General features: G+C 51.9%; 52 protein-coding genes and 3 tRNA genes (1 of these 55 cut by a window edge). 23 read left to right on the forward strand and 32 right to left on the reverse strand.

Going from position 1 to position 57409, the window contains the following annotated elements; genetic code table 11:
- Positions 1-53 precede the first annotated feature (53 nt).
- A tRNA-Ser gene (locus P0D43_RS09820) sits at positions 54-143 on the forward strand.
- A gap of 137 nt (positions 144-280) precedes the next feature.
- Here P0D43_RS09820 and P0D43_RS09825 read toward each other — a convergent pair.
- The 3 genes from P0D43_RS09825 to P0D43_RS09835 form a co-directional block, all read right to left on the reverse strand.
- Entirely contained in the window at positions 281-2161 is a 1881-nt protein-coding gene (locus P0D43_RS09825) for a TRAP transporter large permease subunit (protein WP_394672304.1), read from the reverse strand.
- An 11-nt stretch (positions 2162-2172) separates the two neighbouring features.
- Positions 2173-2742: a TRAP transporter small permease subunit gene (locus P0D43_RS09830; RefSeq protein WP_159568613.1), complete on the reverse strand. Its 570-nt coding sequence runs from the start codon at positions 2740-2742 to the stop codon at positions 2173-2175.
- 78 nt (positions 2743-2820) lie between these two features.
- A complete protein-coding gene (locus tag P0D43_RS09835) occupies positions 2821-3942 on the reverse strand; it encodes a TRAP transporter substrate-binding protein (protein WP_394672305.1) in 1122 nt (373 codons plus the stop codon).
- A 334-nt stretch (positions 3943-4276) separates the two neighbouring features.
- Here P0D43_RS09835 and P0D43_RS09840 point away from each other — a divergent pair, with 334 nt between their 5' ends.
- Positions 4277-6205 carry an amidase family protein gene (locus P0D43_RS09840; protein WP_394672306.1) on the forward strand — a complete coding sequence of 643 codons (1929 nt, stop codon included), beginning with the start codon at positions 4277-4279 and terminating at the stop codon, positions 6203-6205.
- 67 nt (positions 6206-6272) lie between these two features.
- Here P0D43_RS09840 and P0D43_RS09845 read toward each other — a convergent pair whose 3' ends face one another.
- The 4 genes from P0D43_RS09845 to P0D43_RS09860 all read right to left on the reverse strand — a co-directional run bounded on the left by P0D43_RS09845 (position 6273) and on the right by P0D43_RS09860 (position 10022).
- Positions 6273-7121 (reverse strand): ABC transporter ATP-binding protein, encoded by an 849-nt coding sequence (locus tag P0D43_RS09845; RefSeq protein ID WP_394672307.1) that lies wholly within the window; start codon positions 7119-7121, stop codon positions 6273-6275.
- A complete protein-coding gene (gene ntrB / locus P0D43_RS09850; RefSeq protein WP_394672308.1) occupies positions 7118-7954 on the reverse strand; it encodes a nitrate ABC transporter permease in 837 nt (278 codons plus the stop codon). The genes P0D43_RS09845 and ntrB overlap by 4 nt, the downstream gene beginning before the upstream one ends.
- Complete coding sequence (locus P0D43_RS09855; RefSeq protein ID WP_394672309.1) at positions 7951-9270, reverse strand: CmpA/NrtA family ABC transporter substrate-binding protein; 1320 nt, start codon at positions 9268-9270, stop codon at positions 7951-7953. Before P0D43_RS09855 ends, ntrB begins: the two co-directional genes overlap by 4 nt.
- A 338-nt stretch (positions 9271-9608) precedes the next feature.
- Positions 9609-10022: a hypothetical protein gene (locus P0D43_RS09860; protein WP_341237983.1), complete on the reverse strand. Its 414-nt coding sequence runs from the start codon at positions 10020-10022 to the stop codon at positions 9609-9611.
- Between the two features lie 68 nt (positions 10023-10090).
- On the opposite strand from P0D43_RS09860, the gene P0D43_RS09865 reads away from it, so the two are divergent.
- A tRNA-Ser gene (locus P0D43_RS09865) sits at positions 10091-10180 on the forward strand.
- A gap of 70 nt (positions 10181-10250) precedes the next feature.
- Here the strand turns inward: P0D43_RS09865 and P0D43_RS09870 are convergent.
- A complete protein-coding gene (locus tag P0D43_RS09870) occupies positions 10251-12125 on the reverse strand; it encodes a choice-of-anchor I family protein (RefSeq protein ID WP_394672310.1) in 1875 nt (624 codons plus the stop codon).
- A gap of 85 nt (positions 12126-12210) precedes the next feature.
- Positions 12211-13515 carry a hypothetical protein gene (locus P0D43_RS09875; protein ID WP_394672311.1) on the reverse strand — a complete coding sequence of 435 codons (1305 nt, stop codon included), beginning with the start codon at positions 13513-13515 and terminating at the stop codon, positions 12211-12213.
- Positions 13516-13694: 179 nt separating this feature from the next.
- Between P0D43_RS09875 and P0D43_RS09880 the strand changes: the two genes are divergently transcribed.
- Both P0D43_RS09880 and P0D43_RS09885 read left to right on the forward strand, forming a co-directional pair.
- A complete protein-coding gene (locus tag P0D43_RS09880; protein WP_394672312.1) occupies positions 13695-15221 on the forward strand; it encodes a flavin-containing monooxygenase in 1527 nt (508 codons plus the stop codon).
- Complete coding sequence (locus tag P0D43_RS09885; RefSeq protein ID WP_394672313.1) at positions 15218-16042, forward strand: SDR family NAD(P)-dependent oxidoreductase; 825 nt, start codon at positions 15218-15220, stop codon at positions 16040-16042. The genes P0D43_RS09880 and P0D43_RS09885 overlap by 4 nt, the downstream gene beginning before the upstream one ends.
- A 12-nt stretch (positions 16043-16054) precedes the next feature.
- On the opposite strand, the gene P0D43_RS09890 is transcribed toward P0D43_RS09885, so the two are convergent.
- A complete protein-coding gene (locus P0D43_RS09890; protein ID WP_159569915.1) occupies positions 16055-16828 on the reverse strand; it encodes an SDR family oxidoreductase in 774 nt (257 codons plus the stop codon).
- Between the two features lie 55 nt (positions 16829-16883).
- On the opposite strand from P0D43_RS09890, the gene P0D43_RS09895 reads away from it, so the two are divergent.
- The 5 genes from P0D43_RS09895 to P0D43_RS09915 all read left to right on the forward strand — a co-directional run bounded on the left by P0D43_RS09895 (position 16884) and on the right by P0D43_RS09915 (position 20928).
- Positions 16884-17333: a gamma-glutamylcyclotransferase family protein gene (locus tag P0D43_RS09895; protein ID WP_394672314.1), complete on the forward strand. Its 450-nt coding sequence runs from the start codon at positions 16884-16886 to the stop codon at positions 17331-17333.
- Between the two features lie 22 nt (positions 17334-17355).
- Entirely contained in the window at positions 17356-18846 is a 1491-nt protein-coding gene (glpK, locus tag P0D43_RS09900; protein WP_394672315.1) for a glycerol kinase GlpK, read from the forward strand.
- A complete protein-coding gene (locus tag P0D43_RS09905; protein WP_394672316.1) occupies positions 18839-20350 on the forward strand; it encodes an FAD-dependent oxidoreductase in 1512 nt (503 codons plus the stop codon). The genes glpK and P0D43_RS09905 overlap by 8 nt, the downstream gene beginning before the upstream one ends.
- A gap of 72 nt (positions 20351-20422) precedes the next feature.
- Positions 20423-20499: transfer RNA gene (locus tag P0D43_RS09910), tRNA-Arg, on the forward strand.
- Between the two features lie 63 nt (positions 20500-20562).
- Positions 20563-20928 (forward strand): DoxX family protein, encoded by a 366-nt coding sequence (locus P0D43_RS09915; protein ID WP_159569923.1) that lies wholly within the window; start codon positions 20563-20565, stop codon positions 20926-20928.
- On the opposite strand, the gene P0D43_RS09920 is transcribed toward P0D43_RS09915, so the two are convergent.
- On the reverse strand, positions 20915-22177 hold the full coding sequence (locus P0D43_RS09920; protein ID WP_394672317.1) for a PepSY-associated TM helix domain-containing protein: 1263 nt from the start codon (positions 22175-22177) through the stop codon (positions 20915-20917). The two genes, P0D43_RS09915 and P0D43_RS09920, sit on opposite strands and share 14 nt — an antisense overlap.
- Before the next feature lie 5 nt (positions 22178-22182).
- Positions 22183-24348, reverse strand: a complete 2166-nt coding sequence (locus P0D43_RS09925; protein WP_394672318.1) for a TonB-dependent siderophore receptor — start codon at positions 24346-24348, stop codon at positions 22183-22185.
- A gap of 321 nt (positions 24349-24669) precedes the next feature.
- Between P0D43_RS09925 and P0D43_RS09930 the strand changes: the two genes are divergently transcribed.
- Positions 24670-26310, forward strand: a complete 1641-nt coding sequence (locus tag P0D43_RS09930; protein WP_394672319.1) for a 3-(methylthio)propionyl-CoA ligase — start codon at positions 24670-24672, stop codon at positions 26308-26310.
- A gap of 40 nt (positions 26311-26350) precedes the next feature.
- On the opposite strand, the gene msrA is transcribed toward P0D43_RS09930, so the two are convergent.
- The 3 genes from msrA to P0D43_RS09945 are packed head-to-tail and all read right to left on the reverse strand — an operon-like array spanning position 26351 to position 28291.
- Positions 26351-26935, reverse strand: a complete 585-nt coding sequence (msrA, locus tag P0D43_RS09935) for a peptide-methionine (S)-S-oxide reductase MsrA (RefSeq protein ID WP_394672320.1) — start codon at positions 26933-26935, stop codon at positions 26351-26353.
- Positions 26936-26939: 4 nt separating this feature from the next.
- Positions 26940-27443, reverse strand: coding sequence for a peptide-methionine (R)-S-oxide reductase MsrB (gene msrB / locus P0D43_RS09940; RefSeq protein ID WP_394672321.1), 504 nt, complete (start codon positions 27441-27443; stop codon positions 26940-26942).
- A 38-nt stretch (positions 27444-27481) separates the two neighbouring features.
- Positions 27482-28291, reverse strand: a complete 810-nt coding sequence (locus P0D43_RS09945) for a DUF1223 domain-containing protein (RefSeq protein WP_394672322.1) — start codon at positions 28289-28291, stop codon at positions 27482-27484.
- A gap of 222 nt (positions 28292-28513) precedes the next feature.
- Between P0D43_RS09945 and P0D43_RS09950 the strand changes: the two genes are divergently transcribed.
- Positions 28514-29560, forward strand: a complete 1047-nt coding sequence (locus tag P0D43_RS09950; protein WP_394672323.1) for an asparaginase — start codon at positions 28514-28516, stop codon at positions 29558-29560.
- Between the two features lie 15 nt (positions 29561-29575).
- Here the strand turns inward: P0D43_RS09950 and P0D43_RS09955 are convergent, their stop codons facing one another.
- The 10 genes from P0D43_RS09955 to P0D43_RS10000 form a co-directional block, all read right to left on the reverse strand.
- Positions 29576-30244, reverse strand: a complete 669-nt coding sequence (locus P0D43_RS09955; RefSeq protein WP_341237181.1) for a hypothetical protein — start codon at positions 30242-30244, stop codon at positions 29576-29578.
- 16 nt (positions 30245-30260) lie between these two features.
- Complete coding sequence (locus P0D43_RS09960) at positions 30261-30629, reverse strand: VOC family protein (RefSeq protein WP_394672324.1); 369 nt, start codon at positions 30627-30629, stop codon at positions 30261-30263.
- Between the two features lie 26 nt (positions 30630-30655).
- Positions 30656-32404 carry an amidohydrolase family protein gene (locus P0D43_RS09965; protein ID WP_394672325.1) on the reverse strand — a complete coding sequence of 583 codons (1749 nt, stop codon included), beginning with the start codon at positions 32402-32404 and terminating at the stop codon, positions 30656-30658.
- A gap of 65 nt (positions 32405-32469) precedes the next feature.
- Positions 32470-33537 carry an MBL fold metallo-hydrolase gene (locus P0D43_RS09970; protein ID WP_394672326.1) on the reverse strand — a complete coding sequence of 356 codons (1068 nt, stop codon included), beginning with the start codon at positions 33535-33537 and terminating at the stop codon, positions 32470-32472.
- Positions 33538-33549: 12 nt separating this feature from the next.
- Positions 33550-35616 (reverse strand): DUF3604 domain-containing protein, encoded by a 2067-nt coding sequence (locus P0D43_RS09975; RefSeq protein ID WP_394673720.1) that lies wholly within the window; start codon positions 35614-35616, stop codon positions 33550-33552.
- The gene (locus P0D43_RS09980; protein WP_394672327.1) at positions 35617-35862 is read right to left on the reverse strand and encodes a DUF3604 domain-containing protein; all 246 of its coding nucleotides are present in this window, start codon (positions 35860-35862) and stop codon (positions 35617-35619) included.
- Entirely contained in the window at positions 35855-36859 is a 1005-nt protein-coding gene (locus P0D43_RS09985; protein WP_394672328.1) for a HupE/UreJ family protein, read from the reverse strand. The genes P0D43_RS09980 and P0D43_RS09985 overlap by 8 nt, the downstream gene beginning before the upstream one ends.
- Positions 36856-37659 carry a peptidyl-prolyl cis-trans isomerase gene (locus P0D43_RS09990; protein WP_394672329.1) on the reverse strand — a complete coding sequence of 268 codons (804 nt, stop codon included), beginning with the start codon at positions 37657-37659 and terminating at the stop codon, positions 36856-36858. Before P0D43_RS09990 ends, P0D43_RS09985 begins: the two co-directional genes overlap by 4 nt.
- A 7-nt stretch (positions 37660-37666) precedes the next feature.
- Positions 37667-38416 (reverse strand): SDR family NAD(P)-dependent oxidoreductase, encoded by a 750-nt coding sequence (locus P0D43_RS09995; protein ID WP_159569958.1) that lies wholly within the window; start codon positions 38414-38416, stop codon positions 37667-37669.
- Positions 38413-39543, reverse strand: coding sequence for a glutathione S-transferase family protein (locus tag P0D43_RS10000; RefSeq protein ID WP_394672330.1), 1131 nt, complete (start codon positions 39541-39543; stop codon positions 38413-38415). The genes P0D43_RS09995 and P0D43_RS10000 overlap by 4 nt, the downstream gene beginning before the upstream one ends.
- Positions 39544-39659: 116 nt before the next feature.
- Here P0D43_RS10000 and P0D43_RS10005 point away from each other — a divergent pair, with 116 nt between their 5' ends.
- Complete coding sequence (locus P0D43_RS10005; RefSeq protein ID WP_394672331.1) at positions 39660-40253, forward strand: TetR/AcrR family transcriptional regulator; 594 nt, start codon at positions 39660-39662, stop codon at positions 40251-40253.
- A 7-nt stretch (positions 40254-40260) separates the two neighbouring features.
- On the opposite strand, the gene P0D43_RS10010 is transcribed toward P0D43_RS10005, so the two are convergent.
- Both P0D43_RS10010 and P0D43_RS10015 read right to left on the reverse strand, forming a co-directional pair.
- The gene (locus P0D43_RS10010; protein ID WP_341237174.1) at positions 40261-40827 is read right to left on the reverse strand and encodes a TetR/AcrR family transcriptional regulator; all 567 of its coding nucleotides are present in this window, start codon (positions 40825-40827) and stop codon (positions 40261-40263) included.
- The gene (locus P0D43_RS10015) at positions 40821-41909 is read right to left on the reverse strand and encodes a glutathione S-transferase family protein (RefSeq protein WP_394672332.1); all 1089 of its coding nucleotides are present in this window, start codon (positions 41907-41909) and stop codon (positions 40821-40823) included. Before P0D43_RS10015 ends, P0D43_RS10010 begins: the two co-directional genes overlap by 7 nt.
- Before the next feature lie 109 nt (positions 41910-42018).
- On the opposite strand from P0D43_RS10015, the gene P0D43_RS10020 reads away from it, so the two are divergent.
- The 3 genes from P0D43_RS10020 (at position 42019) to P0D43_RS10030 (ending at position 46029) form a co-directional block, all read left to right on the forward strand.
- Complete coding sequence (locus P0D43_RS10020; protein ID WP_394672333.1) at positions 42019-44448, forward strand: arylsulfatase; 2430 nt, start codon at positions 42019-42021, stop codon at positions 44446-44448.
- Positions 44441-45256, forward strand: a complete 816-nt coding sequence (locus P0D43_RS10025) for a formylglycine-generating enzyme family protein (protein ID WP_341237171.1) — start codon at positions 44441-44443, stop codon at positions 45254-45256. Before P0D43_RS10020 ends, P0D43_RS10025 begins: the two co-directional genes overlap by 8 nt.
- A 71-nt stretch (positions 45257-45327) precedes the next feature.
- Positions 45328-46029 (forward strand): tellurite resistance TerB family protein, encoded by a 702-nt coding sequence (locus P0D43_RS10030; protein WP_159569972.1) that lies wholly within the window; start codon positions 45328-45330, stop codon positions 46027-46029.
- 44 nt (positions 46030-46073) lie between these two features.
- Here the strand turns inward: P0D43_RS10030 and P0D43_RS10035 are convergent, their stop codons facing one another.
- From P0D43_RS10035 to P0D43_RS10045, 3 genes are all read right to left on the reverse strand, one after another.
- On the reverse strand, positions 46074-47510 hold the full coding sequence (locus P0D43_RS10035) for an outer membrane protein transport protein (protein ID WP_341237170.1): 1437 nt from the start codon (positions 47508-47510) through the stop codon (positions 46074-46076).
- 246 nt (positions 47511-47756) lie between these two features.
- Positions 47757-48587, reverse strand: coding sequence for a metal-dependent hydrolase (locus P0D43_RS10040; protein ID WP_394672334.1), 831 nt, complete (start codon positions 48585-48587; stop codon positions 47757-47759).
- A 110-nt stretch (positions 48588-48697) separates the two neighbouring features.
- Positions 48698-49507, reverse strand: coding sequence for a hypothetical protein (locus P0D43_RS10045; RefSeq protein WP_394672335.1), 810 nt, complete (start codon positions 49505-49507; stop codon positions 48698-48700).
- A 154-nt stretch (positions 49508-49661) separates the two neighbouring features.
- Here P0D43_RS10045 and P0D43_RS10050 point away from each other — a divergent pair, with 154 nt between their 5' ends.
- The 3 genes from P0D43_RS10050 to P0D43_RS10060 are packed head-to-tail and all read left to right on the forward strand — an operon-like array spanning position 49662 to position 52212.
- Complete coding sequence (locus P0D43_RS10050) at positions 49662-50573, forward strand: alpha/beta hydrolase (protein WP_394672336.1); 912 nt, start codon at positions 49662-49664, stop codon at positions 50571-50573.
- A complete protein-coding gene (locus tag P0D43_RS10055; protein ID WP_394672337.1) occupies positions 50570-51349 on the forward strand; it encodes an SDR family NAD(P)-dependent oxidoreductase in 780 nt (259 codons plus the stop codon). The genes P0D43_RS10050 and P0D43_RS10055 overlap by 4 nt, the downstream gene beginning before the upstream one ends.
- A 20-nt stretch (positions 51350-51369) precedes the next feature.
- Positions 51370-52212, forward strand: a complete 843-nt coding sequence (locus P0D43_RS10060; protein ID WP_394672338.1) for an alpha/beta hydrolase — start codon at positions 51370-51372, stop codon at positions 52210-52212.
- Between the two features lie 3 nt (positions 52213-52215).
- On the opposite strand, the gene P0D43_RS10065 is transcribed toward P0D43_RS10060, so the two are convergent.
- Entirely contained in the window at positions 52216-52899 is a 684-nt protein-coding gene (locus tag P0D43_RS10065; RefSeq protein ID WP_394672339.1) for a hypothetical protein, read from the reverse strand.
- Between the two features lie 47 nt (positions 52900-52946).
- On the opposite strand from P0D43_RS10065, the gene P0D43_RS10070 reads away from it, so the two are divergent.
- From P0D43_RS10070 to P0D43_RS10080, 3 genes are all read left to right on the forward strand, one after another.
- Positions 52947-53843: a tetratricopeptide repeat protein gene (locus tag P0D43_RS10070; RefSeq protein ID WP_159569988.1), complete on the forward strand. Its 897-nt coding sequence runs from the start codon at positions 52947-52949 to the stop codon at positions 53841-53843.
- Between the two features lie 354 nt (positions 53844-54197).
- Positions 54198-55541: an alanine/glycine:cation symporter family protein gene (locus P0D43_RS10075; protein WP_394672340.1), complete on the forward strand. Its 1344-nt coding sequence runs from the start codon at positions 54198-54200 to the stop codon at positions 55539-55541.
- A gap of 174 nt (positions 55542-55715) precedes the next feature.
- On the forward strand, positions 55716-56246 hold the full coding sequence (locus P0D43_RS10080; protein WP_341237163.1) for an NlpC/P60 family protein: 531 nt from the start codon (positions 55716-55718) through the stop codon (positions 56244-56246).
- On the opposite strand, the gene P0D43_RS10085 is transcribed toward P0D43_RS10080, so the two are convergent.
- Positions 56230-56922 carry a queuosine precursor transporter gene (locus P0D43_RS10085; protein ID WP_394672341.1) on the reverse strand — a complete coding sequence of 231 codons (693 nt, stop codon included), beginning with the start codon at positions 56920-56922 and terminating at the stop codon, positions 56230-56232. The two genes, P0D43_RS10080 and P0D43_RS10085, sit on opposite strands and share 17 nt — an antisense overlap.
- A 155-nt stretch (positions 56923-57077) precedes the next feature.
- Between P0D43_RS10085 and P0D43_RS10090 the strand changes: the two genes are divergently transcribed.
- Positions 57078-57409, forward strand: partial view of a DUF4331 domain-containing protein gene (locus P0D43_RS10090; protein WP_394672342.1) — the 5' end (the start) only. The gene runs 1261 nt beyond the window's last position; only the first 332 of its 1593 coding nucleotides appear in the window; it begins with the start codon at positions 57078-57080; its stop codon lies off the right edge, out of view.

The following is a 57409-nucleotide window of genomic DNA, read 5'->3' on the forward strand; positions in this document are numbered from 1 at the left end:
TTCATTCGAGAGTGTTTCCAAAACCAAGAGTTTATGGTTATAATTGCGGGCTCGGAAGCTTGGCAGAGCGGTTGAATGCACCGGTCTTGAAAACCGGCGAGGGTGCGAGCCCTCCGTGAGTTCGAATCTCACAGCTTCCGCCAAAAACATAGAAACCCGCCCTTGTGGCGGGTTTTTTGTTTTTGCGACCTGTGAGTAGATTCGAACGAATGGATGTTCAATAACAAAAAACCGCCACTAGGGCGGTTTTTTGCATTCAGACAGATCAACAACGCATTGCTTATCTGTAAAGCACGCCAGGCAGCCACATGCCGATTTGCGGGAACACATACAACACGAACATGGCAAAGATCTGGATGAACATGAATGGAATCATGCCCAAGAAAATCTGGTTCAATGTAACTCCAGGTGGCGACACACCTTTCAGATAGAAAGCGGCCATCGCCACTGGCGGAGACAGGAACGCAGTTTGCAGGTTCATGGCAACCAGCAATCCGAAGAACAGTGGATCTACGTCAAAGTAGGGCAGCAGCGGAATGAAAATCGGCATGAAAATCACGATGATTTCTGTCCATTCCAAAGGCCAGCCCAACAGGAAAATAATCACTTGCGAGAGCAACAGGAACTGAATGGGCGTGAGGCCCAAAGACAATACCCACTGCTCGACCAATTCCTGGCCACCTAGCAGCGCAAATGCCGCGGAGAAGATGGACGAGCCCACAAACAACCAGCACACCATCGCAGTTGTTTTGGAGGTCAGGAATGCGGATTCACGCAGCACAGGGAAGCTGAGTTGTCTGTAACCGGCCGCCAACAACAAACCGCCGAATGCGCCGACAGCGGCTGCCTCAGAGGGCGTTGCGAAACCGAAAACAATGCTTCCCAATACCGCCATAATCAAAATCGCAAGGGGGAAGAAGGATGTCAGCAACATCTTGAACACTTCAAGACGCTCAAAGCTCAGGCGTGAGTAGTAGTACACAAGCACCGCCAACACCACGAGCAGGGAAATCCAGAAATTCATGGGGGCTGACCTAGCCTCGGGCTCATCAGCAACGGCAGCAGCTGCCGGCTCGGCGGGTTCTTCCACAGCAGCAGGTGCTGCTTCGGTGGTTTCAGCGCCAGCAGGTTCATCAAAGCCAAAATCGTACTTACTGGTGCTTGAGTCCTGATATTCAGAACCAAAACTGACCAGGCCTGTGGTGTCGTATGCCGCTGGTTTGGGGGCTGTCAGCGAGGAATACACCAAGCCCAGAACGAACGCGGCGAAAATTGCTGGCAACATGGCCACGAAGAACTGATTGGCCACTTGCCCAGTGGTCAGGTTGCCTGCGCGACGGCCTTTCATGCCATTGACCAATGCGGATACTGCGCGGCTGCTGCCGTAGGTGCGCTTGAGTGAATCCAGCACAGGGCTAAGTTGCACTCGGCGATCTTCCTCTGACAAGGGAGGGGCGCTTTTCGGATTCAGCTTTGCACGAATGATGATGTAAGCAACATACAAGCTTGCCAGCATAAGGCCGGGGAAAAATGCGCCTGCGTACAACTGCACCACGGAAACACCGGCTGTTGCACCATATACGATCAACAAGACAGAAGGCGGGATCAAAATACCCAAACAACCGCCGGCGGTGATGGCACCGGCAGCCATTTTGGTGTCGTAGCCTGCTTTGAGCATGCTGGGCATGGCCAACAGACCCATCAAGGTAACTACCGCACCCACAATACCAGTGGCCGTTGCGAAAATTGCGCAAGTGACCAGTGTTGCAACGCCCAAGGCGCCTGGAAGGCGAGCCATGGCCAAGTGCAGGGATTTAAAAAGTTTCTCGATCAGGTTGGCGCGTTCAACCAGATAACCCATGAATACAAACAGGGGCACTGAGATGAGCACATCGTTGGTCATCACCTTGTAGGTGGATTGAACCATGAGATCAAGTGTTTTCTGTATGTCTTGATCGTAGGCAAAGAACGTGAAAATCACGCCCATACCCATCAAGGTAAACGCTGTAGGGAAGCCCAGCATAATGGCCACGACAATCAGGGAAAGCATCAGCAAACCCAGATGGCCGTTATTCATTTCAGATGGGGCAGGCATTGCAATGGCGACCCCGATCAGGATCATCGCCATGATGGCAATACCAAAATATAGTTCTTTTTTCATGATTAATCCTGTTAATTCTTGCCGAGAGACGCTTTGAGCTTCTCTACATCGACTTCTTGCACATCGTCTTCACGCTTGGGCCACACGCCGTCTTTGATGCACATGACGCAGCGGATCACTTCGACTACGCCCTGAAGCAGCAAGAAAACAGCTGCCAGCGGAATGAATGCCTTGAATGGGTAGATGGGAGGGCCATCGGCCGTGATTGAAGACATTTCCTTGATGGCCCAGGCCTCGTCAGCGAATGTGTACCCTGCGTAGGTCAATGCGATGATGCCGGGAAAGAAGAAAATAAAATACAGAATCAGATCAAGAATGGCTTGTGTTCTGGGCTCAAGAAAGCCGTAAAGAATGTCGCCACGCACGTGGCCATTGGTGGCCAATGTGTACGCACCTGCCATCATGAACAGGATACCGTAGAGAATGTAGGACGCATCGAACACCCATGGATTGGGGCTGTTCAGGGCGTATCGCGTGAATACTTCGAACACGATAATTCCAGTCAACAACACAATGGTCCAGGCAAACAGATGCCCTACCTTGGTGGAAATTTTGTCGACCAAATGAAGGAAAGCTAACATGGGGTGAACCTCGGGTTCGGTTTTAAAAAAAGCCAACATCCATTGTGTAGATGTTGGCTTTCTGGCTATGGAAACAAATTACTTCTTCTGTTGTGCGTAAAACGCTTGAGCCATTTTGAAGTCGACGGATGTATCGGCTTGCCATTTGGCTGCACGTGCAGCAAATGCACGCTGCGATTCAAACACTTTCTTGAACATGGGGTTTGAAGCAGACTTTTCTTTGGTCACTTCATCCCATGCTTTCAATTGGGCTTTCAAGATGCTGTCAGGCGTCTTGAAGAACTTAACGCCGTCTTTGCTTTGCATTTCCATGTAATCTTTGGAGTAGCGATCCACTGCCTTCCAGCTCATGTCGGCAGATGCAGCCTCGGCGGCGTTTGCAATAATGGCTTTGATCTCGGCTGGCAGTTTGTTGTACTTGGTCTTGTTGAACATGATTTCGAACTGTTCTGAAGACTGGTGGAACGATTGCAACATGCACACTTTGGACACGTCTGGGAAGCCCAGCAGGCGGTCTGAAGATGCGTTGTTGAATTCAGCTGCATCCAGCAGGCCACGATCCATCGCTGGAACAATTTCGCCGCCAGGCAGTGCGTTAACTGCAACACCCATCTTCGTGAACATGTCTACAGACAAGCCAACGGTACGGAACTTCAGGCCTTTCAGGTCTTCAGCCTTGGTTACGGGCTTCTTGAACCAGCCCAGGGGCTGAGTTGGCATCGGGCCAGACATGAAAGAAACAACGTCCATTTTCAGGTCGCCATAAATTTCGTCCAGCAATTCCTTGCCGCCACCGTATTTGTGCCAGGCCAACAGCATGTTTGCGTCCATGCCGAAAGATGGGCCAGAACCCCACAACGCAACCGCTGCGTTTTTGCCGTACCAGTAGGCGATAACGCCGTGACCACCGTCCAGGGTACCTTTGCTTACTGCGTCCAACAGGTCAAATGCTTTCACAACTGAGCCAGCAGGCAATACTTCGATTTTCAGGCGACCGCCGGTCATGCTGTTTACTTTGTCGGCAAAGTCAACGGCATACTCGTGGAAAATGTCTTTCTGTGGCCATGTACTCTGGAAGCGCATGTTCACAGTTTGAGCAGTAGAAATCATGGGGAACGCCAAGGCGCCTGCACCCACTGCGGCCACGGATGTGCCTTTGATAAAATCACGGCGCTTCTGGTTGTTCACTGAATCAGTCATTTTGCCTCCTTAAATTGATGTAGCTTTCGACTGTTGTTTTTGGTTTTACTTTTCGAACCTGCATTGTGATAGCCACCCCTCTGTAACTAAATAGGAGCAAACCCTTATCCGGGCAGGTTTTGTGCACCATTTGGGGTCGGGATTTACCCTGTGTTTGGTGCATGAATTTTTTGTATGCGGCAAAAACACCCACGTGGAGGGGTGTAAATACGCATCTGATTTGTCGGCATTCGTACGATAAAAATGTGAATTAATTGAATCCTTGTTCTAACGGAGAATTTTAGGCACTGAGCTTGCATCGTGTGACTGTAATTATCACGATGAAGGATTTCACATGAACAATTTGTTTAAGTTAATTGGACTTGTCTTGCTGATCGGATTAAGCGCTTGTGGCTCCGATGATCCAGCCAGCAACTCCTCAATCACCCCATCGAATGGAAATCCAACTGATCCAACTGAGGTAGTGGTTGATGACCCATCGCCGGGTACTGAAGGTCCAGATGTATTTGTCGACAAGTCGTTGCGGCCACCAGCAGAGTTTTTTGAATTGGTCGAAGCCGACATGCAAATGGTTCACGACACTTTGGCAGGGCGGACAAAGATGCGTGATGGTTCAACGCTGACGTGCGAGGGACTCGCAAAAATGTACATTGAGCGTATTTTCATGCACAACGACAATCCTCAGCCCAATGGCGGATTACCAATTAGTGCGGTGTTGTCGATTAACCCCAACGCGCTGGATATAGCAAAAGCGCTTGATCAGAAATATATCGAGGATGGTGGGATCGGGGATCGCTATTTGCATTGCATGCCCGTGTTGCTGAAAGACAATTACGACACAGTTGATTTTCCTTCTACTTCCGCCTCTTTTTCAATGCTAGGTCACCAGGCCGGTGTTGATGCCCCTTCTGTAGACGGTTTGCGTAAGGCAGGTGCCTTAATTCTAGGTAAGGCACATCAAGATGAATTTGCATATTTCACGACTGGATTTTCGGGTCGTACCGTGTTGGTAACCAATCCTTACAATACGCAAGAAAGTTCCGCAGGCTCTTCTTCCGGGTCTGGCGCTGCGCTGGCCTCTAATTTTGCCATTGGTGGCACGGGCAGTGACACATGCCAATCGATTAGACATCCTTCGTCTGTGAGTGGGCTGGTTGGAATTCGTCCGAGTATTGGTGTGGTGTCGCGCAAAGGTATTTTTCCTTTGTCTCACATCAGGAACACGGGTGGTCCAATGACTCGTTCAGTACGTGATTCAGCATTGATGCTGACTGCCATGGCCAGCATAGATCCGGTAGACGACCCGGATACAACCTTGTTTCCGGCTGAAGCCCGCCCAGACACCTATTTGCGTTTTCTAGACCGTGATGTGTACGGCGTAAAAGGTAAAAAAATTGGTGTGTTACGTAGCCTGGGCGGGAACAGCACACCCGCAGGTACAGGTGAGCAGGGAGCGTTAATTGATACCGCTGTTGCAAAAATGGAATCAATGGGAGCAGAGGTTTACGATGTGTTTCTGCCAAGCTTTGTCAACCGGGGTGGTGGTTCAACTCACTATGATACGAACCGATATTTTTTCGAGTTTGTTCGTGATGGTGGTAAAAGTCCACGCAAGTGTCTGAGTAGCGCATTCTTTGCGACCAATGCCGATGTGTTGCCAAGCTGTGCTGCAACAGAGGGCATTCTTGAAACACTTCGAGTTGGGCCGCGAACTGCGGGCTTGGTCGCGGTGAGTGCCAGTGGAGACCCCGGCGCCAAACCTACCGAGGCTCAACTGAATGCCATTGTTGCTGAACGCGATTATGTGACTAAGGTGATGAATGGCGAATTGGATGCATTGGGTGAGAAGCAGGCAATGGTATTGGATTCCGAGGGCAGGCCAGCTCAGGTGGTACTTGACGCATTGGTGCTATCGCCAGGCCCCAGCGGTGGACGAACCTGTGACTTTGGTTCAACTACACAAATGGGTTCGATCGTGGTGCCGGTTGGTTTCGATTCGCAGGCGGGAACACCGAGAGGTATGGAGATTTTTGTCAGAAGGTTTGATGAAGGCAAGGGACTTGGCATTGCGTTTGATTTCGAACAGGCCACATTGCACCGCAGACCACCAAATATTGCATCGTCGCCTGTGTATGCCAATCAAACTATTGGTGAATTCAATAGTCGGGCACAAATGGCACTGATGAAGGCGCAGTTTGAGTCGCCAGAAGATTTGCCGGTTGAAACGTATATACAGGCTTTAAGGGATTTGACAGGGCTGTAATATTTTTGCTGGAAAATAAAAAACCGCCGTGATCTTAAAGGCCACGGCGGTTTTTTGTAGCAGGCTTTCAAGCAGAGGCAGCCTGCTTCTCAGCTGATTTTTTGTGGTCACGCATTTTTCCAATGCTTTCAACCTTGCGTTGTTTCTCGTGCAGGAAGCTCAGCACTTCATGGCGATAGTGGTTGTAGGTAGGGTCGTCGGCCAGTGCAAGGCGGTCGCGGGGGCGGGGCAGCTCGATATCGAGAATTTGCCCAATGGTGGCAGATGGTCCGTTGGTCATCATGACAATGCGATCGGACAACAACACGGCTTCGTCCACGTCGTGCGTAATCATGACCACCGTATTTTTCAATTCACTTTGAATACGCATGACTTCATCCTGAAGGTGGGCGCGCGTCAACGCATCCAGTGCACCGAAAGGTTCATCCAGCAACAACACCTTGGGTTCCATGGCCAGGGCCCGTGCAATACCCACACGCTGTTTCATGCCGCCTGAAATTTCGGAGGGCAGGCGATCTAGTGCGTGGCTCATGTTCACCATGTCAAGGTTGTGCAAGATCCATTCGCGTTGTTCTTTGCGGGTTTTTTTGCCACTGAAAATTTTCTCAACAGCAAGCTCTACGTTCTGGTACACGGTTAGCCAAGGCAGCAGAGAATGGTTTTGAAACACAAGTGCGCGGTCAGGACCGGGCGAATTCACTTCCTTGTTGTCAACTATCACCACACCTTCGCTTGCGGTCAGCAAACCAGCAATGATGTTGAGCACTGTGGATTTGCCACAACCCGAGTGACCAATCAGCGAAATGTATTCGCCACGGCGCACTTCCAGGTTGATGTCTTTCAGCACCGGGTTCACCATGCCATTGCGTTCGAATTGCATTTGAACTTGAGAAATACTTAAGAAACGATCGCTCATTTTGTTACTCCGCGAGTAATTTTGTTGCCAACCCACGCTATGCATCGATCCAGAATAAAGCCGACAATGCCCACGTAGACCAGTGCCAATACAATGTCGCTGATTAGCGAGCTGTTCCAGGCATCCCAGATGAAAAAGCCAATGCCCACGCCACCAATCAACATTTCAGCCGCCACAATGGCCAGCCAGCTAAGGCCTACTCCGATACGTAAACCCGAAAAAATATAAGGTGCAGCAGCGGGCAACATAATTTTCCAGAAGTACTCCACGCCGTTGTGTTGAATGACTCGCGACACGTTTCGGTAGTCTTCGGGAATATTGCGAATACCGACAGAAGTGTTGATGATGATGGGCCAAATGGCTGTGATGAAAATCACGAAAATTGCAGATGGGTTTCCATCCTGAAAGCCAGCCAGTGACAAAGGCAACCAGGCCAGTGGTGGCACGGTACGAAGCACTTGAAAAAGTGGGTCCAAACCACGCAGCGCCCAGGTGGACTGACCCACCAGTACACCCAAGGCAACACCCACCACCACCGCAAGGCTGTAACCGATGGCCACGCGTTCAAGGCTGGCCAGTATTTGCCAGCCCATGCCCACGTCGTTGCCGCCGTTGTCGTAAAGCGGGTTGATGATCAATTCCCACGTGTCAGTGATCACCTTGCTGGGTGCGGGCAGGCGGGCACCTTCGGTGCTGCACAGTATTTCCCAGATCAAAAGCAGAATACTCATGATCACGATGGGCGGCACCAGTTTGCCCAGGCTTTCTTTGAATAGCTTGCTTTTCGCCTTTGGAGTGGTTTGCAAGCGTTCGAGAGAGTCAGTGGTCATCATGATTTCATCGCCTTAATGGTCAAGCTGTCGAGATAGGCTTTCGGGTTCTTTGGGTCGAACACTTTGCCATCGAACATTTTTTCCACACCGCGTGATGTGCTGGCAGGAATGGCCGACTTGTCGATTTTCAAAGTGGCAGCGGCTTCGCGCCAGATGTCTTCGCGGTTCACCTGCTTGATCAAGCTGCCTGTGTCGAGTTTTGTGGGCAGGTAACCCCAGCGCTGGTTTTCTGTAATGAACCAAAGGTCGTGGCTTTGGAACGGGTAGGAAGCCTGGTCTTTCCAGTAGCGCATTTGTTGTGGGCTGTTGGTGACCACGCGCCCTGTGCCGTAGTCGAAATCGCCCTTCATGCGGTCGACAATGTCGCCCATTGGCGCATTGATCCACCTGCGCTGTGAACAGATTCGTGCCACTTCCTCGCGATTGGCTGGGTCTTCGCAGAACATTTGTGCTTCCATCACTGCCATCACCAGTGCTTTGGCAGAATTGGGGTTGGCATCCACCCAGTCTTTGCGCATGCCCAGGGCTTTCTCTGGGTGGTTTTGCCACAACTCACTTGTAGTTAGTGCGGTGTATCCAATTTTTTGTGTAATCAGTTGTTTGTTCCAAGGCTCGCACACGCAGAAAGTGTCCATGCTGCCCACCTTCATGTTGGCCACCATTTGTGCGGGCGGCACCACGATGGTCGATAGATCGTCGTTGGGGTCAATACCACCTGCGGCCATCCAGTAACGAATCCACAAATCGTGCGTTCCACCAGGGAAGGTCATCGCAGCGCTCACTGCTTTGCCGCCGCCTTTTTTGGCCATTAGGGCTTTTTTGAATTCGCGGGTGTCAGTGCCTACTTTCAAGGCTTTGTACTCCTCGCCAACTGAAATGCACTGTCCGCCCAGGTTCAGGCGGGCAAGAATGTACATGGGAGTGGGAATGTTGTTGGCGGTCATGGCGCCCGTACTGATCAGGTAAGGCATGGGGGTCAAGATGTGCGCACCGTCGATGCCGCCGTTCGCAGAGCCAAGTACAAGGTTGTCCCGTGTGGTGCCCCAGGATGATTGTTTGAGCACTTCGACATCGGGCATGCCATGCTTTTTGAAGAAGCCTTTTTCAATACCGACAAACAAGGGGGCCGCATCGGTTAAAGCGATGAAGCCCAGTTTTGCTTTGGTCGTTTCCAGTTTTGTTGATTGGGCCATCACGATGGAGGGTGCGCCAAAACCCGCCAGCATGGTCGATCCCCACACTGCGGCCGACTGCTTGATAAAAGTGCGGCGTGTTTCCGACAGTTCGGGTTTTTTGTCAGTTGGTTTATTGCTCATCGTGTGCGTCCTTGAAAAATCAACTCAAGAAAAAACGGCGCACATCGCCACACCTGCCCAGCAAGTTTGGGATGGACGCCGTTGTCCAGTACTTCTTTATTGCATTGCCTGAAAGCATCTGACCCTATCCTTCGTTGGCATAGGTCTTACAGCACACTTAGCAGTTTGTGTGCCATGCAAAAAAGAAGTGCACAGTTGTGAAATTGAGTTAAAACAGTGCTGAAAAGAACACTATTTTTGGTGCACAGAGCGAGTTTGGTGCGGCGCACCAAATAAATCAGTGCGCCAGATTTGATGGAATTGGTGCATGCACCGGATTGATGTACGCGTTTCAGTGCTTATTTTTGAAGTGCGCGAATTCCGACCCACGCGAAAAAGAGCCCATAAGCCAAATCGATGATGCCGTAGCCGGAATAAAACAAGGCAAGCAGGGGAGTTTTTTCCTGAATGATTGGCAGCATGTCGGATTTGCTGCTGATCCAGATTACCCAGGTGTACACATAAATGGCTTTCTCGAAAGCAAATACGAAACAGATTGCCGGCAGTTGGTGAGCCTGTTTGGCAACCGCCAAATAAGCCAGACCCCAAACCATGACCATGAAAGTGCCGAATGGGGAAAAAACTTCGGGTGATAATTCATGAAAAGCCGAATTACTGAAAAACTCGCTGGCCGCAAGCATGCCAAATATATTGGTAAAGCCAGCGGCAATAAAGCCCAGAAAAATGAACCGGCTATTTGTAGTTTTGTTCAAAAGTTGTCTCCGTTTGTTGTTTTGAGTGTTTTTGGATACTACCCGAATACTATATACTTGCGCCCCATGGAGAAGTGCGAGAGCGGCTGAATCGGCCTGACTCGAAATCAGGTAAGGGGGCAACCTCTTCGAGGGTTCGAATCCCTCCTTCTCCGCCAAAAAACAGAAAGCCCCGTAAGGGGCTTTTTGTTGACTCTCGGCACGCAGGAGTGGCGTTGGGTGAGAAGCTTAGAAGCTCAAATTTACCCTCATCACCGCAGTGCTACCACTCACTTCATTGCCAACCACCAACAAGGGTTCACCTGTTGGGGAATCCTTGGCTGGAATGAATACCAGTCCCTCTGGTCCCAGGTCGCCCACTGTTGGCAGCGCCGCTGGGTCTGCGGGATCGTTGGTCCAGTCGTCGCGGGTGTTGTAATAGTCCACGCGCACGGGTGCCGAAGGATCGGTTACGTCATAAACCAGAATTCCGCCGATGCGTTCAAGACCAATGAATGCAAAAGTCTTGTCGCCGATTTTGCCTACAGCTACACCTTCGGGCTCAGGGCCTTTGGCGTCGCTTCGGCTATCCAGTGCGTTGCCTTCGTCATGGCCTGAATTGAAAAAGTCTTTGCAATTCAGGTTGCGGGTACTGCCCACTTTACAATCATCGCTGGCCAGGAAGCGTTCAATTTCAGAGCCTGAATCGAATACGAGTACACCGTCTTCATTGAAAATCGAGAATGAACGCGCACCGAATGAATACAGTTTGTCGTACATCAGGCGATCGCCTGCAGGGTCTTCTACACCCGTGCTGTTAAATAGAATAGGCGCGCCATTGGCATCCGTGCGATAGCCCATGGTCCACGTGACGTTCAAGCGACCGAGTTGATCATCTGCTCGGCAGCCGTTCGGGTTTCCTGCTACGGCACCACAGTATCCAAACACCGTTGGGTTGAGCAAGCCGCCATTGGCCAAGTCGTCGAGTTGAGCTGGCAAGTCGTTATTCAATCGACCAGCCCAACCATTTCGGTTCACCAGGTGTTTCACCCGGAATTCTTCAACAAAGCCCTTGCTTGCATCACCGGCGAAGTAAGCTGGGTTGTCCTCACCCCAGGTGCGCGCATCGCCTTCGTTGGCTGTTATCAAATAGGTATTGCCGTCTGCAGCCGTGTAAGAGGCCATGGCATCGGGTAGGTACAAGCCAATCACACCTGCCCAGTTGCGAATGTTGATCGTGTCACCATCGGAGTCAGAGGCATCAAATTCATTTCCAACGGCACCGTGATCTTTTTCGCCCAAAGGGAATACGTTAGTCACGGTTGCTGTCGCAATGTCGATTTTTGCAATTGCATTGTTTTCTTGAAGGGTCACGAATGCCGTGGTGCCGTCAGCGGATACAGTGATGTATTCAGGTTCGAAATCTTGTGAGGCCGAAGCTCCAGGCCCATAGATTCGAATGCCTTGGGCACGCAAACTGGCCTCTTGCCCTGTGAATGCGCTAAAGCTGGCGGTTCGCACGATCGGGGCACGTGGGTCACGCACGTCAATTACGCTGATACTGCCTTCCGGGTCAATTTGGTAGTCGTCACTGGGTTCGCCCTCGTTGGCCGTGAGTACCGTATTACCGTCGGGTGTGAAGGTGATCATGTCGGGTTGCGCACCCACAGTGCGTGCGCTTAGCAACGTCAAATCACTGGCGCGATACAAAGCCATGCGACCCAGATTGGTTTTGATCGGTGCTTCAATGGCCACAGCCACAATTCCATTCGCGACTGCGACGCTGTTGACTACCGAGCCTGCAAGTACATCGTTGGTGTCTAGCGTGTCGATCAACGTGGGGTTTTCAGGATCAGACAAATCAAATACATCCACAGCACCTGCCAAAGCGTTGACCATAAACAGGCGTTTACTGGCTGGGTCATATGCTGGAATTTCAGCTGCGCTCTCATCGAACTGGTTGGTGGAAAATCCACCAATCTTTTCCAGAGTCACGCTGGCTGGCGTTACCTCGGAAGGAGTTGTGGTGTTGTTGGCCGAGCTTTCGCCATTACCGCCACATGCAGCGAGGGTAGCTGCTGCAATCACACTGAGTGTGAATAATTGAATTTTGGTCTTGTTCATGAAAATAGGCTCGTATCGCTATAAAACGATCGAGCCTATTGTTCAAAGATGAAATCTTGATGACAAATATTAAGTGCGATGCGTATTAGCTTGGCAATCCATCGGTTGGCAATCCGGGTAAACCGCCCAATTCGCCACCCAGTGCATCGGCACCGGATGAAATACCACTGCTGAGCGTGCCCAACAAATCGCCTTCGGGAACTTCTGGCAAACCAGAACCGCCACCGCCTTCCAAGGCATTTTGAAGGGTATTGGCGCCACCCAGAATGCCATCGACCAAGTCTGCCAGGCCACTTTCAACTTCGGCGGGCAGGGCGGGGCTGGAGTCTCCCAAACCGTCGACATTCGGAACTTCGGTTGTCACTTGGCTCAACACGCCATCCAGTACGTTGTCGATTTCAACGGCAGCATCCCTCAAACCCTGTAGCAATTGATCGTAGGGTTCGACCTGTTCGCTGATGGGTTGGGTAATACCATCTGCCAAATCCACCACGCTGGTGACCAGTCCACCATCGGCAGGATCAACATTGGGCAAGGCAGAAATCAGGGTGTCCAGTCCAAGATCAGTGTTCACAGCATCAAGTAGAGGGCTGGTAATCGGGCTCAGGGGTTCACCCAAGGGTGTTTCATTCGCGCCCTCGACCAATTGTTGTACCAGGTCGGCTTGCGGTGTGCCTTCGCCCGTGGTGGCCACCAAGGCATCGTGCACGTTTTCCAACACGCCCAGGCCTGTTTGTTCCACAGCAACAGCAACGTTGTCAGGGGTGGTTTCAGGGTTGCTCTGGCTGTTTTGCACTGCATCCTGAATGGGCTGCAAAATGCTTTGTTCCAGGTTTTCCTGGGTCAGGTTTTCATTGGCAAATTCTTCAAGGCTTTGAGGGCTGTCTTCTGAGGAAAATTCGCCAGCACCCACACCGGCATTGTTGATGTTGCTGTCGCTGCCGGAGCCACTGCCAGAGTCCCCAGAACCACCTGCCAAAAACGCACCAGCCGCCACGGCGCCTGCACCAGCTACGCCACCACTGCCTGCGCCTAACAGCCCGGCACCAAACAAACCAGCCACTGCGCCACCCTCGGCGGCGGCTGAATTCTCAGCCAGTTCGGTGGTGAATTCAAAACATTCACCGTCTTCCAGCACAACGATTTGCTGTTGGCCGTTGGGGCCTGGTTGCTCGCCCAATGTCAGCTTGCCGTTGGCGGTCATCACCCCGGCAGCGGGAATTTGACCGTCAGAACCGGGGAACTCCAGTGCCATACGCCCGTTAGCACCGGTGATCACTTCATCACCGGGTAGCAGGTAGTCGCCAGCTTTCACGGCCACTGCTTCACCGTTGCGGCTCACGTTCACTTCGCCCTCTATGTTCTTGATCAATGCTTGGGGTGCGGCCATGGGTTTGCTCCTTGTTTGATTGGTATTTAACACACCTGTCAATTTTGCAAGGCGCGCAATTTTTTAATCCTCCAATTAGGGGGATGGTTCTACCCTCTATTGGTGAATTTATAATTGACAATGATCGTTGTCAGATATACATTCACGGAAGCAAAATTTTTCTGACAGAGGTCTTTGGCATGAGTGAATACACAGTCGTAATTATTGGCAGTGGCTTTGGTGGCCAGTGTGCAGCAATCAATTTGAAAAAGCGTGGCATTGAAGATTTCATCATGCTGGAGCGCCGCGACTTCATGGGCGGCACCTGGTGTCAGAACTCATATCCCGGCGCTGCGGTCGATGTTCAATCGCTGCTGTATTCCATCGAAAGCGAACCGTATGACTGGAGTCAAATGTTTGCAGAAGGGGAGGAGCTTCAGCAATACACCGAGCATGTAATTACCAAGCACGGTCTGCGTGAGAAAACCCGAACCAACAGCAATGTGCAGCGCACCGAGTGGCACGAGAACGAGCAGCGCTGGCATGTGTACCTGCAGGGCGGCGATGTGCTCAAGGCGCAGTTTGTGATCAATGCATCTGGCCCGCTGAGTACGCCTGTGATTCCAAATTTCAAAGGTCGCGACACATTCAAGGGAAAAACCTTTCACACCAATGCCTGGGATCAAAATTACGACCACACTGGCAAACGCGTTGCCATTATTGGAAGTGGCGCCAGTGCTGCGCAGGTTATTCCGGCGATTGCACCCGAAGTGGGCCAGTTGCATGTGTTTCAGCGCTCGCCTCACTGGGTGTTGCCCCGCGCTGACAGGGTTTTCAAGCCCTGGCAACGTGCCTTGTTGAAAGTGGAGCCAATTAGAAAACTGGCGCGTGCTGCGATTTATTGGGGTTTGGAAAGCCGTGTAATTGCCTTTAAGTACTCCGACTTTGCCTTGAAACACATTGCGCAGCGTGAGGCTTTGCACCACATCAAAAAGCAGGTCAAAGACCCGGAATTGCGCAAAAAAGTGACGCCCGATTTCACCATAGGTTGCAAGCGGATTATTTTGAGCAACACGCTTTACCCGGCTTACTGCCGCCCCAACGTGAACCTGCACGACAAAACCGATGGAATTGCGGAAATCAATGAAACCGGTATCAAAACGCTGAGTGGTGCGCAAATTGACCTGGACTGCATTGTGTATTCCACGGGCTATGACGCCACCGACGGCGTTATTTCCTACCCAGTGGTGGGCAAGGGTGGCACCCAACTGGCTGATGTGTGGAATGAATTTCCGCGTGCTTACCTGGGAACTACTGTGCCGCAGTTTCCGAACCTGTTTATCGTGACCGGCCCAAACACCGGTATTGGGCATACCAGCGCGATTTTCGTGATTGAAGCGCAGATGCATTACATCATGCGTGCCATTGCGGAGGTGAAGGCCAAAAAAGCCGTGGCCATCGAGGTAAAGCCCCAGGCTGAAGAACGTTACACCACCCATATTCACAGCGAAATGGAAAAAACCGTGTGGAAGCGCGGCGGTTGTACCAGCTGGTACAAAAGCAAAAGCGGTCATGTGGTGGCCATGTTTCCGGGTTTTAGTTACACCTACCTGCGAATGGCCAGGAATTTCAAGATGAACGACCACGTGTTGCAGGCTCCTTTGCCACAGCAAAAGCCGCAGCACTTCAATGAATCCGAGTTGAGCACTGAAGGAGCTGCAGCATGAAAAATTTCAAAGACAAAGTGGTGGTGATCACAGGTGCTGGTTCTGGCATGGGGCGCTCTTATGCGTTGATGTTCGCCAATGTGGGCAGCAAAATTGCATTGTGTGACTACGATGAAAAAGGCTTGAAAGAAACTGAAAAACTGGTAATGCAAGCGAGCAATGTGCAGGTGTATGCCGAGACACTGGATGTGTCTGACAAGGCCGGGGTGTACGCCTTTGCCCAAGCGGTGAAAGCCGCTTTGGGTAATGCGCACGTGATCATCAACAACGCTGGCGTAAGCGGTGAAGGTCGCCCGGTGTGGGCTTTGAGTGACGACAGTTATGAACGTGTGATGGGCATCAACTTTTGGGGTGTGGTGCATGGTACGCGCGCATTCTTGCCGCAACTGCTGGACAACGGCGAAGGCGCCGTGGTGAATGTGTCGAGCATTTTTGGTTTGGTGGGTACGCCCAGTAATTCAGATTATTGCGCCAGCAAATTTGCAGTGCGCGGCTTTACCGAATCGCTGATGGTTGAGCTTTCAAACAGCAAGGTGCAGGTGCATTTGGTGCATCCAGGTGGAATTAACACCAACATTGCCAGCAAGCCCGAGCACGAAAAGTTTGCCAAAAAATTTCTGACCACACCGCCTGATGAAATTTGCGCGTACGTGTTGAAGTGCATCAAGAAAAACGAACCCCGCATTGTTTACGGCAACAACGCTGCGCGCGTGTGGTTGGGTTCACGACTGATACCGTTCAAGCGCATGCGCCACATTCTTTGGCAACAAATGGGACGCACGCTGAACGCGGAAGATTACAAAGGCATACAGATCAAGTAAGCCTTGCCATGTTTACACCACCAGGTAACCGCCATCTACATTGATGCAGGAACCGGTGGTGTAGCTGGAAGCCTCGGAAGCCAAATACAACACCGTGCCCGCCATTTCACTGGGTTGCGCAACGCGGTTCATGGGCACATGCTGCAGCAAGGCACTGCGAATTGCATCGTTGTGTACCAGTGCCGAGGCAAACTTCGTGTCGGTTGCACCTGGCAGCAGTGCATTCACACGCACCTTCATGGGGGCACATTCCTTGGCAAAGGCCTTGGTCATTGAAATGACGGCTGCTTTGGTGATTGAGTAGATCCCTTGGTACAAGCCGGGAATCACGCCGTTGACCGATGCCACATTGATAATGCTGCCGCCGCCGTTCTTGGCCATCAACTTGCAGCCGTGGCTGCTCATGTAAAAATAGCCCCGAATGTTCACATCGCAGGTTTTTTGAAAGGCCGCCAAATCGGTGTCGTAGATTGGTCCAAAGTGAGGGTTGGTTGCGCCGTTGTTCACCAGAATATCCAGCTTTCCAAACTTGGCTTCAATTTGTTGGTACAGCGCCTCAATTTGTTCCATCTCGCCCAAATGACAAGCCATGGGCACTGCATTCAGCCCATCTGCTTGAAATTGCGCGGCAATTTGTTCGCATGCTTCTTGTTTTCTGCTAGAAATAATCACGGTGGCACCCTTGGAGGCCAGCAATTCCGCACAGGCCAAGCCTATTCCGCGGGTTGCACCCGTGACCAAAGCCACCTTATCTTGTAAATTGAACAAATCAGTTGTTGTTTTCACATCGTCTCCTTACAGGCATTTTCTAATTGTTTTTCATCTGAAAAGGTAACATCGCATGGGCTCGGAATTTGAGCAAGACGGCAAACATGTTTTTGTATACGGGTCATTGATGTATTTGCCCGTGTGGGGGCAAGTGGTGAAGGGTGTTTACCCTTGTTTGAATGCGGTCGCCCAAGGCTATCAACGCCACGCTGTGCCTGGCGAAACCTACCCGGCCATGATCGAAAACGCCGACGCGCAAGTGCAAGGTTTGGTGTGGCTCAATTTGCGGCCCGATGACGTGAAGCGTCTGGATGCTTTTGAAGGCCCCGAGTATGAGCGTCGTGAAATTGAAGTGCTGCTGAACACCAGTGGTGACACCATGAAAGCCGAGGCTTACATTTGGCTAAACGCGTCGGTATTAACAGCTGACCTTTGGAGCATAAGCCGTTTTGAAGCCGAAGGCATGCAGGCATTCTTGAATAAACACGTGGGCAACTGGAACAACACCGGGCAAAGAAAGTAACAACAAGAAAGGAGACAAACCCATGGGTTTTATCTTGGCACTGGACCAAGGCACCACCAGCTCGCGCGCCATTGTGTTCAATTCACGGGCTCAAGTGGTGGCCAGCTGTCAGCAGGAATTTGAGCAAATTTTTCCGAAAGCCGGTTGGGTTGAGCACCGGCCTGAAGACATTTGGAACACGCAGTTGGCCTGTGCACGCAGCGCAATTGAAAAGGCTGGGTTAACGCCTTCTGAAATTGCCGGCATTGGTATTACCAACCAGCGTGAAACCACCGTGGTGTGGAACCGCAAGACCGGTAAACCGGTCTACAACGCCATCGTCTGGCAGGACCGCCGCACAGCCGCCTATTGCGACAAGCTGCGAGAGCAGGGCAAAGCTGCATTGATTCGCCGAGTCACCGGGCTTGAACTGGATTCGTATTTTTCCGCAACAAAAGTGAACTGGATTCTGAACAATGTGGAAGGTGCGCGTGCGCAGGCTGAATCAGGTGAGCTGGCATTCGGCACCGTAGACAGCTGGCTGATCTGGAATCTTACAGGTGGTGCAGTTCATGCAAGCGATGTAAGCAATGCATCTCGCAGCATGGTGTTGAATATTGAAACATTGAAATGGGATGTCGAACTTCTTGAGTTGTTTGGTATTCCTGAAAGCATGTTGCCGCAGGTGTGTGAGTCCAGTGGTGAAATTGCACGCTGCGATTCGTCTGTGCTGGGTGCTGCCATTCCAATTGCAGGTGTTGCGGGCGACCAGCAAGCTGCCACCTTCGGGCAAACTGCATTCAAAGCGGGTGAGGCGAAAAACACTTACGGCACGGGTTGCTTCATGTTGATGAACACGGGCAGCGAAGTAGTTGAAAGCCACAACCGTTTATTGACCACCGTGGGTTGGCAAGTCAATGGCAAAACAAGTTACATGCTGGAAGGCAGTGTGTTCATGGGCGGGGCAGTGGTGCAATGGCTGCGCGACGGTTTGGGCATTATTGAAAAGTCAGCCGATGTGCAGGCATTGGCCGCCAGCGTGCCCAGCACCGATGGTGTGTGTTTGGTCCCCGCATTTGCGGGTCTTGGCGCACCCCACTGGGACCCGTATGCTCGGGGCACTTTGGTGGGTATGACGCGGGGCACCAGCAAGGCACACATTGCGCGCGCAGCCTTGGAAAGCATCGCACTGCAAACAGTCGATTTGGTGCAGGCCATGCAACGTGACGGTGCCAAGCCGCTAAGTGAATTAAGGGTAGATGGCGGTGCATCCAACAATGATCTGCTGATGCAGATTCAGGCTGATTTATTGGGCGTGCCAGTGGTGCGCCCCACAGTGACCGAAACCACCGCATTGGGCGCGGCCTACCTGGCTGGCTTGGCCGTTGGTGTGTTTGATACGGAGGAAAGCCTGCTGGCCAATTGGCAGGTGGATGCGCGTTTCGAACCCAAAATGAGTATTGATGAACGGGGTGCCTTGCTTGACCGCTGGCACCGCGCAGTAGAACGTTCCAAAGGATGGGCAGATGCTTAGTCGTAAAGAGCACCTTGATACTTTAACAATCAAGGCACAAGAGCAATATGAATGGGACGTCATCGTGATTGGCGGTGGTGCCACTGGCTTGGGCAGTGCGGTAGATGCTGCAAGCCGTGGCCTGAAGGTGTTGCTGCTTGAAGGACACGACTTTGCCAAGGGCACCAGTTCACGCGCTACCAAGCTTGCGCATGGTGGTGTGCGTTATTTGGCTCAGGGCAATTTCAGCCTGGTCAAAGAGGCGCTTGAGGAACGTGGACGCATGTTGGTGAATGCGCCGAACCTGGTCAAACCTTTGGCGTTTGTCATTCCTGTGCGCAATGTGTTCCAGAAGCTGTTTTACTGGATCGGCCTGAAAATGTACGACATGCTGGCGGGCAAGCTCGGTGTTGGGCCGACCACCATGGTGAAGAAAAATGAGGTGTTGCGCGCTGTACCCACCATTTCGCAACACAAACTGCATGGCGGTGTGCGTTACTTTGACGCGCAATTTGACGACGCACGTTTGGCGATTGCCTTGATGAAAACCTTGCACAAGCTGGGTGGAATGGCGATCAATTACATGCCGGTAACCGGGTTTGTAAAAAACGCAGAGAAAATAAATGGCGTGCAAGCCCGCGATGAATTCAGTGGCGAGACACTGACTTTCAAGGCCAAGGCTGTGATCAATGCAACCGGGGTGTGGGTAGACGATATTCGCAAGCTGGACTCAGCCGACTCCAAGCCCATGCTCAGCCCCAGCCAGGGGGTGCATGTGGTGGTTGATCAGCATTTTTATCCGGCCAAGGAAGCATTGCTGGTGCCTAAAACCAGCGATGGCCGTGTGCTGTTTGTGGTGCCGTGGTTGGGTAAAACACTGATCGGTACCACAGACACGCCGCGCACTGACTCCCCTTGGGAACCGGATGCCTTGCCTGAAGAAGTGGATTTCATTCTGGAAACGGCAGGGAAATACCTGGCCAATGCCCCCACACGCGCCGATGTACGCAGCGTGTTTGTGGGATTGCGACCCTTGGTGAGTGCTGGTGGTGAAAAGCAAAATACCAAAAGCATTTCAAGGGAACACACTGTGATTACAGCAGCAAGCGGATTGGTGACGATTACCGGGGGCAAGTGGACCACCTACCGCAGCATGGCTGAAGAAGTGGTTGATTTGGTGTGTGAGCAGCATGGTTGGGCACACAAACCCACCCGCACCCGCAACATGCGCCTGGAGGATGATTTGCCCATGCGCAAGCCTGGTTCGGCCATTCACGAGAATCTTGATTTGAATGAAGCGGAAATTGCGCAGGCCGTGCTGGAAGAAATGGCGGTAACCATTGAAGATGTGCTGGCACGCCGAAGCAGGGCGCTTTTTCTGGACAGCAATGCAGCCTTGGCCTGCATGAACGAGGTTCGATTTGTGCTGCAAAACGAGCTGCGTTACAGCGATGAGGAACTGGATCGCCAGGAAGCCGAGTTTCGCAAGCTGGTTGCCCAATATGGCTTGAATTCGGTTTCTTGAAGTTTTTTGTAAAAAGTGGGGTTCGGTGCTTGCACCATGGCAATGTTTCATGCATAATCTCGCTTCTTCACTGCGGCTGTAGCTCAGCTGGATAGAGTACTTGGCTACGAACCAAGGGGTCGTGGGTTCGATTCCTGCCAGCCGCACCAGTTCAAGAAAAACCCCCGCTCAAAAGGCGGGGGTTTTTTGTTTTTCAACTACCCATTAAACACATGCCACCAATTTCCGTACTTGTCGTCGCCGGTTTTTTCATTGGCGCAGGCATTTTGCATTTTGTGCTGCTGGATTTTTTCGCCAGCATCGTGCCGCCCTATTTGACTAATCCAGATGCGCTGGTTCAGGTCAGCGGTGTTTTTGAAATTCTGGGTGGCATCGGCATTCTGGTTCAACGCACCCGCACCTGGGCTGCTTATGGGCTGATCGCGCTGTGTATTGCGGTATTGCCCGCGAACATTCACATGGCAATGAACCCTGATCAGTTTGCAGAAATCCCCGTGGTGCTTTTGTACTTGCGCTTGCCGCTACAAGCCCTGATTATCTGGTTTATTTGGCGAACCACCCGTGTCAGCGCACCTTGACGCGGTAGGCTGCCACTTTCCGCTCAATCCGGTGTGCCTGCGCACGCCGTTTTTTCAGCCAGACTATGACGCCAGTCACCGAGAGTACGGCAACCATCACACCAATTACGCACACGAAAAGTCGATAAGGCAGTCCAAATACATTGGCCATGTGTAGCCCTTGCAGCCAGTTGCTCACCGTATTGCCAGCGGCATCGCCGCTTGGAAACGAGGCCCCAAGAAATGCGCCGCTTGATGCATCAATGACAATTTTCGTTTTGCCAGCACCCGGAGCAGCGTCGTATACATCCTCGCTGGTGTGCACCCGGTAAATATAAATATTGCGTTTGCGGTTCAGAAAAAGGCTGTTTTCGTGGTTGATCGTGAATCCCCGCTCAACTGACAAGCGATTCAGTTCGTATGCGGCTGCCGCATGGGCGGCACGCCAATCAAGTGTGCTTGCAGATTCGGTTTTTGGTCGGGCAAAATTGTTGTTCTCACTGAATTCGAACGCCAGCGACATCACCGGGTTGTAGACCTCTTGTCGCAAATTCAGCATGACGCTTGACCATGCAAAAACCAGAAGCATGAACCAAAGCCACAGGCCGATACAACGATGCAAATCCAGATTGATCCGGTATGCACCACTGTGCCATTTAATGAGCCAGGCCGGTTTCCAGCGTTTCAGGAATGGCCGCTGCGCGCGCTGAAAGCGGGGCAAGGTGAGAAACAGGCCGATGAAACAATCCAGCGTCCAGATCAGTGCAATTGCGCCGAATAACCACGCGCCCCAAGGCTCTGGCAAGGCCAGCGAGGAATGAAGGCGCCACAGAAACGGAATCAGGTTTTCCCAATGAATTTCGCCATTGGATATGAATTCACCCCATTGGCGCCGACCCAGTTCTTCGCCGGTGGCTGGATCAACAAACAATTGATCTGCGCTTAGTTTGAAAGGTTGCCCCGTGTCAGGGTTGATTCGCGGCGTTAGCCAAAACATGGCTGATTGACCTGGATGCGGTCCCAATACCACCTCACTCACATCGGCTTTCGGTTCCAGATCCTGAACGTGTTCACGCAGTTCGAAAGGATCAAGTGGAGCAGGAGAAGGTATGTCGGCTGAAGGGGTCGCGACAAACAGGTGTGGGTTGAGGAGCACTTCAAGATCATGCTCAAAAGCCAGCAGGCTGCCGGTTAAACCGGCAAGCAGCAAAAAGCCGGCTGTCATTAATCCTGCCCATCGGTGCAGTTTGGTGAAAGCCGGCTTAAGCACTGTGATTAGAAGCTGATTGAAAGAGACGCTACAACAGAACGCGGTGCGCCGGGGTGCGCAATTGCAGTGGTGCTGGCACGTGCAATGTAGCGTTCATCGAACACGTTCTTCAGGTTCAAACCTGCCTTCATGTTTTTCCACTGGTACGAAGCGCCCAGATCGAACACCGTGTAGTCATCAAGCTCAACAGTGGGGTCGAATTGGGTGGTGCTTTTTCCAACATATCGAACGCCGCCGCTTACGCCGAGCCCAGCCAGTGAACTGGCCTGGTCGAAATCATACTTCAACCAAACACGCGCCACGTGGGGAGCCACGCCGCCCAATTGATTACCAACATCCGAGGGGTCGCCTGCATTTTCAAGCACTTCGGTGTCGGTGTAAGCGTAGCTTGCGATTGCCTTCAACTGCCGTGTCAGGTTGCCGGTAAGATCGAATTCAATCCCGCGGCTGCGTTGCTTCACGCCAGGGAAATAGGCTTCTTGGCCCGTGGCATTGAAAAGCCCTTCATCAAACACCGCAACGTTTTCCTTTTCAATTTCGAAAATTGAAACGGTGCTGAACAGGCGTTCATTCAAGAATGAGCTTTTCAGGCCCACTTCAAATTGCATGCCGGTTTCTGGATCCAGCGGAACACCATTGACATCGACTGCGAACGCAAATTGTGGTCTGAAAGACTGGCTGGCACTGAAGTATGCAGAATGCCGGTTCGACAACATGTACAGCACGCCGCCACGTGCGGTAAACGCGCTGTCTTCAACGTTCGCTGACGAAACGCCACCGGAACTGCCTTCCGTTTTTACGTCATCAAAACGACCACCCAACAGCAGCTTTAAGCGACCGTCTTCAAGCAGCGACATTTGATCCTGCACGTACATGCTTGTCCAGCTTGTGTTGCTCAAGTCAGGGGTTTTGGTCTGATTGGCAGGGGGATCGAAATTGATATTCGGGTTGTCTGAAATCGCGTAGTTCGGCGTATTGGTTCGGAACCGCAGGAAATCCGTTTCCTGCTTGATCAGTTCCAGGCCAATCAACGTGGTGTGGTCAACAGCCCCAGTGGAAAACTTTGCAGTACCGTCCAGCACGAACTGGATTTCGTCATCCCTGCGGTCTTCATTTTGATAGCGCATTCTTAATTCATCGCCTGAAACGCTGCGTGCACGCAGTGCTTCGTTTTTGTTTTCTGCGCGGTGAAACTGAAGCTGGTTGCGAATGCTCCAGACAGGGCTGATGGTGTGGGACAACTGATAACCGGCGTAGTAGTCTTCGTTGGTGCGTCCCGCCAGGTCGGGATCACCGAAAAACGCGCTGTCGGCCACCAAGGGCTTCCCGTCTTGTGAAAGGGGAATGCCGGTGTCATAAGGTTGTGTTTCTTTCACATAAGAAAAATCGAACAGCACTTCTGTTTTATCCGACAGCTTCCACAACAGGCTTGGCGCAATAGCCGTGCGTTCCAGTTCAATAAAGTCACGGAACGAATCACTGTTGGTGTACGCAAAATTCAGGCGATAAAGCAGGCTGCCATCGGTGTTCACAGGCCCGGTCAGGTCGCCAGAGGAACGAAGGAAGTTGTAATCCCCCACCTGTTGCTCAAACACAAAGCCACGCTGCGCCTGTGGACGTTTGGTGACGTAATTGACCACGCCGCCAGGCTCGAGCGCACCGTACAAAATTGATGCGGGCCCCTTGAGCACTTCGACTCTTTCAACGTTGACCAGATCAACACTTCCCGCAATCGTGCTGCGAAGACCGTTGCGCAACAGGCTGGGTGACTCGAAACCACGAATGATGGGCAACACTTCGCTTTGTGCGTTCAGTGTATTGCCAGCCTGTTGAACACCGCTGATGTTCTCGTAAACGTCTTTCAGGTTGACAGCCTTCTGATCTTCGATAACTTCGCGTGGAACCACCTGAACCGAAGCAGGGGTTTCCATGATTGGCGTGTCGGTTTTCGTGCCAGTTGCGCTGCGTTTGGCTGCATAGCCAACCACCGGGCTAGTGGCCGTTTCTACATCGAGTGTCGCCGTGACGCTTACCTCAGGCAAACGGGCGTCTTGTTGGGCGTGAACCGTGCCGGCAAATGAAGCACCAAGCATTGCGATTTGAATGGAAGCAGTCAGAACTTTCAGGCGCACTTTGGTCGAGTGCGCCTGAGTCATTGTGTTGTTTTTCATAGGGGGCTGATTGGCTGGAAGTTGATGGGTTAATGAAAATAAGTGCTGTTCTAAAAAATACACGAATATCAGCCGCAGTTTTTAGTGATTTTTGATAGTGTATTAAAAATAATAATGATTCGCAATAACTAATTGTTTTATTAATGCCATTAACAATTCAAAGCAACTTACAAGTAGAAAATTGCGCATGAATGATGCAGATCCCTTCACAGGGGCAACAAAAGCGTTTCGCGCTGATTGTGGGGTAAAGTAGAACGAAGATTATGCTTCTCTGGGTTACACTTTACAAAAAGTGGGCCAACAAACGAGGAGACAAAAACAATGTTGAAGCCAGGTCTGATGATGAAGCAGGAAATGCTGCTTTCTTCAATTTTGGTACATGCTGAGCGGTTTTATGGCGGGCAAGAAGTGGTGGGCCGCCGGGTAGAAGGCGATTTGCACCGAATTACATTCAAGGCCATGGCCGCGCGCGCCAGGCAACTGGCCAATGCACTGCACGCCTTGAATATTCAGCAGGGTGAAAACATTGGTACCATTGCCTGGAACAGTCACCGCCACATTGAAATTTACTATGCAGTGGCGGGCATGGGTGCTGTTACTCATACTTTGAACCCCCGATACACCCCTCAGCAGTTGATTTACATAATCAACCACGCGCAAGACACCACCATTTTTTTCGACCTGACTTTTGCGCCGCTGATCAAATCCATTGCACCGCATTGCCCCAGTGTTAAAAACTGGATTTTGCTGATTGATGAAGACAAAATGCCAGCCGAGCCGCCCGTGGCCGATTTGTTGAATTACGAGGTTTTGCTGAAGGCCCAAACTGATGCGTATGTGTGGCCCGAGTTTGATGAAAACTCGGCCTGCACCCTGTGCTACACCTCGGGTACCACCGGCAATCCCAAGGGCATTTTGTATTCCCACCGTTCAACCATGCTGCACGCCATGATGTCCAATTGTGCCGATGCGATTGCATTGAGCAGAAAAGACATCATCCTTCCAGTTGTACCCATGTTCCATGTGAATGCCTGGGGCTTGCCCTATGCCGCATTGATGACAGGTTGCAAACTGGTCATGCCCGGCCCTCAGCTGGATGGCCCATCAATTTACGAGCTGCTTGAAAAAGAGCAGGTGACGGTTGCTGCCGGTGTGCCCACCATTTGGCTGGGTTTGATTAATCACATGAAACAAAATGGACTTGCGTTCAGCACTTTGAAGCGCTCGCTGGTGGGTGGTTCGGCTGTGCCCGTCAGTTTGATTCAAGCCTTTGACGAAATGGGCGTGGAGTTGATGCAGGGTTGGGGCAGCACGGAAATGTCGCCCTTGGGTACTGTGTCCAAACTGAGCGGTGATGAGCGCAATTTGCCCAAACAAGAACAATATGAAATTGTTGCCAAGCAGGGCCGCACCATTTTTGGCGTTGACATGAAACTGTTGGCGGAAGACGGAACCGAATTGCCTTGGGATTTTGAGCAAAGCGGCGAATTGCATGTGCGTGGCCATTGGGCATTGCATGAATATTATGGTGGTGATGGTGCCAAAGCCTTCAGCCAAGACGAAACCGGCAAACGCTGGTTCGCGACCGGCGACGTGGCGCGAATGGCACCAGACGGTTTGATGCAAATTACCGACCGCACAAAAGATGTGATCAAGTCGGGCGGGGAGTGGATCAGTTCAATTGATCTTGAAAATATCGCCATGTCGCACCCTGCAGTGTTGCAGTCTGCTGTCATTGCCATTCCCCATGAAAAGTGGAATGAACGGCCTTTGCTGATTATTGTGAAGCGCCCTGGTGCGGACATTAGCAAACAGGAGTTACTGAATTTCTACGAAGGACGAATTACAAAAATGCACATTCCCGATGACGTGGAGTTTGTGGACGCCATGCCAATAGGCGCAACAGGCAAAGTGCAAAAGTCTGAACTTCGGGAACAGTTCAAGGGCTTGAAGTTTTCCTAGGTGTAGTGAAATCCAGGGCGGCTCAACGAGACGCCTTGGCTCACCACAACTCTTCAAGGCGTTTGTCCCGACCACAGCCATTGCGGTAATAACCATACCGAATCGGGTTTTTGGTGTAGTAGTCTTGGTGATATTCCTCGGCGGGATAAAATTTGATCATCGGCGCTACTTCGGTGTAAATGGTCTTGAATTTCCCACTGGCTTGAAGCTTGGATTTGCTGGCCTCTGCAATTTTTTTCTGTTCGTCGTTTGAGTAGTAAAACCCGCTGCGGTATTGCGTGCCACCATCGCAAAACTGGCGATTTTTTACGGTGGGATCAATGGTTTTCCAGAAATACTCCACCAATTGGCTGTAGCTGACTTTGGTGTCGTCATAGGTCACTTCAACCACCTCGGTGTGGTCCGTACGGCCTGCGCTGACCACCTTGTAATCCGGGTCTTTGTATTGCCCACCGGCATAGCCTGAAATCGTTTTTAAAACACCAGGTACTTTGTCGAAATCGGCCTCGGTACACCAAAAGCAGCCACCACCGAACACAGCGGTTTTTGTTTCAGCCTGTGCACCGGTCACAGCAAGCAAACTCATCGCCTGGGCCAGTGTGATTTTCAGTTTCATTTGTTTCATTGTTTTACGCCTTACGCACTGCGGGTAATGTTTGACCTTCGGGCACAAAAGCCAGGGCCAGGCCATTGTTGCAATAGCGTTTGCCGGTTGGGGCAGGGCCGTCGTCAAACACATGGCCCTGGTGGCCGCCGCAATTGCTGCAGTGGTATTCCGTGCGGGGCAAGATCAACTTGTAGTCTGTTTTGGTATTCAGTGCGCCTTTGTTGGCATCAAAAAAACTGGGCCAACCGGTACCACTGTCGTATTTGTATTGGGAAGGAAACAGCGGCTGGTTACACGCTGCACACACATAAGTGCCTTTGCGTTTCTCGTCATTCAAGGGGCTGGAAAAAGGGCGCTCGGTGGCCTCTTTAAACAACACGTTGTATTGGTCTTTCTTGATGATCTTTAGCCATTCGGCTTCAGTTTTGTTCAATTTGTTCATGCTGGCAATTGTGCTTGAAGGTTTTGCGATCATCAGTCCTGCGCCAAGTGCGGCAAGTCCTGCTAACAGGGTACGGCGTTGCATGGTTATGTTTCCTTTTCAATGACTCAATCAATATTTAGTTAGCTGCATTGGCCCAAGGCCTTTGGTGCATTCAACGCCTGAAGCACGGTATTGGATTCATTGTTCTCGAGAATGACACCAATGCCCACGTTGCTTTGGTTCCAGTCAGCCGGCACGGTGTGGCTGAATACCTGCACCTTCGTAGCGAGCGACACTTTTTTCGGTTCACTCAAGTGTCGCACCACGCGGTCATGCTTCAACAATTCTCCGCGATTTTCGCCTGATTTCACTTGCTGGCTTAAGTTGTCTTCATAGAACGCCAAAAACACGCGTCCTGCTGAGTACCGTTCGTCAAGCCATTCGGTTTTTACTTTGATTTCGACCTGATTGGCCGCCTTTCGTTCAAGTGAAACTTGCAGGCCCACGGGTGCTTTGTCTTGTTGCATGGCTGCCAATCTTTGTGGAATCAGCCCCGCCTGTCCCCAACGGCGAACTTCACGATTCGAAAACACATATTGAGGTGTGTAAATTTGGCTCACATTGCCTGCCCGTTTGTGGGCGTATTGCCGCTCTGTGAACTGCTTTTTGGAATAGGGGTCTTGCCAGCCAATGTAATTCCAGTAATCCACGTGAAATGACAAAGCCAGAATGTGCTTTGAGCGCTCCGGGCTGCTCAACTGGCTGCTGAGCCAACGGTCGGCAGGTGGGCAGCTGCTGCAGCCTTCTGAGGTGTAAAGCTCAGCCACGATCATCCGTTCAGCAGCGCTGGTCCAAGTGCAGCTGCCTTGCTGGGCAAGGGCGGATGTGCCGGCCAAACCAAGAAACATCAATGTGCCTGTGCCAACCATGAAGTTCAAGCCGCTTGTCATACAACCCCCTGGCTGCTGCGTTCTAGTCAGGAGAGTATTCGCCAGGCTTCACGGAAAGGTTACATGGCAGTGCTTAGCAAATTCTAGGATTGTTAACAACTGTGGCAAGTCCTGTGGCTACTCCGACTAAGTGACTCATGGGTAATTTATTTACCCTGATAGAGTTAACCTGCCTCGAAACACCAAGTATCGGGGTGAGTTCCATAAAAAAAGGAGATTGGGATGAAATTCAAAGCCTTGCTAATGTCAGCCTTGCTGACAAGTTCTTTCGCTGTGCATGCACAGGACAAACCCGTGGTGCAGTTTATCGCCACTGGCGGCACCATTGCCATGAAAATTGACCCCGTAAAAAATGCGCCCGTGCCTGCCATTTCCGGTGAAGACCTGTTGGCCACTGTGCCTGATGTGGGCAAGTACGCCAACATTCAGGTCAAGAGCTTGTCCAATGTGCCTTCCGATTACATGGATCCGCCGCGCTGGGTTCAGTTGACCAAGGAAGTGAACGCAGCACTGGCTCGTCCGGAAGTAGCCGGGGTGATCGTTTCTCACGGAACCGACACACTGGAAGAAACTGCCTTCTGGCTTGACTTGACGGTGCGTGCTGAAAAGCCGGTGGTGTTGATTGGCGCCCAGCGCAACGCCTCATCCTCGGATTTTGACGGTCCACGCAATCTATTGAATGCAGTGCGCATTGCTGTGGACGCACAATCCAGAAACAAGGGCGTGATGCTGGCCATGAACAACCAGATCAACGCCGCCCGTTATGTCACCAAAACCCACACGCAGAACGTTGAAACCTTTCAAAGCGGTGCGTTTGGCTTGATTGGTGAGGTTTATCCAGACCGCGTAATTTACGCGAGCACACCACTGCGTCGCCAAACATTCCAGTTGATGGAGGGCCCCATGCCTGACGTGGAAATTGTGGCCATGTACGGTGGTGCCAATGGCGCGGCATTGCGCAATGCGGTGGATCGTGGCGTGAAGGGTATTGTGGTTCAGGCATTGGGTATGGGCAATATGAATGTGCCCATGTTTGAAGCCGTGCAATATGCCTTGTCGAAAAATGTACCCGTGGTCATTTCAACACGTGTGCATCAAGGTCGGGTTATGGCCAACTACGGGTTCGTAGGCGGCGGCAAAACCACGTTTGATGCCGGTGCAATCATGGCGGATGATTTGTCACCCCAGAAAGCCCGCATTTTGCTGATGTTGGCTTTGCAATCGGGCATCAACAAAAAGGTAGATCTGCAGCCTTTGTTTGACCGATAAGTTTGACCAATAAGTTCACACAATGTGTGCCACTGGAAATGTCATCTGAAACTGGGTGATTTCCAGTGCCATCAACACCTCATTGAGATCCAGATCCGGAAAGGCATTGCCCAGATTTTGCATCACATGCACCTTTGCAAATCGGGCCTTGCCTTTCGCGCTGGGACTGTACATAAACTCTTTGCCTTCCCAGCGTTGACCCAAGGTTTTCATGAAGCCGGGAACCAGGCCAGTGTGAATCGGGAAGGCGAAGCCTTTGCCCCGATAGGCCAGTTCAAATTGCGGAATGTCATCTTGATGAAGGCTGATTTCTTGTAGATTTTCGGGTCCCTGTGCAACATCAAAGTTGCACAGGTTTTTTGGAATACCCCAATTGATCCGGCCATTCTTTACACTGCTGGCGCTGCTCACCACAATATTGCTGATGGTCAGCAACCTTTTGTTGCCAAGTTTTTCGCTGAATTGCGCGGTGCCTGGTACATAGAGCAGTTCTTTGTATGGGCCTGCGTTGGAGTGGGTGTAGTCCACATACATCAGTACACTGACGGAGCTTTTCAAGCTGTCGCGAATATCCAGCGGAATTCGTTTGTCAGCCATCAATTTTTCTGCCTTGCTGCGCATGAGCACAATCAGGCCTTTGCCAGTCAATGTCCAGGGTGCAGGTACATCTTCAACGTTGTTCAATTGGGTATTCAACGGGTCAGCCCATTTTAAAAATGTTCATCTTGTGCCCATCGGGCGTGCGGAAATAGGCAGCGTAAAAACCAGGCATGCGCTCGCCGGGTTCGCCTTCGCAAGTGCAACCCAGTGTTTTTGCATGGGCATAAAACTCGTCGACCTGTGTACGGCTTTGAGCGCTCAGTGCCGCCATGGTGCCATTGCCTGCGTTGGCAGGCTGACCATTGGCCGGCTTTAAAAGACCAATGAAAGGGCTGGCCATGCTGGTGCCCCAGAAAATACCGTGCGGCAGTTCCAGAATGCGTTTGGCGCCCAGCGGTGCAAACAGTTTGTCAAAGTATTCACCGCTTTTGGGCAGGTCATTGGTGCCCAAGGTAATGTATCCAATCATCGTACTTCTCCGTGGATTTTTAAAGTTCAGGTTTTTGCAGGCAAGAATTGCCCGTAACCCATTTCTTTTCCGAGCTCGGGCACAACACCCTCGTTCTCGATTGCTATCTTGCCATTAATCAGCACATGTTTTACCACGCCAGGGTTGCGGTTCACCAAACGTTGCAAGCCGAAGTTTTCCATGTCGCCCCAACTGACCTGTTCCAGGTTCTGTTTGAGTGCATCCGGGTTCAACACCACCAAATCGGCGCGGTCGCCTACCCGAATTTTTCCCGCCTCAATACCAAGCCAGTCGGCCTGTTCACTGGTTAGCCGCCACACGGCATGTTCCATGCTCATAATGGGCTTACCCTCTTCAATGGTCTCTTTCACCAGTTTCAGGAAACGCAAGGGCAGGTTGTAAAATTCCATGTTGCGAATATGTGCACCGGCATCGCTGAAGGTGATCAGGGTGTTTTTGTCCTGCACCAGTTCGCGGATTACCTCGCGCTTGTGGTTACCCACCGTGGTGTACCAGCGCAGCTGGCGGCCAAACTGCACCACCAAATCCAGAAACAGATCGACCACATGCACCTTGCGGGCGCGGGCTACTTCGTCAAAGTTTTTGCCCACCAGGTTTGCGTCGGGGCATTCCAGAATAATGGCGTCACCGAAATCGCGTTGCCATACGCGCGGGCTGAGTTTTTGCCCGTAAAACTTGCGGAACTGGCGGCGGTAGTCTTCGTTTTGCAACAGGCAGTTGCGCTCTACTTGCGTGCGCAAATCCAGGGCCATTTCACCGGCACCAAATTCCTCGAAAAACACCACATCAATGCCGTCGGCATACACGGTGAATGGTGTGGGCAACAATTGCCAACGGAATGCACCGCCCAGCCAGTTCACCACGCGGCTTGAAATTTGCGCCATGGGGCGCACGGTTTTGTTGCCTTTCAGATCAATGAGCGCAATCAGGGTGGTTTTCAAGGGTTTGCGAATCCAGCCCAGGGTTTCAATCAGGTATTCAAAAATTTGCAGCGGGTTGGCTGCATTGGGCGCGCCTTGGTGCACACGGCGGTACTTGCGCAAAAGTTTGTTCAGGCGTCGAAGCTCGCCCCAGCGCGCATAGGTGCTGGGCAGGCTTTTCGACCAGGCGCGATCACCGTCAATTTTGTCCCATTTCAGGCACATGGTGGAAAGGCCCAGAAAACCCGCGTCCAGCGCTTCGGTCAGCGTGGCTTCCATCTGCTGCATCTGGGCTTCAGTGGGTTTTATTTTTCGATCTGTCGAGTCCAGCAAACCCATGGTGCCCACGCGCAAATCGCTGTGGCCCAGAAATGAAATCAGGTTGGGTCCCAAGGGTTGTTTTTGTACAAACTCGACCCACTGACGCGGCGTACTCCAGGTTTTTTTCTCCTGAAGAATGGGCAGTACCTTTTCTCGGGGTACTGTTTCTACGCGTGTGAATATATCGGATGCATCTTCGGCTTCGCTGCAGATCATGCTGAGCGAACAACTGCCCACCAACACCGTGGTCACACCGTGTCGAACAGATTCAGACAGGCTGGGGGCCACAATCATTTCGGCGTCGTAATGGGTGTGAGTGTCCAGAAAACCGGGGGTGATCCAGTGGTCCGTCGCATCAATTACTCTGGGGTTGCCTTCAAACTGTAGTGGGGCTTCGCTGACCGCAGCAATTCGGCCGTCTTTAATACCGATGTGGCGCAGGGCGGAAGGGCCGCCAGTGCCATCAAAATAGCGCCCACCTGCAATGACTACATCGAATGTCGAAGCTGCCATGATTTGTCTCCATTTCTCATTTTTTTCAAATGTAACAAGAAATCTTGTCGAATTGGAGAAAACTTTCACCGACGATCGTAGATCACCTCTTTATTGCCCACCGGCAGACTAATGAAATCGCCATCTTCCCCGATGCGGAAGGGACCTTTGAAAATATCGGGGGCCTTGCCCAGAAATATTTCCCGCAACGGGGGCAGAGGCAAAGGCGGCACAATGTGGCTCAATACCACATGGCCCACCTGCGCCTGCTGCGCCAGCACGGCCACATCCAGCGGGGTGGCGTGGTAGTTGGGAATGTCCGAGAAAATTTTGGCCAGTTTGCTGCGATTGTTCTTGATGGCGGTTTCCTGCAATTTAGCCACCAGTTCCGGGCTCAGGGCCTCGTGCACCAACAGGTCGGCATTGCGGGCAGCGTCTTTCACTTGCTCGTCGCTGGCAGTGTCGCCACTCAGCACCACGGTTCGGCCTTTGTAATTGATTCTGTAACCCACAGCCGGTGTGATCGGCTGGTGATTCACTGCAAAGGCCTCGATGAGCAAGTCGGGCTGTTGCAATACTGTGGTGTAGCTTCCTTTTTGTACCGTGAATTCATGCACGTTTGCACCCGCCAGTTCTGGTGGCATGGTGGCCTCACCATGGTGGGCTGTGCGGTAGCCGGTGTCTGCCGTGTAAGCAGTTTTGAAGCCGTCTAGCACCGCGGAAATGCCAGTGGGCCCATGCACGGTCAATCGTTGGCCTTCGGTGTGCTGCGCCCAACGTGTCATGAGAACTTCGCCCAGGCCGTCGATGTGGTCTGAGTGAAAATGGGTAACAAATACACCCTTGAGTTGGCCTGTTGAAAAACCCATGGTGGAAATTTGCTTGGCCGCTGCGCTGCCTGCATCAAACAGGAACATGTCCTTGCCAGCAATTACCAGGGTGCAAGGCGCTGCGCGGTCAGGGTCGGGAAAGGGGGAGCCTGTGCCGCAAAGCCCAACGTGCAAGCCATCGCTTAGCGCGATCAAGGGGTCTTGCATGCGTTTGTTGGCCACTTTTTCTACGATGGCCAACGTAATTTCACTGCGCTGAATGTACGCCACAGCTGCACCTGCGGCGATTAAGGCAACAACGCCAATCAACAGTTTTTTGACCATGATTCTTCCTTGTTATTGCTTGCTGCTTTCAACCCAGATGGGCGAGCTCCAGGCGCGTTCCTGTTGCGTAATGAAGCGGAAGTCTCCGCGGAAATTGCCCGGCTCACCTTCGATTCGGCAACATCCTTCAAACCCAGCAAATCCACTTTGGGCCGGAAACAATCCGTTGCCAGGTTGCAGTGCTTCACACTGAACTCCCTTGGCAGTACATATTTTGGTGGTCCAGCGGCAAGCGTTGTTTTCAAGTGCTCGAGCGTAGTAACTGGCACCTGTATTCTTGTTGTATTGGGTGTCATGAAACACTGCGCACATTTGCTCTGGGCCTTGTTGTTGAATACTGCAGTCGGCGTTGGGCTGCGGTGCGTTGGCATTTTCTGCAAGTTTAAGAACCTGTTGCTTGAGCTCCCCCTTGGAATCTGCCCAGGTTTTAATGAGTTCAAGGCGCTGCAAAGGGATGCCTGCCTCTTCGCCGCCTGGGTCCTGAATGGCGTAGGCCACAATGTAGGGTCCACCACCTTTCACATTCAGTGTGCTGCCCATGGGTACACCGTCCACCAAACCTTCTTCAATCGGGCTTGCACCTGCGGCCAACTGTTCGCAAATATTGTTGGGGAAGGGCTTGCTCGATGCCAGTGTACGGATGCGCATGCGCGAACCCGAGGTCGCGAACGTTTCGCGCCGCTTCAATGCGGCAAAAATTTCCTTGCGGGTGTTTTCTCTCGCCCACACGCCAGCCAAACCACCTGGTGTGAAGTTGGAGGCGACTGGATTGAATACACGTTCTTCGCAGTTGTCGGGATCTGCGGCGGACTCGGTGCTGAATGGCAATTTGAATCCGGTGATTGAATCTGTGGGAAGTGGTCGTTGTTTGCATTCCCAGTTACCCAATGCTTCGTGGGGTTCATCATCCAGCACACCACCGTGCCCAGAGTTTTTTGAGAATTTTGTTTTGTCAGTGTTGCCGGCAATGCCATTGTGCGTGTCACTTGAACCAATGAAGCCGTATTGGTAGGGGTTCACGCCCAGTTTGCGTTGAATGGCGCTGCCTTCAGGCAATACATTGCGCGCGTAATCCAGTGGGGCTGTGCAGTCGGCAGGGGTTGATCCACCAATATCGCTACCTGTGCATTGGTCAGCGGCGTGAATGCTTTTTCCAGTGCCTTGCAGGCGGTTCACTTGGCAAAACAGCGGGTCGTTGGGTTTGCCTTTGCATACCTTGGCACATTCTGCGGGGTCGTCAACACCACCTTTGCATAGCGTTTTCCATTCTTCGAATCCACAGCCTGATTCCTCACCGCCGGTCAGGCCTTTGTTAAAGCCAGTGATACATTCGCTGGCACCTTTGTGTTGAACAATCTCGAACAGGCGGTCAAAGGTGTTGCGCAAAGTGGCGTCGGCTGCAGTCAGTGTTGCGTTGTTTCGCGCAAGCGGCAAACCGGTGTCGGACTGGCGGGCACGCGCAAAGCGGCCATCGCTTTGATTTGTACTGTGTGGAATGGTGACCACATTGCAGCCTTCAACATCCAGACATTCAGTTTTAAGTCGATCGAACAAACCCCATTCGTCATTCGTGTTGTCGGTGGTTGGAAGAGGGGGAATCGAGCTGATGACGTTGGCGGGCACTTGAGTGCCTTCGAAAATCACATTGCGGTGAAGTACTTGACCGCCTTTGTTGGATGAGAACTCATAGCCGTTGAACGTGGTGAATTTGCAAGGCTGGTTTTCGGCATTGGCCACAGCCTGAATTTCCTCCCACGTTCGTGTGCTGGGTACCCGGCTACCCGCACTTGTAATCAGTTGAAGGTAAAGCGGCACGTTGCCTGTGATGAATACCGACACATTGTCCCGAATCAACTGCCCCAAGGCGCTACAGGCCGGGTTGGTTCCGGCGGGTACATTGCCTTGAAGCTCACAAATATTGGAGAAGGTTCCCAGTTGTTCGGCGTGCTCGGTGACCGCCGCAAAATCGAGTGGTCGACCAATGTTGATTTGACGCATGGGTGTATCCGGATCCTCACCCGATGGCAAAAATGCATTCTCGCCTTTGGCGAATTGATAGGCCTCGCGCGGGCCGTTGATTTAATTAAAAAAGTAGGCGTCAAACGAGAGCTTGGTGTGAATATGCAGATCACCAAAAAAAGCCTGTTTGCGAATGCTGCTGCCCAGGCATTCCACATCGTCGGGCCGCTCGGCTGGAGTAACCGTTGTAGAAGTACCAGATTGTGCAACGGTGTTGTTGTTGTCGCCCATGCATGCAGACAAGGTGAGGATCAGCCATGCTGACAAGACGGGATACAGCCGCGCACGGCCCTGTTGATTAAACATAACTGTAAATCCTCTCGACGGTCCAATACAGCGCGGCGCCACCCATGCACAGGGTGAGTGTGTGTTGTGCAAGGCGGGACCAGGTGGGCAGGTGGGTTTTCTCAAGAAATGCAAAAGTGGTGGCAAGCAAAGTGACAATCCACAACTGGCCAATTTCGATCCCCAAATTGAACAGCAAAAGCGTGCTCAACAAAGCATCTTCTGGAAAGCCTCGCTGCTCCATGGACAGCGCAAAACCCGAGCCATGCAGTAAACCAAAGGCCCCCATCAACACGAGATGAGCCCAGCTGGATTTGCCTGGCACCTCTTTGCGAATCAACTCCCATGCAAGCCAAAGTACGCTCAATGCAATCCACGCTTCAATGGCGCGCGTGGGTACTGCAATCAAGCCGAGCACCAGCAGGGCCAAGGTCAGGCTGTGCCCCACTGTGAACAAAGTGAATTGTCCAATCAATTGGCGCAGTCGCTGTCTGCGTTTTTTCCAGAGCAGGTACAAGCCAGCGACAAACAACACATGATCCCAACCAAATACGATGTGTTCAATGCCAATGCCGAGATATTCCAGTGGTGCAGCGGTGGGGGTTTGTGAACCCAGTGACGCTTCAGTTTGTTTGGGTGTCAGCACCGATTGAACGCGACTACCGTTCAGTGGCGTGGCCAATACAATTAAATCGGGTGCCAAGCGGGTGAATCCATTGGCCTGTAGCCGGTGATTTTTTAAAGCGCTGTTGCAGTGAAACTGTCCACGCTGAATAACCTCGGCATTGTCTTCCCATTCTGTGTTGATATTGCGCAGCTCACAGCGTGGTTCAAACTTGAAATCGATCGGGGGTACTTTGCCATCAGCACTCACGGTGCGTTTGAATACCAGTTGACCATATCCTTGTGATTCCTCGTGCAGTACCAGTGCAGATGTCCCCATTTCATGGGCCTGCGCCGGTACACCAAAGCCCAGCCACAAGGCGAACAATCCAGCGAGAAGTGCGAACGGCCTCACTCCGATTCCTTGATGGTGTACGTTGAACGCAAGGCAGCCAGGCCAGCAGCGTTCACTGTTTCGCGCTGCGCTGCCATCAGGTCGGATCGCAACTGATTGCCTGCCTGCTCAACAGTCATGGTGTGGCCCTCATGCCGGTCTAGCACCTTGAACAAATGCACCCCAAGGCTGGATTGAACCGGCGCTGACCATTGCTCAAGTGGCAGCTCCAGCAAAATTTTGCCGACAGGTGAGCCCATGTCTTTGATGATCTGGTCTTTGCTCACCGGGCTTCGATCGGCTTGCAAAGGAAAGGGGTCTGATTGCACTGCTTTGCCTTGACCCAATTCCTGGCGAGCGATTGCAGCCTGATATACGGCTTCGTCTCCGCGTTTGCCCCGGCTAAAAAAGTGATGCTCAAACCGCACGGTTTGTTCGGTTTGATAGCGTTGTGGATTTTGCTGAAGCCAAACCTCAAGCTGCTCTTGCGTGGGTGGAGCCACTGGGGTCATGTCCTCGAGCAAAAAGCGCATTTTTTGCACCACACGCCGCTTCACGATTAAATCGTCTTTGTCCAGTCCAAGTTTCAAACCCTCTCGATAAAGTATTTCCTCATCGATGTAGGTTTGCATGGCATGGTCAAAGGTCGATGTACCCTTTGTTTGGGCACCTGCCTGCAAGGTTTGCTCTCGAACAAATGCCCGCTGTGCGCCGGTAATCACCAGTTCGTTACTGGCGGTAGGTTCGTCGCTTTGCCATTCCAGTAAGCCGATCAGCGCAGCCACAAACAGAAATCCAAACACGGAGAAGGAGGTGCTCATGTCTGGTTTACTTCATGTAGCGCCACACACCCGAGGGCATGTTGGCCAGCAATGGCTTGAGCAATTTCCAGGGGTAAGCTGGAACAACACCGGTGCTGCGACGCTTCTCAATGTGTTGCGCCATTTCCTTTGCTGCTTGCTCTGCGGACACCACGAAAGGAAATTTGTCCATGTTGTCAACAATGTCTGTTTTTACAAAACCAGGCAAAATTTTTGTCACGTCAATTTTGTATTTTTTCAGCTCAATGGCGGCAGAATCCAGATACATCGAGAACGCCGCCTTGGTGGCGCAATAAGCCGCCTGTTTTGGAATGGGCGTGAGCGAAGCCAGTGAGGAAATTCCGACCAGCTGACCGCCTCCGGCCTGTTTAAACCACTCCACTGCAGCATTGACGGTGGCAATGGCACCCAGCAAATTGGTTTGTATCAATCCCAATTCTTCATTGAGTTGACCTTTGCCGATACTCGTTAACTTGTTCACTCCCGCATTCACGATCACCACGTCAACCTGGTTAAGGTGGCTGAACAAGGTATGCAGCACTGGACCCACCGTGTCGGTTTGATTCACATCCAGTTCAATTACTTCAACCTGCAGATTCTGGCAACCAGGCAGCAACACAATTTCTGCGCGCAGCGCTTCAAGTTTGTCGAGCCTGCGTGCAGCCAAGCCAAGGTTGTAGCCGCGCTGGGCGAATTCCAAAGCAAGGGCTTTTCCAATGCCCGACGACGCTCCGGTGATGACGACTGTTTTGCTCAAGCTACTTTCTCCATGCGTTGTTTCGACAGCGAAGTGACTGCCACGGTCAGTGCCCTGCGTTCCACGCGGGGCAAATCCAAATTGAGTATGTGTTCGGCCTGGTGTTGCCTGAGCCAGTCGCGAACGGCATGCTTGTCGCTGTCTGCCATCTGCTGGTAACAATTCAGGGCACGTTGCAACATCCAGATCATGTAGGGCAATGCACCACGCTTGAAAGGTTTGCCGCCCATGGTTGAGCACACTTCACCGATTCGTCTGGGCAAACGCTGATTCAAACCGTGTTTTGCCGCGTGTTCAGTAGCCAGGTCGCCTACGCTGGCCACCATTGGAATGAATTCATCAAAAATTGACCTAAATACCGGATTCAGCGTTGCTGGAATTTCATCATTGGGCAGTAGATCAAACTGGGCATGCGAGGCCGCATCTTTCATCCGCTCCAGCCAGGCGTGCAAATGTTTTCGAGGCTCAATCAGTTCGCGTTTGGGCCAAGGGTCACGGCCCAAATGACCGTACATGGTGCCCACCAAGCCGAAGTCGCCCAGGGTGGGGCGTGCGCCGAGTAAAAAGGGAAATTGCTTGAAATGCATGTCCAGTGTGTCGAGCATTTGGACAGTCCATTCATTCATGGTGTCGTATTGCTCGGGCACAATGCCAACAAAAGGCAGCATGCCTTTCAGCATTTTCGCAGGTCGTTGGGCGGCTTTGTTCTGAAGAAAGCGGGGCATCCAGGGCAGCAGTGCTTTCCCGGCGTCGTGCTCAAACACGGCGTAGTTCTCGGGGTAGTTCCAGCGTGTGTGCATGGCGATCGGTACCCACCACTCATCCCCCCAGGCCTCCAGCAGCATGGAGGCAAATTCCTGCACGGGCGTGTTTGGAATCACTGGGTTGTCGTGATGCAGCGACTCAATGTAATCAATGATCTCGCTGGTGTCCTGAATCCAGTCACCGGATGCAGTTTTTAGCACCGGCATGACTGCCGCGCCGGTTTTTTGTTTGATGGTGCGCGTCAATGTAAACAGGTTGACTGCTTTCAACGTGTGGTCCACCTGCTTGTAACGCAGATAACACAAAGCCTTGCCTGTGAAATAGGACAGGTGCCAGCCATAGAGCGTGTAGTTTTGTCTCATGTCGACCCATTTGGTAGGGGTTTTGATACTTGATTAGAACATTAATATTTACAGTGTGTCAATTTCTTTAAAGCTGTGGCACACTGAGCAAAGTTTCACCCTATTGATACCGCTCAATGACCTCAAGCCAAACCCAAGAAAAGCGCCCTTATCTGGGCAAAAACGATCGAAAAAAAGCCTTGTTGCACAGCGCGGCTGAATTGGTCGAAGACGCTGGGTGGGGTGTGCTGAACATGAGCGCACTGGCCGATCGCGCTGGTGTTAGTCGCCAGTTGGTTTATCAACATTTTCCGAATCTGGAAAGCTTGTTGGGGGCCACTGCCTGGGCAGTGTTCACCGACACCATGCAAGGTACAGCGCAGGCCATTGCCAATCATCCAAATGACTTGAAACAGGCCATTCGCGCTGCTGAACTTGTGTCTCTGGATATGCCTTTCGGAAAAGGCGATGCCTTGTGGCAGTTAATCGCCGGGTCGGGGTTAAATTCGCCTGAACTGGAAACAATTCGATTGGGTATTCGCGACGTCATTTTGAAGTTGTGGGTGCCTGCGATTCGCAAGTCGAAGGGACTTGACGAAGCAGCAGCAACCAGCCTGGTCTGGATGGTCATTCTCTCGTTTTGGGGAATTCGGCAATTAATACGCGACAAGCTGGTGACCCGCGAGCAAGGCATTGCGCAGTTCGATCTGCTGCTCGATCACCTCATGTAAAGTGCGTTCACTTCAGCAATTGCTCAACACTTCGTCGTAGTACTTTTTTAGCCTGGTTCACACTGAGTTGCTGATCGCGTCGAAGCCGCAACCAGGTTTCTATACTTAGAGTCAGGTCGATGGCTTCGAACAGTATTTTGTCTTTCACCAAGTCGGCCGGCAGGAAAGCCTTTAGCAGGAAGCGTTGCAGCTCAACATTGTCAGCCTGGCGTTTCCGCAAGTAAGGTGACTCATGCAAATGCACCAAGCTTGCAGCTTGCAGTGGCGCCAGCTTCTCAAACATGTCTGCTCGCCGGTCAATTGCGTGCATCAGTTTTTCACTGGTGGTTTCGCCCTGCACAGGAGTGGCCAGTACCGGGGCCAGGATCGCTTCTACTGCACAGGTCATTTCCCGGTACAGGGTTTCCATGTCTTTAAAATGCCTGAATACTGTTCGAAGACCCACGCCTGCGCGGGCTGATACCATTTCGGCCGTGGGGGCAGGCTGTCCTTCACGAATCAGTTCAATCAGTGCCTGAACAATCTGTTTTTTGTTTTCTTGCCCGCGAGTCGTTCTTCCGTCTACTTTCACCATGTTCTGCTTGTCATTGTTGTGGGTGTTGTGATGGGTAATCCCTTTATTCTGCTTTCTATCGGGAATGTTACAGCTTTGAGCAACGCTTCGCCCAGTTCTGGGCAATACGCGTGTATCTCGTTTTGGGTCTGCGGGGGAAGTTGTTGATAACGTGTTCGAAGCCGCTGGAACCGCCATGCCCGATATGGCTGTGCTGGCAGATTGAACACCGTGCCTTGGCTGTCGAATTTGAATGTCGTATGGCCCAGTTCAATGGCTGCTTCATTGGCTTGCATATAGGGCAAAAACTCCTGGCCGACGATTCTGAAAAGTGGGCGCAAGTTTTCAGAAATTACCTCCGGCATGGGGCAGTTGATGTAGTCCTCAATGCGGGTGTTCCACAAGCGGGCCACCCACTCATGCACTGCTGGTGCGCGTGTACGCATAATTGCAGCTGGTGTTGGGTCACAGAAAAAGTGCCGGAACATGCCGCCATAAAAACCATAGTCAGCCAGCGTGGGACGGTTTCCAAGTACAAAAGCCTGTTTGCTCAAAATTTGCTCGAGCGCATCCAGCGTTTCCAGATAATGGGCTTCAACCCTTTTTGCAGTGCTTGGTCGCACACCGTCACGCCAAAGAAAATGAAATCGCTGGCGGTTTAATATCGCCCAGCGTCGCATGAACAGGGGCAGGGGCACATCCCGCATCATGCCCTCGGCTAGGCGGGTGCTCATCAGCCTTGCGTCTTTCGCATTGGCCCAGCGATAGTAAAGGGCAGGGCGCCACAGCCATTCATCGCCAAAATCTTCCAGCAGTTGAGCAACAAATCGTACAGCAGCCTTCTGCGGCATGATCGTCGTTTCTGGCTTGAGTTCTTCAAGAAATTCAATGATCAATGTGCTGTCGCTAAGCCATTGCCCATTGAGCCACTCCACCTGCGGCATTTGGGCCACGCCAGTTGCCTTGCCGCATTGCTTGAAATCGGCGGTGTCCATTTCGATCAGCTCGTAAGGAATTTGCTTGCTGCGCAAGTAGGCCTCAAGCTTGCCTGTGAAATAGGAAAGATCCAGACCATGAACCTTCAACACATTTGGCATTGCCATGCGCAGAACTCCTTGAGATTAAAATTTCTTTTGTATATAGTGACACAAATAGTGTCACTAGTTAAGAGCTCTTGAAACAGACACCAACAATTCAAACGTGGGGACAGACATGGCGCAGCAAGACGATGATCAACAGGGTGGTTCAAACGACGACAGCCTGTCGCCCAAGCGTTTAAAACGGCGCGCATTTTTGTCGGGGCTTGCGGTGGGTGCCGCCACCGTGGGTGTTGCCGCCACTGGTGCGCATGTGGCCAACAACAAGGCGCGTGCATTAATGACACCCAAAGCCTTGCCCGAGGGTGAGGCTGCGCAGGTTGCCCTTTCGTTTCAGGATTCCCGCCCAGCCAGCACCAGCAAACCGAAAGCCAAAGCGGGCGCGCCCAATGTGGTGGTCATACTTCTGGACGACTGCGGCTTTTCCGATTTGGGTTGTTACGGCAGCGAAATTAAAACACCGGCCATAGACACCCTGGCTAAAACAGGTTTGCAGTACACCAACTTTCGCACCTGTTCCATGTGTTCGCCCACGCGCGCATCGTTCCTGACGGGTTTGAATCACCATTCAGCCGGCATGGGCTGGCTTGCCGACATTGACGCAGGCTACCCCGGCTACCGGGGCGATTTAACCCATGAAGCAGCCACCCTGGCTGAGGTGTTGCAGGGTGCGGGTTGGTCTACTTTCCTCAGCGGGAAGTGGCACGTCAACAATGCGCACACCACGGGCGCCAATGGTCCCTATGACAATTGGCCGACTCAGCGCGGTTTTGATCGTGCTTACTGGTTTCAGGGGCACTCCACGGATTACTTCAAGCCCTCGGAATTGTTCGATGGCATTGCACCGGTAGAGCCACCCGATTCCCCCGATTATTTCGTGTGCGACGACCTTACCGATCGGGCAATCACCTACATTCGCACCCAGCAAGCATTGGAGCCCGGTCGCCCGTTCTACCTGCACCTTGCTTTTCCTGGTCCACATTCACCTTTGCAGGCGCGTGCCCATGAGCGTGATGCCTACAAAGGCCAATACGACAAAGGGTGGGACGCCATACGTGCCGAACGGCTGGAACGGCAAAAAGCGCTTGGCGTGATGCCCGACACAGTTGAATTGCCGCCCCTTTCGTTTGGTTCCGACAGTTGGGACAAATTGCCGCAGGCCCACAAGCAGATCACCGCGCGTTACATGGAAGTGTATGCAGGCTTGATGAGCAATATGGATGCAAACATAGCCCGCCTGTTGCAAAGCCTGGATGAACTGGGTGTGCGCGAAAACACCATTGTGGTTTTGTTCTCGGACAACGGCGGCTCCCCGGAAGGTACGCCCACGGGTACACCCAACGTATTCGCGCCTGCCTTTGGTCGTCCAATTCCTGTCGAAGAAGCCGCGCAATTGTACGATGTGCTGGGCGAAGAGGGCACTTTTCCGCATTACCCCATGGGCTGGGCCAGTGCATCGAACACACCATTCAAAATGTACAAACAATATGCCCACCTGGGCGGTGTGGCCGATCCGCTGGTCGTAAGCTGGCCCAAAGGAATTGCTGCGCAAGGCGAATTGCGTAACAACTTCGTGCATGTGGTGGATCTGTTTCCCACCTTGCTGGAAGCCACAGGCGTTGAACGCCCGACGGTGTACAAAGGTCAGCCACAAAAACCCATCGAGGGGCAAAGTGTATTGCCCACATTCGGCAAAGCCGATAGCCCAACCCGCACGGAACAGTATTTCGAGTTGGGCGGCCACCGTGCCTACATGGAGAATAACTGGCGAGCCGTGGCGCGCCACACGCGCGGCAAGTCTTTCGACGACGATGTGTGGGAACTCTACGATTTAAGCAAAGACCCGGCCGAGGGCGTTGACCTGGCCAGCCAGTTCCCCGAGGTGGTTGAACGCCTGAAAAGCAAATGGTTAAAAGCTGCGCAACAGCACAATGTGTTGCCACTGGATGATCGCAACCTGGTGCTGCGCCTGGTGCAAGACAGGCAAGAAAAAGGCCTGCGTGCACGCTGGGATTTTTACCCACCCGTGGAGCGTTTGGCACGCGACGTCGCACCGATTGTATGTGGTTTGTCCCACACCATTGAACTGGATTGTGAACGCACCACGGACGCTGGCGATGGCGTGTTGCTGGCGCAAGGTGCCAAGTATGCTGGCTGGGTGTTGTACATCCAGAATGGAAAGCTGTTTTATGAGCAAAGCCTGGTGCCGTATGTTGAGCGAATTGAATCGAATGCCGTATTGCCCGAAGGGAAACTGAAAATCAAATACCAGCAACGTATGACAGCCCGACCCTTTGATGGTGAGGGCGCCTTGTTTGTCAATGGTCAACAGGTGGCCAAGCACACGTTCAAGCGCGTGCTGTTTTCCACCAGTTACGATGGCTTTACTGTGGGTTCCGATCTGGGCAACCAGGTGTCGACCCGGTACAGCGGCCCCAATCCTTTTCAGGGCAAGTTGGGCAAAGTGACAATTGATGTCGATACCAGTAAAGTCAACCCAGTTGAAATGCTGCGCTTTTTAAGCCAAATGGGACTGAATGTTTAGCAATCATGTTGTGCTCTCGGGTGGCGATTTTTGCATGGGATCGAATCGCCACTATCCCGAGGAACGCCCCGAGCGCACCGCAAGTGTGGCTGAGTTTGCAATCGATGTTTTTCCCGTGTGCAATTCAGATTTCGCAGCGTTTATTGACGCGACTCGTTACATCACCCAAGCCGAGCGTCAGGGGCACTCACATGTGTTTCAAATGACTCAAGGTCCTGTGCCTTTGAACAATCCCGACCTGTGGTGGAAAGCGGAGCAGGGCGCATGCTGGCACAATCCGCGCCCTGGCCAGGAATTGCCCGCTGACTTTGATCAGCACCCCGTGGTACACATTGCCCTTGAAGACGCCAAAGCTTATGCGGCCTGGGCAGGCGGAAGGCTGCCCACGGAAGCAGAATGGGAGTTTGCGGCACGCGGTGGCTTGGGCAACACTGAATTTGCCTGGGGTGATGAATTTGCACCCGCCGGCAAACGCATGGCGCAGGTGTGGCAGGGGGCTTTCCCATGGTATTTCGCCCCGGGCGGCACACCTGCCACTGTGGCAGTGGGTCAATTCCCGGCCAATGGGTATGGTTTGCACGACATGATTGGTAATGTGTGGGAATGGACACAAACCGCTTTTACAGCTCCTTCCGCTTGCTTTTCATGTAGCCCGCAACAAGATGCACACACCTTGTTCACCCTGAAAGGTGGCTCGCACCTGTGCGCTGCTGAGTATTGCCTGCGCTACCGGCCCGCCGCACGCATTGGTGTGGCAGGTGCCAGCAGCACCTCGCACATTGGTTTCCGCTGCGTTTCCGGCCGCTGACCCGATGCTGGATTGAATTTTTTCCCGGATTCACAGTCCATTCACTTCAACAACAAGAAATGGAGCCGTGAATGAATTCCAAGAGTTTGATTGACCAACTGTTGAAAGCTGGCACTGACATGATCCAAGGCGGCAGTGGTGGTGCGTCCAGACCCTCCGCTGGCAGCAATACGCAGATGAGAGACATGCTGGTTGGCGCAGGTGGTGGCGCTGCCGCCACGGCAGCATTGGGCATGCTCTTGGGCAACAAACGCCACAAAAAAATGGCGGGCAAAGTAGTTACTTACGGTGGTTTGGCGGCTTTGGGCGTGTTGGCTTACAAAGCGTATGGCAACTGGCAACAGCAGCAGGGCAATATTGCAGCCACACGCGAGCCGCAAACCGTTGATCGTTTGCCAGAACCGCAAGTTGAACAGCACAGCCAGGCTATATTGCGGGCGTTGATTGGCGCTGCAAAAGCCGACGGTCACATTGATGCGAAAGAGCGCCAGCTCATAGACGGTGAAATTGCAAAAATTACCAATGATCCCCAACTTCAACGCTGGTTTGATCAGGAAATGAACAAGCCCTTGGATCCGCTGGAAATAGCGAGCTATGCAACAACGCCTGAGTTGGCTGCTGAAATGTTTCTGGCCAGTGTATTGGTGGTGGATGAAGAAAGCTTTATGGAACGCAGTTACCTGCAAGAACTGGCCAAGCAATTGCGGCTAGATCCTGCGCTGGAAGTGGAGTTGCGCGCGCAGGTAGAGCAGGCGAAAAAAACGGCCGCTTAAAGCGGCCGTTCAAGTTACTGCTTTAAGGGTGTTTTTATCAACACTTAAAATCGTTGCGTCAGGCCCAGTGAAAAGAATTCAGCATCCAGGTCGGCAATGCCTTTGAATTCGCCGCCAGACACTTCACGTGGTCTGACCTGGTCGTTGTTGCCCACTTGTCCAGCGTCTACGTCAATAATGCCGAAGGCCAGGGAAATGGTGGTGTCTCTGCTAGGTGTAAAGCTTGCACCTAGGCCGTAGAAGCGACGATCGTTGTCAGGCAAAATCGGAATCCGAAGATCGTCTCCAACCACGCCGTTTTCCATACCATAACCCGCATGCACTGTCAGGCGTTTGTAAAGCTTGTAATTAAGACCAATGCGGTATGCATGTGCCACCTGAAAGTCTTGTGGCACGTCTTCAATCAAACGCCCATTGCTGACCCGTTCATAACGCAGGAACGTCTCGGTGTAGTCCTGGTAGGTGTAGGTGGCCATCAGGTCAAGCTTTGGGCTGTAGTGGTGGAACAGCGAAATGCGAAATTCATCCGGAAAAATTACGCTTTGGCGCGCCTGTTGTTGTGGCTCCAGATCACCTGCAGCCTGTGGGCCGTTTACACCAAGCAATGGGCCACCAAGACCAATCAGTCCTCCTCGGAGGAAATCACGGAAGGCTGCGGTGTCCGCATTTTCATTGATGGTCAACTCGCCCTGATTGCCGTTAAACCGGGTTTTGGGGCGATAAGATGCACCAATTCTCGTGCGCTCGGTCGGCTCCCACAACAGGCCAGCTTGCGCGTTCATTGCCCATCCGAATATTCGCAGTTTGGCATCTGTTTCTCCAGGAACGGGGGGCGCTTGTCCGAGGGCAGCCGCGGTATCAAGGGCTGCTAGTGTGCCAGGAGGACCAAGCTTGCTCACTGCATCGCGGAAGTTCACACGCAGTTTGATCGACTGGAAATAACGCTCATAAGAACCGTTGGCACCTATGGACAGCGTAGGCGTCAACTTGTAGCCAAAACCCAGGTTGAGTCGAGTCACTTTCAGATCACTTTCCCGACCTGAACCACGGCCGGGATAATCTTCGCGGTAGCGAGTCAGCAAGCCGTGTGAGCCTGATGCGCTAAAACCTACCACCAGTTTCGGTGTCACGGGCACAGCAACAAACAAGCCAGGAATGAACAAGGCAGAGTCGTAGCCGTCTTTGCGAGAAAAGAACTCGCCAGCGGAACCCTCCCGCCCATCGTCGGTGGGGGGGCCATCATTGTTTTGACGAGAAGTGTAGTCGTTGTCAAAAGTGGCAATACTGGCCACGTTCAACACTTCAATTCGTTTAAATCGGGTTAATGCAGCCGGATTGAAGAAAATGACCGATGCATCCGAAGCCTCGGCCGCCTGACCGGCACCCGCGGTCGCAATACCCATCGTGCTTTGATTGTCGTTGGCTGTGCCGCCTGCAAAGGCTTGCTGGCTAAGCGAAAACGCCGTGATTGAAAATGCCACGGCACAGGCTCTCCGAAGGGAGCTTTGCTGCAAAAACACCATTGGTCTGTCTCCTGGCTCCGACGTGCCGGGTCGCTGTGCGCCCGACTTCGAGTGTCGTGAGTTTTTTGCTGGTTATTCTTAAAATTTTTACTATGTAGTTTCGTTGAATAATACTTGAGTAAAGACCCTATGTTTACAACGATTAACATTGATACAGGAGGCAATGTAACTCAAATTCAATCAATCGTTCAAATTTTTTTTTATTTAAACCAGCGACAGTCGTTCTTTCCACAACTTCATAGAGGCATCCATATTAGTCTGCATGGGGTGGAAGCCGGGTTTGTAGAAACAAAGCAGGTCAGGAATCATCTTGCGGAACAGGCCTTTGCGCCCCAAGTACAGATCAGCGCATTTCAACCATGATTTTGCGTTATACAGTTCTCCGTCTTGTTTCATGCAGCTTAGCGTGGCGGCCAATACCACCGGCCCGATTGCGATTGACACGATTGTCATGGCTACGGCACGTTGGAGATAAGTGCCCCCCACCGCTTTGTGCGTATCGAAGGCAACAGCACGGTGCTCACTTTCTTCCATGGCATGCCAGTAGATGAGGTTCTTGATGGTTGGATCGACAATCATCGTGTGAAATTCTTCACTTTTCATGATGTGCTCGGCAATCACAGCAGTGTAATGTTCAACCGCCGCAGTACCCGCCAGTCGGTCTTCTACCGACAGTAATCTGTTTAAGCGTTTGCGCGCCCAGCGTGTGCGGGCGTCCCAGCCGTTTACATTGATTCCTTGGTGTTTCAGTTCGGCATTGGCCTGCAAATGTTCTTTGCCGTGCATCGCTTCTTGACCGATGAATGCGCTTATTTCTCTAAGCAGTGCCTCGTCTTTTACCCACTTTTTAGCGTCTCGAACCGCGTCCACGAAGAATTGCTCGCCTTCAGGAAAATAAGCTTGAAAGGCGGTCCAAACGTGGCTACTGGCTGGGTCGTTGTTCACAAAATGCCGATTGATGTTGGAGAAATCAAAATCCATTCGACGAACAGGAAAGCTCGAACCTTTCTGGTGAATAGAAACAGGTGTACGCATGACAGCCTCCACTGGGTCTTGTTCGTCATTACCATCAATGACGTTGACAGTTGTGGATGTAATATTACAGATATGGAATTAAAAGTAAAGCGGTGTAATGAAGTGTTTTTTTAGATCACTTCTTCGTCTTTCAAAATGCGCAGTTGCAACTCACGCCACACCCGGGTGCCGGTTTCATCAAAGCGCAGCACACTTTCAAAGAATTGTTGCCGTGCAGCAGCGTTCACCCATTCAGCCGGAAGCAGGGGGTCGCGGCGCACCTCATAAATAGCCTGGCTGCCCACCAGATAGGCGTCTCGGGCAGCCTTTTCAAGTTTCATGCGTGAATAGCCCTGCATCCAGTCATTCAGTTTTCTGGTGTGGCTTAAATACAGTTTTTCAAGTTTTCGGGTATCCCAAAGTTTTTGAATCGATTTGAGTTGCGTGGGGTTGGCCGGAGTTAGTTCAAAAGCAAGAACCTGTTTTTCAACGCCTTGCGCCAGCAGCTTTTCCTGAACGCCCACCAAGCCCAGGTTTAAATTGGCAGGGCGCAAGAACAAGCCTTGTTCATATTCCCGAAAGCCAAGCAGTGCCAGGGCTTTTTCTCGAATCTGCAATTGTTTCCGATTGCTGCGGCCAAGGTGTGCTGTAAACACTGCATAGAAATTGCCGCGCCATGCGCAGGTGGCGGTTAGCCTGCTGCTCCAGCCTTGAATGTCTTGCCCTGTAAATGCGGCTTGTTTGCCCAGGGTGTAAATACCCCGGCCAGCAGATTTCAATTGGCCTTCGGCAACCAGGCGAGCCATGGCCACACGCGCGCTGTTCTCAGAAACACCGAACAGGCTGCAAGCCAGCACAATGTGCGCTGCTTTCACTTGACGGCCCTTGCCAGCCAACATCAAGCCAAGAATCAATTGTTTTGGGGAAGCGTTTGTTTTCACGGAATTTTTTATTAAATTGGAGGTAATAGTCTAACTTGTTGCAGGGTGGGGTGGTTGGCTGGGGCTGTCGCCTGCTGCAAATTCGCTATATTGAAGAAAATAACAAAAACAGCGTAAATGGAATTGCGCTGTCACATTCGGAGACCCTGCACTCATGAACCCGATTCAGTTTGTGGCCGAGAAAGCTGTTCGCGCAACATTGCGCAGCACCTTCAAAGCGCCCGGTAAACTTCCTATTCCACTCAGTTGGCTGGCTGCCACCATGAATGCCGGTGCGCCGCTATTCAAAGTACGGCCCGATGCTCGCGTTGAGTATCTGGAGCTGGGTACCTGCATGTGTGCACTGGTTCGCCCAGCCAATGCGCACACCGACCAAGTGTTGTTGCACATGCATGGTGGGGCATTTTTCGCAGGCTCGCTTGAGACGCATTTGCCCTTGGCCAGTGAACTTGCTGTTCGGTGCAATGCCCGTGTATTTTTACTGGATTACCGGCTTGCTCCCCAAAATCCATATCCAGCTGCACTGGAAGATGGAATCGCTGCGTATCAGGCTTTGCTGGATCTGGATGTGAATCCGCAAAACATGACATTGATAGGCGATTCTGCAGGCGCGGCACATATATTGTCGATGGCCATTTATGCGCGTAACGAAGGCATTCCTCTGCCGGCTGGCCTGGTGATGATTTCCCCGTTTGTTGACATGACATTGACTTCAGACTCCATTCAAAACCGGGCCAAGGCCGACCCCATGTTAAGCGTGGTGCCCTTGCAGCGGGGTGTCAGTGCGTATTGTGGCGAGATACTGCCGGCTGACCCAAGTGTGTCACCCGTATTTGCTGAACTTGATGATTTGCCGCCCATGTTGATTCAAGTGGGTAGCGACGAAATTTTGCTGGATGATGCTTTATTGCTCGAACAGCGCGCCCAAGCCGCTGGCGTACAAGTAAGCTGCACTGTGCACGAAGGCATGTGGCACAACTTTCAAATGTTCAGTGCCTTTGTGGAAAAAGCCGATAAAGCCTTGTGGGCGATCGCCGATTTTGTGAGAAGAGGGGAATATGAATGAAGCAGTGGGCATTGGTGACAGGTTCGTCGTCTGGTATTGGTTTGCATTTGGCTGAGTGTTTTGCAAAAGACGGAATTTCCTTGGTGCTCAGTGCACGCAATGAGGCCAAGCTTGCAGAACTGGCTGCAGACTGGATGGGCAAATACAAAGTCGATGTAATCGTGATTGCCTCCGATTTATCCAAACCCAATGCGGCAAGTGAATTGATTGCCAAGGTGAAAGCACACAACATTGAACTGAACTACTTGGTGAACAATGCGGGCGTGGGCACCTATGGTTTGTTCAAAGACACGCCCGTTGAAGACACCACTAGCATGTTGCGCCTGAACATGGACGCACTCACCGTGTTGTGCAGTGGCTTCATGCCCGATTTGCTCAACACCCGCGGAAAAATTCTGAACGTGGCTTCAACTGCAGCATTTCAGCCCGGCCCTTACATGGCAGCTTATTACGCTACCAAGGCGTATGTGCTTAGTTTTAGCGAGGCGCTGGCCGAAGAGTTGGCAGACAGCGGTGTGGCTGTGTGCACCTTGTGCCCCGGCCCAACTGCATCGGGTTTTCAGGCTGAGGCCAATATGCAGAAGTCAGCCCTGGTTCAAGGCAAACGCATGCCAAGCTCCGAGGATGTCGCTGTGAAAGGCTACGCTGCCATGAAGCGAAACCAGCGTGTGTACATTCACGGCGCCCTGAACTGGACCATGGCCCAAAGCATTCGCTTCACGCCACGCAGCTGGACCACCAAGGTGGTGAAGTTCATCTCAAAACCTGCGGCTTGAAAGCTATGGCGGGTTTGCAGATGACACAGGAAACTCACCTGGTCCCCATGCAGGGTGGTGGCCACGTGGCCTTGCACAGGTACAAGCCTGCCAAGCCTGAAGGTTTGCCAGTGGTGGTTGCGCATGGCACGTTGTCCAACCAGTTGGCAGTGGAACATTTGGGGAGTTTTCTGGCCGAGCAGGGTTTCGACACCTGGTTGCTGGAGTGGGGCGGGCACGGGCATGCAAAGCCAGCGCACCGCAAACAAAACTTTGAATATCCCGCTTTGAATGATTTGCCCGCAGCCATTGATTTCATTGTTCAGTACACTGGCTTTGAACAGCTGCATTGGACTTCCCACAGTGGTGGTGGTTTGCTCGCGCTGATGTTGCTGGCGCGCCAGCCACAACGCCTGGCACAAATCAAAACCCTGAGCCTGATTGGTGCGCAAGTCACCGACGCAGCACCCAACCTGAAAGAAAAAATGCGGGTGGCTGCCCTGGGTACCTTAACGCGCCTGTTCGGCCGTACACCCCGAAAGCTGGTACCCATCGGCCCCGAGGGTGAGCCCACATTGCTGCTGGTGCAGTGGTGCAAGTGGAATTTGAGTGGGCGATGGAAAGGCACTGACGGTTTTGATTACCTAGCGGCACTCAAGCAAATTAACGTGCCTTCACTGGTGATTGCCGGAGGTCGGGACGAAGTGGCACCCACCAAAGGTTGCCGGCGAATTTACGAGGCACTGGGTGGCCCCAAAACCTGGCACGAATGCACTGTGAAGCAGGGGTTCAGCAAAGACTTTTCGCACAGCCAAATGATTCGTGGCGAAGCCGCGAAAACGGAAGTGTTTCCGCTGCTGCAGCGTTTCATTCAAGCGGCTTGAAGATTACTTTCTGATCAGAAACTTTTCAAAGTGAGCTGCAATATTGGGGCAGCTTTCCACCTCGATGTGTGGAGGTAGTTTGCGCAGTGTGTGTTTGAATAGCGTGTGCAGCACATTGATCACACCGTTGATTGTTTTGCTGATCACAAAGTTAAAACCCATCAGGTCTTTGGGTGTGTACACCAGCGGCACCAGTGCAGTTTCAATCGCCTCAATCAACAGCTCAACACCTTCTTGAATGCGCGTATCGTCTTTCATGGCCAGCGCATTCATGACATCGCTGGCATTTTCGGCATAAGTCGTGGTGACCGGAATTACGATGTAAGGGGATTCTTTGCCGTTCAGGTTCAGCAGGTGAGCCATGTCGTGAAAGTGGTGTATCACCGGCGGCACGCGTTTGTTGGCGATGAATTTGATCAGCCAACCGATGTAGTGCTGTGCCTCGCTTTGCACCTTATGAATCACCTTTGATGCATCTTGCAGCATTTTGTCGGGCTGGGTTTTGTTCAACTCGTCGAGCAAGTGAGTAAAGCAGGTATCGAGCAGTTGCACATAGGTTTGTGCCAGCAGGTCAGCCCCCAAGGCTTTGTCTTCATCGCTGATGGGTTTGGATGCGCGAACATGCAGCGCCTTCATCTGGGTGTAAACATCTTCTTTGATTTGAACGGCAATATAGGGTGTGATCATGATTATTCAGTAAGATCTCGATTCGAACAGTTTACGTTTAACACGCCATGCAATCCCAACCCCCAGTCGAATTCACCGACGAAATCAAATCCCTTTTTGTTGCGAAGAAGTTGCCACAGGCGCGCCAGCGCTTGCTGGACACCCTGAAACATCAATGGGACGGTCACTACAACCTGATCGCGTTCACTTATCTGTATGCAGAGAACCGAAGTGAGGAAGATTGCCAGCAGGCGTTGCAGTGGCTTGAAAAAGGTGTTGAAGCGAATGAAGTGGATGCCAAGGTTATTCTCGGGCGTTTGCTGGTGTCTGGTGAATTGGGCATGCAAGATGTTCCGCGTGGCGTAAGTTTGCTGGAACAAGCCGCCCAGGCCGGGGTGTTGATGGCCGTACTTACCTTGGCCCAAATATACAAGGGCGGCGTAGAAGGACATCTGGATGCCAGCGCTGACTTGACCGCACAATATACCCGGCAGGCTGCCGACTTGGGCGATCCGAATTCGGCTTACCACCTGGCACTTGAGCTAGAACGTGCGCCAGTGCCCGATTTTGCGCAAGCCTTCAAGTATTTCGACAAAGCAGCGCAGGGCGGTTTGTCGCAGGCCATGCACAACGTGGGTGTGTATTATCTTCACGGCAAAGGGCTTGAAAAAAATGCAGCTTTGGCCATGGCTTACTTCACTGAAGCAGCCAAACTCGGTTCACCCCTGTCCATGCTGAGTTTGTCTTTGCTGTATCTCGATGGCGTTGAAGTGTCGAAGGATCGGGGTGTTGCCTTAAGCTGGCTTTACATTTACCAAGTGCTTTTTCCCGAGACCGACATACCGGAGCAGCTTCAATTGTTGCTTGATGATGTTTCTCCCGAGGAAGAGAATTTTGCGCGCGGGGCGGCGCAAAACTTCGTCAGTCATCAATTGAATAAACCCCCTAGCGGAACATTGCACTAATCTGCAATACTGAATGTGGGAGCTTTCCCATAACCACAAACGAGGACCGCCATGACTGTTTGCCCGATTGCGATTGCTGTTGGTTGTCAAAAATGTCCTGCATTTAAAATTTGCCCTGCCAAGTCGATCCTGGGTGATCAACCCAAGGCAGGCGAAAAGCAGCCCGAAAAGAAACAGTAAGTTGCGATACTTTTTCTGAAAAACCCCGACCTGGTTCAGGGTTTTTTTTGCGCCAATAATTTGTTTGATTTGTTAATAAAAGTGTCGCGGGCATATTGCTTGCGTAATAAACTGAAAATTCGCCACAGCAGCACCAAATTGGCGCATCGCTTTTCACAACAAGGAGAACAATGCATGGAAGCACTCACGCAATTTGTTAATGCAATCAACGGCATCGTGTGGGGTCCTCCCATGCTTGTCGCCATCTTGGGAACTGGTCTGTTTTTGCAATTACGTTTGAAATTCATGCCTATATTTAAAATTGGCATGGGCTTTCGTTGGGTTTGGAAAAGCCGCACGCCTGATGAAAACGCCAAGGGCGACATCACACCATACGCTGCACTAATGACTGCATTGGCTGCAACTGTGGGTACGGGCAATATCGCTGGCGTGGCCACAGCCATTGCGCTGGGCGGCCCAGGGGCTTTGTTCTGGATGTGGATGACCGCACTGGTGGGCATGGCAACAAAATATGCAGAGGTGCTGCTGGCGGTGCATTATCGCGAAACAGACACCCGTGGACATCAAGTGGGCGGCCCCATGTATGCCATTAAAAATGGTTTGGGCAAGAACTGGAAATGGCTCGGCATGGCCTTCGCGCTGTTTGGTGGCTTGGCTGGTTTTGGTATCGGCAATATGGTGCAGTCCAATAGCGTGGCCGATGTGCTCAATGTCACTTTTGGCATCGACAAATGGATTTCCGGAATTGTGATGACCGTGTTGGTGGGCTTTGTGTTGATTGGTGGCGTGAAGCGAATTGGTGCAGTGGCTCAAAAAATTGTGCCTTTCATGTGCGTGGCTTACATCATCACCTCGCTGATTGTTCTGGGTATGTACATTCAGGAAATTCCCGCCGCTTTTGCCTTGATTATTGAAAGCGCATTTAATCCTGTTGCAGCCACAGGCGGTTTTGCCGGTGCTGCGATCATGCTGGCCATTCGTTATGGTGTGGCACGTGGAATTTTTTCCAATGAAGCGGGTTTGGGTACAGCAGGTATTGCCCAGGCAGCGGGGAAGAGCAAAAACCCGGTTGAGTCTGGTCTGGTTGGCATGATGGGTACCTTCATCGACACCATCATTGTTTGCACCATGACTGGTTTGGTGATCATCGTAACCGGCGTGTGGAACAGTGGTGTGAATGGTGCAGCGCTTAGCTCCAGCGCATACGCCACAGGCTTGCCCGGTGTTGGTGAGTATGTACTGGCGATTTCACTCGCATTTTCCGCTTTCTCGACCATTATTGGCTGGTCGTATTTTGGTGAAAAGTGCTGGGAGTTCATCGCCGGAACGGCAATTACCATGCCTTACCGCGTTTTGTGGACAGGTTTCGTGATGGTGGGTGCTGTTACCCAACTTGACTTCGTATGGCTGGTGGCAGACACGCTGAATGCGTTCATGGCCTTGCCCAACCTGATTTCATTGTTGTTGCTTTCGCCTGTCATTGTGAAACTCACAAACGAGTATTTCGCCAACAAATAATTTCTGAATCCTTATCAAACCGGCAAACCGCAATCTCTGCGGTTTGCCGTCCACACTTGAACCTGTTTCGAGTTTTCTACCAAGTTTTACCGATTGTTCTGCGCTTTGCCGCTATGATACGGTCCCTTTGGGCAAGCACGCGCTTACCCACCATATGCCTTCAGGAACATACGCATGGCCGATGTAAAACGTTTCAACAATGTGAAAAGCAGTTTTCTGGTGTTGATCGTTGCATTCTGGCCGGGTTTTGCATCCAGTGAAGCGTCGCTGGACGTTCTTTTGAATCAGCCCGTACCCGAGCAGTCATACAGCACTGAAATTCAAAATGCACTATTGGCTCATTATTCAAGCTGGGCAGGTACTCGCCACAAGTTGGGCGGTACCGGTACAAATGGTGTCGACTGTTCCAGCTTTATTCAAGCACTGTTCGAGGACAAATTTAAGCTTCAATTGCCGCGCAGCTCGCGTGAGCAAATGACCATGGGCGAGCGAGTGGATATCGCTGATTTACGCACTGGTGACCTTCTGTTTTTTCGCACGGGTCCCACACGCCGACATGTGGGCGTTTACATGGGCAACAACCAATTTATGCATGTGTCCACACGCGCGGGTGTTGAAATAGCCAAGTTGCTCAGCCCCTATTGGCAGCGTCATTTTATTACCGCACGCCGTATTGGGTTGAACGGTTTTACACCTTCAAACTGAATGGTGTGAAGTTGGTTTTGTTGTCATAGTAGTCTTCATTTTCTGCTCGTTTTAAGCGAGCGACTATCCAATACGCCAGCGGCGTAGCGAGTATCTCCCAACTGGTTTTAAGCACGTACTGGGTTAATGCCACCGTGATAATTTGATCGGTGGTCATGATTCCCCAGAATGCGATGGTGTAGAACAAGCTTGAATCAATGAATTCACCCACCACAGTGGAGCCAATGGTTCGTGTCCACAACCATTTGCCGTGGGTCCAGATTTTCATCTTGGCCAGCACAAAGCTGTTGATAAAACTGCCACTCCAGAATGCAATCAGCGAGGCCAGAACAATTCGCCATGTGTTGCCAAATACGCTTTCAATGGCCGCTTGTTTGTCAACCCAGAAGGGCGCAGCAGGCAAGTTCACTACGGTAAACGCCATGAATGAGGCAAAGGCCAGCGCACCGAATCCTGCCCACACAGCCCTGCGGTCACGGCCATAACCATACACCTCGGTCAGGATGTCACCAAAAATATAGGAAATGGGAAAGAACAACACGCCTGCCGCAAAGGTGACCGTGCCGACCATGGGCAGGTTCAATTCGGCAATTTTTGCAGGCCCAATCAGGTTGGAGCACAGCAGCACGGCCACAAAAGCGACCAGAACAAACTCATAGTATTTATATTGGCGCATCCAAAACTGGCTCAAATGGTTAGTGTAATTAATGTGTTTATTGAGTGTATCGCGTAGTCATTGTGCTTATTGTAGTAATGAATATCGCGCCCTATACTCAAACTGTAATAATTTTTGTTTAATGTTTTAGTGTCAACTGCAGTGAGGATGGGAAAATGAACAGTTTAAGGAAGGCGACAAACCCGAACAAGAACAATAAGTTTACTAAGAAAATTCTGACAGGTAGCCTTTTGGCAGTCCTGAGCGTGGCGGCATTTGCCTCTAGCCATCGCGAAGCGCCCTCAATTACCACCACACCGAAAGCAGATGGAACTGACTTTTACATGTTCCGAAGCTATGAGACGAACCGGTCTGATTTCATTACCGTGATCGCGAATTATCAACCGTTGCAAGATGGTTATGGCGGTCCGAATTACTTCTCGATGGATCCCAATGCCCTGTATGAAATTCACATCGACAACGATGGCGATGCGCAGGAAGAAATCAC

The organism is Limnobacter sp. (assembly GCF_043511195.1).
Classification (GTDB): Bacteria; Pseudomonadota; Gammaproteobacteria; order Burkholderiales; family Burkholderiaceae_B; genus Limnobacter.

What these genes read in the sequence shown, in the direction of transcription:
- P0D43_RS09875 (WP_394672311.1), bottom strand. Translation starts at nt 13,515, where the DNA reads ATGGCCGCACCCCAAGCATTGATCAAGAACATAGAGGGCGAAGTGAAC.
- P0D43_RS10080 (WP_341237163.1), top strand. Translation starts at nt 55,716, where the DNA reads ATGGCCGATGTAAAACGTTTCAACAATGTGAAAAGCAGTTTTCTGGTG.
- P0D43_RS09855 (WP_394672309.1), bottom strand. Translation starts at nt 9,270, where the DNA reads ATGAGCAATAAACCAACTGACAAAAAACCCGAACTGTCGGAAACACGC.
- msrA (WP_394672320.1), bottom strand. Translation starts at nt 26,935, where the DNA reads ATGAAACAAATGAAACTGAAAATCACACTGGCCCAGGCGATGAGTTTG.
- P0D43_RS10005 (WP_394672331.1), top strand. Translation starts at nt 39,660, where the DNA reads ATGACCTCAAGCCAAACCCAAGAAAAGCGCCCTTATCTGGGCAAAAAC.
- P0D43_RS10050 (WP_394672336.1), top strand. Translation starts at nt 49,662, where the DNA reads ATGAACCCGATTCAGTTTGTGGCCGAGAAAGCTGTTCGCGCAACATTG.
- P0D43_RS10010 (WP_341237174.1), bottom strand. Translation starts at nt 40,827, where the DNA reads ATGGTGAAAGTAGACGGAAGAACGACTCGCGGGCAAGAAAACAAAAAA.
- P0D43_RS09930 (WP_394672319.1), top strand. Translation starts at nt 24,670, where the DNA reads ATGTTGAAGCCAGGTCTGATGATGAAGCAGGAAATGCTGCTTTCTTCA.
- P0D43_RS10075 (WP_394672340.1), top strand. Translation starts at nt 54,198, where the DNA reads ATGGAAGCACTCACGCAATTTGTTAATGCAATCAACGGCATCGTGTGG.
- P0D43_RS09880 (WP_394672312.1), top strand. Translation starts at nt 13,695, where the DNA reads ATGAGTGAATACACAGTCGTAATTATTGGCAGTGGCTTTGGTGGCCAG.
- P0D43_RS09980 (WP_394672327.1), bottom strand. Translation starts at nt 35,862, where the DNA reads ATGTTTAATCAACAGGGCCGTGCGCGGCTGTATCCCGTCTTGTCAGCA.
- P0D43_RS10030 (WP_159569972.1), top strand. Translation starts at nt 45,328, where the DNA reads ATGAATTCCAAGAGTTTGATTGACCAACTGTTGAAAGCTGGCACTGAC.
- msrB (WP_394672321.1), bottom strand. Translation starts at nt 27,443, where the DNA reads ATGCAACGCCGTACCCTGTTAGCAGGACTTGCCGCACTTGGCGCAGGA.
- P0D43_RS10085 (WP_394672341.1), bottom strand. Translation starts at nt 56,922, where the DNA reads ATGCGCCAATATAAATACTATGAGTTTGTTCTGGTCGCTTTTGTGGCC.
- P0D43_RS09830 (WP_159568613.1), bottom strand. Translation starts at nt 2,742, where the DNA reads ATGTTAGCTTTCCTTCATTTGGTCGACAAAATTTCCACCAAGGTAGGG.
- P0D43_RS09885 (WP_394672313.1), top strand. Translation starts at nt 15,218, where the DNA reads ATGAAAAATTTCAAAGACAAAGTGGTGGTGATCACAGGTGCTGGTTCT.
- P0D43_RS09925 (WP_394672318.1), bottom strand. Translation starts at nt 24,348, where the DNA reads ATGAAAAACAACACAATGACTCAGGCGCACTCGACCAAAGTGCGCCTG.
- glpK (WP_394672315.1), top strand. Translation starts at nt 17,356, where the DNA reads ATGGGTTTTATCTTGGCACTGGACCAAGGCACCACCAGCTCGCGCGCC.
- P0D43_RS09845 (WP_394672307.1), bottom strand. Translation starts at nt 7,121, where the DNA reads ATGAGCGATCGTTTCTTAAGTATTTCTCAAGTTCAAATGCAATTCGAA.
- P0D43_RS10040 (WP_394672334.1), bottom strand. Translation starts at nt 48,587, where the DNA reads ATGCGTACACCTGTTTCTATTCACCAGAAAGGTTCGAGCTTTCCTGTT.
- P0D43_RS10025 (WP_341237171.1), top strand. Translation starts at nt 44,441, where the DNA reads ATGTTTAGCAATCATGTTGTGCTCTCGGGTGGCGATTTTTGCATGGGA.
- P0D43_RS09970 (WP_394672326.1), bottom strand. Translation starts at nt 33,537, where the DNA reads ATGGTCAAAAAACTGTTGATTGGCGTTGTTGCCTTAATCGCCGCAGGT.
- P0D43_RS09950 (WP_394672323.1), top strand. Translation starts at nt 28,514, where the DNA reads ATGAAATTCAAAGCCTTGCTAATGTCAGCCTTGCTGACAAGTTCTTTC.
- P0D43_RS10055 (WP_394672337.1), top strand. Translation starts at nt 50,570, where the DNA reads ATGAAGCAGTGGGCATTGGTGACAGGTTCGTCGTCTGGTATTGGTTTG.
- P0D43_RS09965 (WP_394672325.1), bottom strand. Translation starts at nt 32,404, where the DNA reads ATGGCAGCTTCGACATTCGATGTAGTCATTGCAGGTGGGCGCTATTTT.
- P0D43_RS09990 (WP_394672329.1), bottom strand. Translation starts at nt 37,659, where the DNA reads ATGAGCACCTCCTTCTCCGTGTTTGGATTTCTGTTTGTGGCTGCGCTG.
- P0D43_RS10070 (WP_159569988.1), top strand. Translation starts at nt 52,947, where the DNA reads ATGCAATCCCAACCCCCAGTCGAATTCACCGACGAAATCAAATCCCTT.
- P0D43_RS09945 (WP_394672322.1), bottom strand. Translation starts at nt 28,291, where the DNA reads ATGACAAGCGGCTTGAACTTCATGGTTGGCACAGGCACATTGATGTTT.
- ntrB (WP_394672308.1), bottom strand. Translation starts at nt 7,954, where the DNA reads ATGATGACCACTGACTCTCTCGAACGCTTGCAAACCACTCCAAAGGCG.
- P0D43_RS10020 (WP_394672333.1), top strand. Translation starts at nt 42,019, where the DNA reads ATGGCGCAGCAAGACGATGATCAACAGGGTGGTTCAAACGACGACAGC.
- P0D43_RS10000 (WP_394672330.1), bottom strand. Translation starts at nt 39,543, where the DNA reads ATGAGACAAAACTACACGCTCTATGGCTGGCACCTGTCCTATTTCACA.
- P0D43_RS09895 (WP_394672314.1), top strand. Translation starts at nt 16,884, where the DNA reads ATGGGCTCGGAATTTGAGCAAGACGGCAAACATGTTTTTGTATACGGG.
- P0D43_RS09835 (WP_394672305.1), bottom strand. Translation starts at nt 3,942, where the DNA reads ATGACTGATTCAGTGAACAACCAGAAGCGCCGTGATTTTATCAAAGGC.
- P0D43_RS09825 (WP_394672304.1), bottom strand. Translation starts at nt 2,161, where the DNA reads ATGAAAAAAGAACTATATTTTGGTATTGCCATCATGGCGATGATCCTG.
- P0D43_RS09905 (WP_394672316.1), top strand. Translation starts at nt 18,839, where the DNA reads ATGCTTAGTCGTAAAGAGCACCTTGATACTTTAACAATCAAGGCACAA.
- P0D43_RS10060 (WP_394672338.1), top strand. Translation starts at nt 51,370, where the DNA reads ATGACACAGGAAACTCACCTGGTCCCCATGCAGGGTGGTGGCCACGTG.
- P0D43_RS10065 (WP_394672339.1), bottom strand. Translation starts at nt 52,899, where the DNA reads ATGATCACACCCTATATTGCCGTTCAAATCAAAGAAGATGTTTACACC.
- P0D43_RS09870 (WP_394672310.1), bottom strand. Translation starts at nt 12,125, where the DNA reads ATGAACAAGACCAAAATTCAATTATTCACACTCAGTGTGATTGCAGCA.
- P0D43_RS09840 (WP_394672306.1), top strand. Translation starts at nt 4,277, where the DNA reads ATGAACAATTTGTTTAAGTTAATTGGACTTGTCTTGCTGATCGGATTA.
- P0D43_RS09960 (WP_394672324.1), bottom strand. Translation starts at nt 30,629, where the DNA reads ATGATTGGATACATTACCTTGGGCACCAATGACCTGCCCAAAAGCGGT.
- P0D43_RS10015 (WP_394672332.1), bottom strand. Translation starts at nt 41,909, where the DNA reads ATGGCAATGCCAAATGTGTTGAAGGTTCATGGTCTGGATCTTTCCTAT.
- P0D43_RS09915 (WP_159569923.1), top strand. Translation starts at nt 20,563, where the DNA reads ATGCCACCAATTTCCGTACTTGTCGTCGCCGGTTTTTTCATTGGCGCA.